The sequence below is a fragment of the Actinomyces stomatis genome (assembly GCF_031292835.1).
Taxonomy (GTDB): Bacteria; Actinomycetota; Actinomycetes; order Actinomycetales; family Actinomycetaceae; genus Actinomyces; species Actinomyces stomatis.
Map to the genome: position 1 here is coordinate 1 of NZ_JASPEP010000008.1, position 57671 is coordinate 57671.

Annotated in this window: 44 protein-coding genes, 1 tRNA gene and 1 pseudogene (1 of these 46 running past the window's edge); 18 read left to right on the top strand and 28 right to left on the bottom strand. The window is 68.2% G+C overall.

Annotated features, from left to right (window positions below):
- Together RIV12_RS06380 and RIV12_RS06385 are read left to right on the top strand one after the other, a co-directional pair.
- A partial coding sequence (locus tag RIV12_RS06380) for a chloride channel protein (RefSeq protein ID WP_309322864.1) occupies positions 1-891 on the top strand: 891 nt, incomplete at its 5' end.
- A gap of 100 nt (positions 892-991) precedes the next feature.
- Positions 992-1855, top strand: coding sequence for a CPBP family intramembrane glutamic endopeptidase (locus RIV12_RS06385; RefSeq protein WP_309322865.1), 864 nt, complete (start codon positions 992-994; stop codon positions 1853-1855).
- Here RIV12_RS06385 and RIV12_RS06390 read toward each other — a convergent pair.
- Entirely contained in the window at positions 1852-2121 is a 270-nt protein-coding gene (locus tag RIV12_RS06390; RefSeq protein ID WP_003786792.1) for a ribbon-helix-helix domain-containing protein, read from the bottom strand. The genes RIV12_RS06385 and RIV12_RS06390 overlap by 4 nt on opposite strands.
- Before the next feature lie 313 nt (positions 2122-2434).
- Between RIV12_RS06390 and RIV12_RS06395 the strand changes: the two genes are divergently transcribed.
- Positions 2435-2602, top strand: coding sequence for a hypothetical protein (locus RIV12_RS06395; RefSeq protein WP_309322866.1), 168 nt, complete (start codon positions 2435-2437; stop codon positions 2600-2602).
- 10 nt (positions 2603-2612) lie between these two features.
- Here the strand turns inward: RIV12_RS06395 and RIV12_RS06400 are convergent, their stop codons facing one another.
- Positions 2613-4481 carry an alpha-glucosidase gene (locus RIV12_RS06400; RefSeq protein WP_309322867.1) on the bottom strand — a complete coding sequence of 623 codons (1869 nt, stop codon included), beginning with the start codon at positions 4479-4481 and terminating at the stop codon, positions 2613-2615.
- Between the two features lie 233 nt (positions 4482-4714).
- Between RIV12_RS06400 and RIV12_RS06405 the strand changes: the two genes are divergently transcribed.
- From RIV12_RS06405 to RIV12_RS06415, 3 genes are all read left to right on the top strand, one after another.
- On the top strand, positions 4715-7249 hold the full coding sequence (locus tag RIV12_RS06405; RefSeq protein WP_309322868.1) for a glycoside hydrolase family 31 protein: 2535 nt from the start codon (positions 4715-4717) through the stop codon (positions 7247-7249).
- A gap of 79 nt (positions 7250-7328) precedes the next feature.
- On the top strand, positions 7329-7973 hold the full coding sequence (locus RIV12_RS06410; RefSeq protein WP_309322869.1) for a sugar O-acetyltransferase: 645 nt from the start codon (positions 7329-7331) through the stop codon (positions 7971-7973).
- 95 nt (positions 7974-8068) lie between these two features.
- On the top strand, positions 8069-8788 hold the full coding sequence (locus tag RIV12_RS06415) for a nitroreductase (RefSeq protein WP_309322870.1): 720 nt from the start codon (positions 8069-8071) through the stop codon (positions 8786-8788).
- Here RIV12_RS06415 and RIV12_RS06420 read toward each other — a convergent pair.
- Positions 8783-9820 (bottom strand): CPBP family intramembrane glutamic endopeptidase, encoded by a 1038-nt coding sequence (locus RIV12_RS06420; protein ID WP_309322871.1) that lies wholly within the window; start codon positions 9818-9820, stop codon positions 8783-8785. The two genes, RIV12_RS06415 and RIV12_RS06420, sit on opposite strands and share 6 nt — an antisense overlap.
- A gap of 106 nt (positions 9821-9926) precedes the next feature.
- Positions 9927-12860 carry a UvrD-helicase domain-containing protein gene (locus RIV12_RS06425; protein ID WP_309322872.1) on the bottom strand — a complete coding sequence of 978 codons (2934 nt, stop codon included), beginning with the start codon at positions 12858-12860 and terminating at the stop codon, positions 9927-9929.
- Between the two features lie 127 nt (positions 12861-12987).
- Between RIV12_RS06425 and RIV12_RS06430 the strand changes: the two genes are divergently transcribed.
- The 4 genes from RIV12_RS06430 (at position 12988) to RIV12_RS06445 (ending at position 16653) form a co-directional block, all read left to right on the top strand.
- Positions 12988-13623 (top strand): DJ-1/PfpI family protein, encoded by a 636-nt coding sequence (locus tag RIV12_RS06430; RefSeq protein ID WP_309322873.1) that lies wholly within the window; start codon positions 12988-12990, stop codon positions 13621-13623.
- 712 nt (positions 13624-14335) lie between these two features.
- Positions 14336-15331 carry an NADP-dependent oxidoreductase gene (locus tag RIV12_RS06435; RefSeq protein WP_309322874.1) on the top strand — a complete coding sequence of 332 codons (996 nt, stop codon included), beginning with the start codon at positions 14336-14338 and terminating at the stop codon, positions 15329-15331.
- 83 nt (positions 15332-15414) lie between these two features.
- Positions 15415-15831: a MarR family winged helix-turn-helix transcriptional regulator gene (locus RIV12_RS06440; RefSeq protein ID WP_075376796.1), complete on the top strand. Its 417-nt coding sequence runs from the start codon at positions 15415-15417 to the stop codon at positions 15829-15831.
- Positions 15832-15942: 111 nt separating this feature from the next.
- Positions 15943-16653 carry a helix-turn-helix transcriptional regulator gene (locus RIV12_RS06445; protein WP_309322875.1) on the top strand — a complete coding sequence of 237 codons (711 nt, stop codon included), beginning with the start codon at positions 15943-15945 and terminating at the stop codon, positions 16651-16653.
- Here RIV12_RS06445 and RIV12_RS06450 read toward each other — a convergent pair.
- The 16 genes and pseudogenes from RIV12_RS06450 to argS all read right to left on the bottom strand — a co-directional run bounded on the left by RIV12_RS06450 (position 16590) and on the right by argS (position 35799).
- Positions 16590-16982 (bottom strand): VOC family protein, encoded by a 393-nt coding sequence (locus RIV12_RS06450; protein ID WP_075376798.1) that lies wholly within the window; start codon positions 16980-16982, stop codon positions 16590-16592. The two genes, RIV12_RS06445 and RIV12_RS06450, sit on opposite strands and share 64 nt — an antisense overlap.
- Before the next feature lie 307 nt (positions 16983-17289).
- Positions 17290-17583, bottom strand: coding sequence for a nucleotidyltransferase family protein (locus tag RIV12_RS06455; protein WP_003782358.1), 294 nt, complete (start codon positions 17581-17583; stop codon positions 17290-17292).
- A gap of 91 nt (positions 17584-17674) precedes the next feature.
- Entirely contained in the window at positions 17675-18571 is an 897-nt protein-coding gene (gene prmC, locus RIV12_RS06460) for a peptide chain release factor N(5)-glutamine methyltransferase (protein WP_075418559.1), read from the bottom strand.
- The gene (gene prfA / locus RIV12_RS06465; protein ID WP_309322876.1) at positions 18561-19655 is read right to left on the bottom strand and encodes a peptide chain release factor 1; all 1095 of its coding nucleotides are present in this window, start codon (positions 19653-19655) and stop codon (positions 18561-18563) included. Before prfA ends, prmC begins: the two co-directional genes overlap by 11 nt.
- 119 nt (positions 19656-19774) lie before the next feature.
- Positions 19775-19987, bottom strand: a complete 213-nt coding sequence (rpmE, locus tag RIV12_RS06470) for a 50S ribosomal protein L31 (protein ID WP_003782958.1) — start codon at positions 19985-19987, stop codon at positions 19775-19777.
- 141 nt (positions 19988-20128) lie between these two features.
- Entirely contained in the window at positions 20129-22234 is a 2106-nt protein-coding gene (rho, locus tag RIV12_RS06475) for a transcription termination factor Rho (protein ID WP_309322877.1), read from the bottom strand.
- A gap of 377 nt (positions 22235-22611) precedes the next feature.
- Positions 22612-23396 (bottom strand): annotated as a pseudogene (locus tag RIV12_RS06480) (CE1759 family FMN reductase).
- Between the two features lies 1 nt (position 23397).
- Positions 23398-24546 carry a CE1758 family FMN-dependent luciferase-like monooxygenase gene (locus RIV12_RS06485; protein WP_075416939.1) on the bottom strand — a complete coding sequence of 383 codons (1149 nt, stop codon included), beginning with the start codon at positions 24544-24546 and terminating at the stop codon, positions 23398-23400.
- A gap of 228 nt (positions 24547-24774) precedes the next feature.
- The gene (gene thrB / locus RIV12_RS06490) at positions 24775-25677 is read right to left on the bottom strand and encodes a homoserine kinase (protein ID WP_075416938.1); all 903 of its coding nucleotides are present in this window, start codon (positions 25675-25677) and stop codon (positions 24775-24777) included.
- A gap of 1 nt (position 25678) precedes the next feature.
- Positions 25679-27007 (bottom strand): homoserine dehydrogenase, encoded by a 1329-nt coding sequence (locus tag RIV12_RS06495; RefSeq protein ID WP_075416937.1) that lies wholly within the window; start codon positions 27005-27007, stop codon positions 25679-25681.
- Between the two features lie 268 nt (positions 27008-27275).
- Positions 27276-27443, bottom strand: coding sequence for a hypothetical protein (locus RIV12_RS06500; RefSeq protein WP_309322878.1), 168 nt, complete (start codon positions 27441-27443; stop codon positions 27276-27278).
- Positions 27444-27698: 255 nt separating this feature from the next.
- Positions 27699-29552, bottom strand: coding sequence for a DUF7926 domain-containing protein (locus RIV12_RS06505; protein WP_309322879.1), 1854 nt, complete (start codon positions 29550-29552; stop codon positions 27699-27701).
- A gap of 354 nt (positions 29553-29906) precedes the next feature.
- A complete protein-coding gene (locus RIV12_RS06510; RefSeq protein WP_309322880.1) occupies positions 29907-31325 on the bottom strand; it encodes a tetratricopeptide repeat protein in 1419 nt (472 codons plus the stop codon).
- 28 nt (positions 31326-31353) lie between these two features.
- Positions 31354-32634, bottom strand: a complete 1281-nt coding sequence (locus RIV12_RS06515; RefSeq protein WP_309322881.1) for a hypothetical protein — start codon at positions 32632-32634, stop codon at positions 31354-31356.
- 21 nt (positions 32635-32655) lie between these two features.
- Entirely contained in the window at positions 32656-34116 is a 1461-nt protein-coding gene (gene lysA, locus RIV12_RS06520; RefSeq protein ID WP_309322882.1) for a diaminopimelate decarboxylase, read from the bottom strand.
- A gap of 6 nt (positions 34117-34122) precedes the next feature.
- A complete protein-coding gene (gene argS, locus RIV12_RS06525; protein WP_309322883.1) occupies positions 34123-35799 on the bottom strand; it encodes an arginine--tRNA ligase in 1677 nt (558 codons plus the stop codon).
- A 132-nt stretch (positions 35800-35931) separates the two neighbouring features.
- On the opposite strand from argS, the gene RIV12_RS06530 reads away from it, so the two are divergent.
- Positions 35932-36007, top strand: a tRNA-Arg gene (locus RIV12_RS06530).
- Positions 36008-36148: 141 nt separating this feature from the next.
- Here RIV12_RS06530 and RIV12_RS06535 read toward each other — a convergent pair.
- The 4 genes from RIV12_RS06535 to RIV12_RS06550 all read right to left on the bottom strand — a co-directional run bounded on the left by RIV12_RS06535 (position 36149) and on the right by RIV12_RS06550 (position 41921).
- Positions 36149-36904, bottom strand: coding sequence for a glycerophosphodiester phosphodiesterase family protein (locus RIV12_RS06535; RefSeq protein ID WP_075416933.1), 756 nt, complete (start codon positions 36902-36904; stop codon positions 36149-36151).
- Between the two features lie 12 nt (positions 36905-36916).
- Positions 36917-38764: a peptidoglycan DD-metalloendopeptidase family protein gene (locus RIV12_RS06540; RefSeq protein ID WP_309322884.1), complete on the bottom strand. Its 1848-nt coding sequence runs from the start codon at positions 38762-38764 to the stop codon at positions 36917-36919.
- Positions 38765-39501: 737 nt separating this feature from the next.
- A complete protein-coding gene (locus tag RIV12_RS06545) occupies positions 39502-40581 on the bottom strand; it encodes a hemolysin family protein (RefSeq protein WP_309322885.1) in 1080 nt (359 codons plus the stop codon).
- Positions 40578-41921 (bottom strand): hemolysin family protein, encoded by a 1344-nt coding sequence (locus tag RIV12_RS06550; RefSeq protein ID WP_309322886.1) that lies wholly within the window; start codon positions 41919-41921, stop codon positions 40578-40580. Before RIV12_RS06550 ends, RIV12_RS06545 begins: the two co-directional genes overlap by 4 nt.
- 271 nt (positions 41922-42192) lie before the next feature.
- Here RIV12_RS06550 and RIV12_RS06555 point away from each other — a divergent pair, with 271 nt between their 5' ends.
- The 3 genes from RIV12_RS06555 to RIV12_RS06565 all read left to right on the top strand — a co-directional run bounded on the left by RIV12_RS06555 (position 42193) and on the right by RIV12_RS06565 (position 50134).
- Positions 42193-45405, top strand: coding sequence for a tetratricopeptide repeat protein (locus RIV12_RS06555; RefSeq protein ID WP_309322887.1), 3213 nt, complete (start codon positions 42193-42195; stop codon positions 45403-45405).
- Positions 45406-45580: 175 nt separating this feature from the next.
- Positions 45581-49408, top strand: coding sequence for a multifunctional oxoglutarate decarboxylase/oxoglutarate dehydrogenase thiamine pyrophosphate-binding subunit/dihydrolipoyllysine-residue succinyltransferase subunit (locus tag RIV12_RS06560; RefSeq protein WP_309322888.1), 3828 nt, complete (start codon positions 45581-45583; stop codon positions 49406-49408).
- A 132-nt stretch (positions 49409-49540) separates the two neighbouring features.
- Entirely contained in the window at positions 49541-50134 is a 594-nt protein-coding gene (locus tag RIV12_RS06565; RefSeq protein ID WP_003785741.1) for a GDSL-type esterase/lipase family protein, read from the top strand.
- An 18-nt stretch (positions 50135-50152) separates the two neighbouring features.
- On the opposite strand, the gene RIV12_RS06570 is transcribed toward RIV12_RS06565, so the two are convergent.
- From RIV12_RS06570 to RIV12_RS06580, 4 genes are all read right to left on the bottom strand, one after another.
- Complete coding sequence (locus RIV12_RS06570) at positions 50153-50887, bottom strand: YczE/YyaS/YitT family protein (protein WP_309322889.1); 735 nt, start codon at positions 50885-50887, stop codon at positions 50153-50155.
- Between the two features lie 293 nt (positions 50888-51180).
- On the bottom strand, positions 51181-51255 hold the full coding sequence (locus RIV12_RS13160) for a 50S ribosomal protein bL37 (RefSeq protein WP_370538935.1): 75 nt from the start codon (positions 51253-51255) through the stop codon (positions 51181-51183).
- Positions 51256-51394: 139 nt separating this feature from the next.
- Positions 51395-51832 carry a mycothiol system anti-sigma-R factor gene (rsrA, locus tag RIV12_RS06575; protein ID WP_309322890.1) on the bottom strand — a complete coding sequence of 146 codons (438 nt, stop codon included), beginning with the start codon at positions 51830-51832 and terminating at the stop codon, positions 51395-51397.
- Positions 51829-52497 carry a sigma-70 family RNA polymerase sigma factor gene (locus RIV12_RS06580; RefSeq protein ID WP_075416943.1) on the bottom strand — a complete coding sequence of 223 codons (669 nt, stop codon included), beginning with the start codon at positions 52495-52497 and terminating at the stop codon, positions 51829-51831. The genes rsrA and RIV12_RS06580 overlap by 4 nt, the downstream gene beginning before the upstream one ends.
- 344 nt (positions 52498-52841) lie before the next feature.
- Between RIV12_RS06580 and RIV12_RS06585 the strand changes: the two genes are divergently transcribed.
- The 4 genes from RIV12_RS06585 to rsgA all read left to right on the top strand — a co-directional run.
- Positions 52842-53342, top strand: coding sequence for a DoxX family protein (locus RIV12_RS06585; RefSeq protein WP_075416927.1), 501 nt, complete (start codon positions 52842-52844; stop codon positions 53340-53342).
- 206 nt (positions 53343-53548) lie between these two features.
- On the top strand, positions 53549-55825 hold the full coding sequence (locus RIV12_RS06590; protein WP_309322891.1) for an NADP-dependent isocitrate dehydrogenase: 2277 nt from the start codon (positions 53549-53551) through the stop codon (positions 55823-55825).
- Positions 55822-57276 (top strand): 3-phosphoshikimate 1-carboxyvinyltransferase, encoded by a 1455-nt coding sequence (gene aroA / locus RIV12_RS06595; protein ID WP_309322892.1) that lies wholly within the window; start codon positions 55822-55824, stop codon positions 57274-57276. Before RIV12_RS06590 ends, aroA begins: the two co-directional genes overlap by 4 nt.
- Positions 57276-57671, top strand: partial view of a ribosome small subunit-dependent GTPase A gene (rsgA, locus tag RIV12_RS06600; protein ID WP_309322893.1) — the start only. It continues 729 nt past the right edge of the window; the window shows 396 of its 1125 coding nt (coding positions 1-396); the start codon lies at positions 57276-57278; its stop codon lies beyond the right edge, outside the window. Before aroA ends, rsgA begins: the two co-directional genes overlap by 1 nt.

Genomic DNA, 57671 nt, shown 5'->3' on the forward strand with positions numbered 1-57671 from the left:
AGGCTCGCCACCCGCCTGGGGATCGGCAGGAGCGAGGGCGCGATCCTCATCGCCTCCGCCGCCGGGGCGGGGCTGGCGGCCATGTACAACGCGCCGCTGGGAGGGGCGGCCTACGCCGTCGAGCTCGTCATGGTCTCCGGGATGCGACGGCGCGGTGCCCTCGTCGCGGTACCGGTGTGCCTCATCGCCACGCTCGTCTCCTGGCTGCACTCCCACGGGCGCCCCACCTTCGAGATCGTCTCACCGGGGCTGTCTTCGGGGACCGTCCTCGGGCTGGTCCTGCTCGTGCCCGTGGCCGCAGCCCTCGGCGTGGGGGCGAGGCGACTGTGGTCGTGGATGCTGGCGCACCGGGTACGCGTCCCCCGGTGGCTGCCGGCGGCAATCGGAACGGCGGGACTGGTCACCGGGTTGGTGAGCCTGTGGGTCCCGGCGATCGTCGGCAATGGGCGCGACGCCATGGAGATGGCTGTGGGTACTGCCCTTCCCGGGACCTCGAACAGCCCTGTGGGAGCGGGCCTAGTCCTGTTGGTGGGCATCGTGGCCCTCAAGCCGGTCCTCACCGGTCTCACGCTCGCAGCCGGTGCCACCGGCGGCCGGCTGGCCCCCTCCCTGGCCGCGGGCTCGAGCGCCGGAGCCGCCCTGGCGATCACGCTCCACGCCTGCGGGGTGCAGGCCAGCGTGCCGGTCCTGGCACTGGCAGGGGCGGGTGCGGTGCTTGCCACCACTCAGAGGGCCCCCGTCTTCGGGATCGTCTTCACCTGGGAGCTGGCCCGCGCCGGGGCCTGGACGCTGGTGGCTCTGCTCACCGTCGTCATGGCGGGCACGTTGCTGGCCAACCCCACCTGGCGGCGCACCGTGGTCTCTTGGTCGCGGACCTCACGGAGTCGGTAGCCGGACCCGCCTGCGACGTGTCAGGGTCATTGATTCGACCGTGCGAACATATACTCCTGGGCGGATCGCACCCGGCAGCCACATCTCCATCGGAATCACTATGGATCGTCTCCACGACGCTGCACCACCCCGTCACGCGCTACAGCCCAGCGCGGCTGACGCCTACACCTTCGAGACCGGACGGCCCGCAGCCTCTGAGGGCACCGCCCTTGCCGCCATCGCCCTGCTGGCCGGCGCGCCGGCGCTGGGCACGGCCCTGGCGCTCCTGAAGGGGCCGTGGATCCTCATGCTCGTCCTTCTTCATATGGGCGGGCTCGTCCTGTGGTTCGGGCTGGCCGGCCGCGGCTGGCGCGACCTGCTGACCGGCGGCGGCATCCGCAGCAGAACCGTCCTGTTCGCCGCAGGCGCCCTGGGCGGAGTCGCCTTTGGCGGCCTGCACACCTGGATGGGGCCGACGGGCACCGGCCCGCTGTGGAAGCCGGAGATCACCGCCTCCACGGCGCTTCACGCACTGGCCTTCGCCGTCTTAGTCGGCATTGCGTATAACGCGATCCCCGAGGAGATCACGCTCAGGCGCACCCTGTTCTCACCGATACACGAGCGCTTCGGGGCAACGGCCGCCGTGCTGATGACGACGGCGTCCTTCACCGCCCTGCACCTGCCGACCTGGCTGACCTCCGACACCAGCCTCAAGGGCTATGCCTGGCAGATCCTTCACAAGGTGCTCTTCGGGCTGCTCGCCGGCTGGTCGGTGGTGCGGCTTCGGTCGATGTTCTTCGCCCTGGGCCTGCACGTCAGCGGAAACGCGCTGGGCCTGTTCATCGGCCAGCTTCAGAGCGAGAACCTACCCGACTTCGAGATCTCGTGGCTCAACGCGGCGATCCTGCTCACCGGCGCAGCCGCGGTCGCCGCCCTCATCCTCCTCCTGGGCCGACGTAGAAGAGTGCCACCACCAGTCTTCTAACCAGCGAGAAGGGCATCATCAATGGCTTGGCGAAGAAACTCCGACCGGCTCTTGCCGTTACGCTCAGCATGCGCATCGATGGCCTGTAAACGCGAAGCAGGTATGCGGAAAGAAATAGTCCTCATCTCTTCCTCGTACAAACGAGGACGACCCTGCACTACAGGACCAAGCCGCCCCTTCCAGTCACCTGCCTCATAGTCGGCAGCCAAGGAATCAAGCTGCTCATCAGTCACCCCGAAGGCGGCGTTCATCTGATCGCGGTTCATGATCTCCTCCTGTCGATAGATAGTTCCTTGAGAGTCTTTTTCGAGGGCGGCGTCATAGCATGATAAACAAGCCAGTCTCCACGCCCATTATGAACAGCAACCATCTCCAGCAACCGCCCCTTGACGTCCACTCCCACTGAAACCCATGTGCGAGAGTCGTCCACCCGAGGCGCAGAACGGATCGCATGCTTCCAGGCGGACAGCACATCCTCGACACTCACCTCGGGGTGGCGCTCGTGGACACGCGGGTGAACAATGACCTCATCCAATCGCACCCCTCACTTTCGCACTACATAATCGTAATACCACACCAGTGCGACTACTAGTCCTGAACTGGAGGATTGAGATCCTGGTCGTGGAACAGCAGGAGCAACCAGGCTCACCCCTGGCTGCGGCACAAGCGGACCTCTGCGCCCCGGTCCTTGATCGTGACGATCTCGTCGAGGTCAACGCGGGCAAGGGTGCGAAGGACACCCGCTAGGACTGGGAACTCACCGACGACGGCGCAGCAGGACCGAGTCCCATCCCGGTAGCGCCTCCGGCAGGCCCGCGTGGGTCGAGCCGGGCTGAACGTCCGGATCGGCGGCGCGCAGCACCTGCTCGGCCCCGCTCCACTCCCCTGGCTCCAGGCCCTCGGCCGCGAGCGCCGTCAGCAGGCCGCCCTGCCCGGTCAGGGGCAGGTCCTCGCGGGCGCACTGGGCGATGAGCAGCAGCTGCTCGATACCGCCGCCCTGGGCCTCAGGGGCGCGCCACTGACGCAGGATGACCCAGGCGGTGGGGTGGTCGGCCGCCAGGAGCAGGAAGGTGCCCAGGGCGAGGGCGTCGTCGTCGTGGCGCAGGGCGATGAGGTGGCGGTAGTGCTCGAAGACGCTGCCGGGTACTCCCACCTGGGCGGCGGCGTTGACGGTGCCGTGGTCGGGGGCCAGGGCGATCCAGGGCTCGCCGGTGGTGAACCCGGCCTTCTCGCTGCTGTCCCAGTGGACGGGGGTGCGGGCGTTGTCCCGGGAGACGGGGGCCAGACGAGTCAGGACGGCGGCCGGGTCGTCGCCGGCGCGCACGCGCTCGTGGAAGTGGTTGATGGACTCCAGGTCCCGGTAGTCCTCGATTCCACGGAAGACCGTGTTGGCCATGCCGAGCTCCTCGCCCTGGTAGACGTAGGGGGTGCCGCGGTGGGTGTGGAGGATCGTGGCGAGGGTCTTGGCCGAACGGACGCGCCAGGCGGGGTCGTCGTCGCCGAAGCGGGAGACGGCGCGGGGCTGGTCGTGGTTGTCCCAGTAGGCGGAGTTCCATCCCTTCTCCACGCTCACGACGCCGGAGGAGTCTGTGACGGGGGCGAGGGCCGCCTGCCAGTCGGCGAGGTTCTTCTTGAGGACGACCAGGTTGAGGGACTGCGGATCGAACTTGCCTCCGGGCCCGTCGGTGAGGCAGACGTGCTCGAACTGGAAGACCATGTCGAGCTCGCCTCGGGCGGGGTCGGTGTAGAGGGCGGCCTCGCTTCGCGTGGCCCCGGGCATCTCGCCAACGGTGAGGACGTGGCCGGGCCGGGGTGCGAGGACCTGCTGGTTCATCTCGTGGAGGAACTCGTGGATGCGTGGCCCGTTGGCCACCGCGGCGAAGGCGTTGCCGTAGAGGTCGCCCTCGCCCTGGGGCGCGTCGGTGAGCGGGTAGGTCTTGGAGATGAGGTTGATGACGTCCATGCGGAAGCCGTCGACACCGCGGTCCAGCCACCAGCTCATCATCTCGTGGATGGCGCGGCGAACCTCGGGGTTCTCCCAGTTGAGGTCGGGCTGCTTGGGTGAGAAGAGGTGCAGGTAGAACTCCTGGGTGTCCTCGTCCCAGGCCCAGGCCGACCCGGAGAAGGCCGATCCCCAGTTGGTGGGCTCGGTGCCCGGCTGCCCGGGGGCGAGCCCGTCGACCTGCCGGGCGGGTCGCCAGATGTACCAGTCGCGCTTGGGGTCCTGCGTCGAGGAGCGGCTGGCGGTGAACCAGGGGTGCTCGTCGCTGGTGTGGTTGACGACGAGGTCCATGACCAGGCGCATACCGCGGGCGTGGAGCCCCTCGATGAGGGTATCGAGGTCGGTCAGGGAGCCGAAGAGGGGGTCGATGTCCTGGTAGTCGGAGATGTCGTAGCCGTTGTCATCCTGAGGGGAGCGGTAGACGGGGCTGAGCCACACGACGTCGACCCCGAGCTCGTCGAGGTGGTCCAGGCGGCTGGTCAGGCCGGGGATGTCGCCGATCCCGTCACCGTCGGAGTCGGCGAAGGAGCGGGGGTAGACCTGGTAGACGACGGCGCGGCGCCACCAGTCCGGGTCCTCGCCGACGTGGTGGGCTGAGACAACCAGGGGTGCGGGAGAGGTCACGGGCGATTTCCTTCCTACCGGCCAGGAGAGATAAGGGGAAGTGGGGGCGGACAGGGTGCTTGAGGGTATGCCCCTGCTGCCCTGGCAGGGCCGACGGGGCCTTACGGGCCGGTACCGATTGTGTCAAAACACGCCTGAGACCAGGGCCGATTATGATGAGTTCTCGCACCTCGGCCAGGGCGCCGCCTCTTCCGCCGCTCCCTGCGACGACCCCTGCTGTGAAAGGCCGCCCCTTGGTTTCCCCTCTCTGCGATGCCCCCGATACTCCGCGTCCGGCCGCCGCCCGCCCTGAGGCGGTCATCGTCGGAACCTCATCGGAGGAGTCCCACTACCGGTTCACGGTGCTCACCTCTCGGCTCATCCGCATGGAGCTCTCCCCCACGGGTGTCTTCACCGACGCCGCCACCCAGCTGGTCGTCAGCCGCGACCTGGGTGAGATGCCGTCGTTCCGGGTGGTGCGCGGCGAGGACCATCTGGAGATCATCACCGAGCACCTGCACCTGACCCATGTGCCCTCCCTGGGATTCTCCCCTTCCGGGCTCAACGTCAGGCTGCGCTCGACGGCGCTCCACGCCCACGGCGGCACCTGGCACCACGGCGACGTGTGGGACCCCGACGAGACCTTCCCGACGAACCTGGGCGGCACCACCCGCACCCTCGATGAGGCCGACGGCGCCGTCTCCCTCAGCCCGGGACTGCTGAGTCTGAACGGCATCACCGCCCTGGATGACTCGGCCTCGCTGCTGCTCACCCAGGACGAGTGGGTCCAGCCCCGCGAGCCCGGCAACCGCATGGCCGATGGGGCGCAGGACCTCTACATCTTCGGCTACGGCCAGGACTACCAGGAGGCGCTGCGGGACTTCTTCCGCCTCACCGGGCCGAGCCCCCTCATCCCGCGGGCGCTGCTGGGCAACTGGTGGAGCCGCTACCACCCCTACAGCGACCAGGAGTACCTGGCGCTCATGGACCGTTTCACCACCGAGGAGCTGCCCTTCTCCGTGGCCGTCGTCGACATGGACTGGCACGTGACCGACATCGACCCGGCGATCGGCACGGGGTGGACCGGCTACACCTGGAACCGGGAGCTGTTCCCCGACCCGCGGGCGTTCCTGGCCGGCCTGCACGAGCGGGGCATGCTCACCACGCTCAACGTGCACCCGGCCCAGGGGGTGCGGCGCCATGAGGAGGCCTATGAGGAGGTCTGCTCCGACCTGGGCCTGGATGCGAGCACCGGGGAGGACGTGCCCTTCAACATCGCCGACCGTGACTTCGTGGGCTCCTATCTCTCGCGCCTCCACCACCCCCTGGAGGACGAGGGCGTGGACTTCTGGTGGCTGGACTGGCAGCAGGGCGGCTCCACGACGGTTCCCGGTCTGGACCCGCTGTGGATGCTCAATCACGTCCACTACCTCGACTCGGGCCGCGAGCGCCCGGCGGCGGACGGCGGCGTGGAGCGGCGCCGCCCGGTGACCTTCTCGCGCTTCGCCGATGCCTCGAGCCACCGCACCCCGGTGGGCTTCTCCGGGGACACGATCATCAGCTGGGACTCTCTGCGCTTTCAGCCGCGCTTCACGGCCACGGCCGCCAACATCGGTTACTTCTGGTGGTCCAACGATATCGGCGGGCACATGATGGGCGGGAGCGACGACACGATGGCGGCCCGTTGGTTCCAGCTGGGCTGCTTCTCCCCCATCAACCGCCTGCACTCGTCGAACTCGGGCTTCACCTCCAAGGAGCCCTGGCGCTACTCGCGTGACGCTCGCGCCACGATGGAGGCGCACCTGCGGCTGCGTCACCGGCTGGTGCCCTACCTGTACACGTGGGCGCGCCGCTCGGTCAGTGAGGGCGTCGGGCCGGTGCGCCCGGTCTACCACGATCACCCGCAAGAGCTGGCCGCCTACGAGCACCGAGGCAGCTTCTGCTTCGGGGATCTGCTGGTGGTTCCCTTCACCTCCCCACTCGATGAGGCCACCGGCCTGGGGCGGGAGCTGACCTGGCTTCCCGACGGCGTCTGGTACGACCTGCCCACGGGGCGCCGCTATGAGGCCACGACCGGCGGGCGCGGGCGCATGCTGAGCCTGTCCCGCCCGTTGGACCGGATCGCGGTGCTGACCCGGGCCGGCTCAGTGATTCCTCTGGCCGGGAGCCTGACGGAGGCGGCCGGGGACAATCCGCACGAGCTGGAGATCGTCGTCGTGCCCGGGGGCTCGGGGAGCTTCACCCTGGAGGAGGACGACGGCTCGGCTCAGCCCGGGCCGGACCGCATCGCTCGTACTCACATGACGCTGACCTGGCCGGATACCGAGGACGAGGACGGCGGGGACATGGTGCTGCGCATCCGCCTGGAGGGGGCAGCCGACGTCGTGCCGGCCTCGCGGCTGGTGACGGTACGGCTTCTGGCCGGCCAGGTGGCCGGCGCCTGGCTGGGGGTGGGTGATCGGGCGCGCCGACTGGCCACCGAGGAGGTCAGTGGTGACGGCTTCACCCTGGGGGCCGGGACGCTGGTGCACCTGGAGGAGCTGAGCCGCCAGGAGCTCATCGACGGCGTCCAGCTGGTCCTTCGCGGCACGGAGCAGTCCCCTGCCGACTGGCGGGCCGAGGTCCACGCGATCCTGGATGCCGCGCGGGTGGACTACCTGGCCAAGGATCAGGCCTGGGACGCGGTGCAGCGGGGCCTGAGCGGAACCGCCCTGCTGGGTGAGCTGGAGGCTCTGGGCCTGCCGGAGACGCTGCGGGCGGCCGTGGCCGAGGTGCTTCCCCACTCCTGAGCAGGCTCCGAGCGCCGGTTCGGGTGGGTCGGCCCGAACGGACCGGCGGGCGTATCGGGACGCCGCTAGGCTGTTGGTCATGAGCGAGAGTCCCACCCCGCGCTTCCCGGAGGCCGAGCCCTATTTCGTCGGGGACGAGCGCACCAACCGCGAGCGCATGCTCGCCGGCGACTGGTACGTCTCCGACGACCCGGACAACGCCAGGATCGCCGCCCACGCCCGCAAGATGCTCTACCGCTTCGAGCGGGCCTTCGCCGAGGGCGAGGAGGACTGCTGGGACCTGCTGCGCTCGGCGATCCCGGACCTGGGTGACAAGGCCTGTCTGCTGCCACCGGTGCGCGTGGACTACGGGGACAACATCACCGTGGGCGAGGGGACCTTCGTCAACTACGGGCTCGTGGCCCTCGACGTCGCCCGGATCCGTATCGGTGCGCACTGCCAGATCGGCCCGAACGTCCAGCTGCTCACGCCGGTCCACCCTCTGGAGCCGACGCCGCGCACCTGCTCCCTGGAGGCGGCCGACCCCATCACGATCGGGGACAACGTGTGGTTGGGCGGCGGGGTCATCGTCTGCCCCGGTGTGACGATCGGGGACAACTGCGTCATCGGCGCGGGATCAGTGGTCACCAAGGATGTTCCCGCCGGCAGCCTCGCGGTGGGCAACCCGGCCCGCGTCCTGCGCCAGCTGGACGACTCCACCTTCGGGCCCCGCCATCAGTCGTAACGCTTGCATACGACGCCGCGTCACACCCAAGACTGAGGTTGCGCCGCAATCGGCCCCATCAACCGGCTCTATGACCTGTCTAAGGAGACGTCACGATGAACCCCGAAGCTTTCTCCGACTTGGCCACTGCCCGGCATTCTGTGCGCGACTTCCGGCCTGACCCGGTGCCGAGCCAGGTCCTCGACGCGATCCTTGACGATGCCCGTCAGGCACCGAGCTGGTCGAACACACGGCCCTTCATGGTGGCGCTGGCCACCGGTGAGCGGGCGGACCGCCTGCGCGCGGCCTACATTGCCGAGTTCGATGTCACACTGCCCTTCCAGCACAAGGAGCCCGGCGCCATGGCCCGCCTGGTCCTGAGCGGCAAGGCTCCCGACGGCGACTACCGGACCTGGGCTCCCTACCCACCGGACCTGCTGCCCCACTCCCAGGCGGTCGGCGGCCGGCTGTACGCGCACATGGGCATCGCCCGCAAGGACCGTGAGGCCCGTGATGCAGCCGCCCGCCGCAACTGTGAGGCCTTCGGCGCACCGGTCATCGGTTTCGTCCTGGTCCACAAGGGCCTCATGCCCTTCGCCGCGCTCGACGCCGGGATCATGCTTCAGACCCTGTTCCTGTCCGCCAAGGCCCACGGCGTCGACTCCTGCCCCCTGGGGGTCCTGGCCACCTGGCGCCGCCCTTTCGACGTCGAGTTCGAGGCGCCGTCGGACTACCGTCTCATCACGGGCTTCGCCCTGGGCTACGCCTCCGACGCTCCCGTCAACGACTTCCGGGCCGAACGGCGTGCCGTACGCCTGGTGCCCGCCCGCTCATGACTCGGCCCTGACCCGGACGGGTGGCCACTCGTCACTGCGCTCATCGACGGCGGCGTCCCTCAGTTCAGGGCGGCGCCAGTACGGCGGGACGATGAGCCCGCGCCGGTGGACCTCGACCAGCACGGCCAACCCGGCTGCCGTGCACACGATGATCGCGACGATGGAGGCCTCAATACCCATGGCTCCGCCAGTGAGCAGATCCGGGCCGGTGAAGCGGGCCTCGATGAGTCCGCGTCCTGTTCCGATGCCGGAGATGTCGGAGCCGAAGATGCCGCCCTGGACGAAGTTCCAGGCGATGTGCACCCCGATCACCATCCACAGGCGCCGGGTGAGCAGGTAGCACGCTCCCAGCAGGATGCCCGCCTCCAGTGCGATCGCCACTGCACCGAAGACCGTCGCGTGAGCATTGCCCAGGTGAGAGATTCCAAAGAGAAACGAGGTGATGGCCAGCGCCCACCAGGTTCCCAACCACCCCTCGATGAGGCGCAGCAGGATCCCCCGAAACAGGATCTCCTCGGTGAATCCGGCAAGGACTCCGGCTCCCAGACCGGCGAGGACTCCGGTGCTCCAGCCGATGTCCACCACATGGTAGGAGCCGATCAGGGCCAAGATCGCAATGATGGCGCACATGAGCAGCGCACCTATGGCGAGGCCGACCGAGAACTCGCGCAGCGCCGCCCCGCGTCCTCCGAGCTCGATGACGGGTCTTCTGCCGATGAGACGCACCAGCAGCCAGTACCCGAGCAGGGCCAGCGGTGCACCAGCGATAGCCATGACGAATATGGCGTCCGGCAGAGACTCCACACGACCGTTGGCCGTAAGACGCGCGAATCCGGTCATCACTGCGAGAATCGCGGCGAAGACCTGAACGCCGAAGACGACCAGGACGCCAAGCAGAAGCTGGAGCCAACCGAGGCGCTCCGCCTTTCGCGGAGGGATGCGCCACTGGGGACTGACCGGGATGAGCCGGTCCAGGAGGCGAGGAGTCCGGTGCTCTGCTGATGACGCCGGAGAGGAGGCCAGGCTGTTCATGACCTCAGTGTTTCCTACTTGCCGATAGCCACACCTCCCCCGCCAGGAGGAGCCGGCCCTCCTCCTGCCTTCAGCGCGGATCCCCTCACCGTGGGAGAGTGAGCCGTCAGATCTTGGTCACGGGTGCGTAGCGCAGGATGAGGCGCTTGGTGGTGGGCGCACCGTCGATGACGAACTCGACGCGGGCGGTCAGGGATCGCCCCTTGCCCTCCAGGCCGACGACGGTGCCCACCCCGTAGGAGTCGTGGCGCACCTGGTCGCCGGTCCTCAGCCCGGCGACGGCTGCGGGCAGGTCCTCCGAGGCGGCTCCGCCGGCCGATGAGGGGGCGCTCTGCTTGCCGCGGGCCTCGAGGCGGGCGGAGGCGCGCTTGGCGGCCCGGTCCTGGGCGGTCTCCACGCGCCCCAGCTTGCCCGAGCGCTTGGTGCCTGCGCCCACGGGTGGGGCGAAGTCATCGTCGTCGGAGTAGGTGCTGCTCTGCCGGGAGCCGCCTGAGCGCCGCCCGCCCGAGCCGAAACCGCCCTCGCCCCAGCTGCTGCCCCAGCCGGTGCCGCCACCGCGCAGAGCCTCCATGGAGGAGGCCAGGCGCTTCCAGTCGATGGTCTCGTCCGGCACGTCGTCGAGGAAGCGGGAGGCGGGCATGGCGTTGGCGGCACCCCAGGCCGAGCGCACGGCGGCGCGGGTGAGGTAGAGGCGCTCGCGGGCTCGGGTCAGGGCCACGTAGGCCAGGCGCCGTTCCTCGGCGAGCTCGGTCTCCTCGGCCAGGGATCGGGTGTGGGGGAAGGTGCCGTCCTCCATACCGGTGACGAAGACGACCGGGAACTCCAGGCCCTTGGCGGTGTGGACGGTCATGAGGGTGATCTGGCCCTGTTCCTCGGCCTGCCGGGCGTCCTCGTCCTCCAGGTCGGCGCTGGGCGGGAGCTGGTCGGAGTCGGCCACGAGCGAGACGCGTTCGAGGAAGTCGGCCAGGGTGCCGTCGGGATTGGCGGCCTGGAAGTCGCTGGCCACGGAGTGGAGCTCGGCGAGGTTCTCCACGCGGGTGGCGTCCTGAGGGTCGTCACTGGCGCGCAGCTCGGCGAGGTAGCCGGAGGCGTCCAGGGCGGAGTCGAGGACGTCGGCGACGCCGTCACCGGCGGCGACCATGTGGCGCAGGGTGGTGAGCAGCTCGTGGAAGCCGCGCACCTGGTTGCGGGCTCGGGTGGTCAGGCCCTCGACCTCGGGCGGCTCGCCGGCCTCTGCGGTAGAAGGGGCCTGCCCGTCTGCGCTGTCAGCGCCCATGGCCTCGCCCGGCTCACCAGCCCGCGCCTCGCGGGGGGCTCCGGCGGCGTCGGCGACGGCCTGCCCGAAGGAGACGGCATAGCGGGCGGCGTGCTCGGCCAGGGCGCCCTCGGCCTTGTCCCCCAGGCCGCGTTTGGGGACGTTGAGGATACGGCGCAGGTTGACGTCGTCGTCGGGGTTGTCGACGGCGCGCAGGTAGGCGATGGCGTCCTTGATCTCGCGGCGGTCGTAGAAGCGGGTGCCGCCGATGACCTTGTAGGGCTGGCCGGCGCGCATGAAGGCCTCTTCGAGGGCGCGGGACTGGGCGTTGGTGCGGTAGAAGACGGCGATGTCGCGGGGGCGCACGCCGTGCTCGTCGGCCAGGCGGTCGACCTCCTGGCTGATCCAGCGGGCCTCGTCGTGCTCGGAGTCGGCGACATAGCCGGTGATGGGGGCGCCGTCGCCGGCGGCGGTCCACAGGTTCTTCTCGCGCCGGCCGCTGTTGCGGGAGATGACGGCGTTGGCGGCCGAGAGGATGTTCTGGGTGGAGCGGTAGTTCTGCTCCAGCAGGATGGTGCGCGCCGAGGGGTAGTCCTCCTCGAACTCCTCGATGTTGCGGATGGTGGCACCGCGAAAGGCATAGATGGACTGGTCGGAGTCGCCGACGACGGTGAGCTCTCCCGGGGGCAGGGCCGAGCCCGCCCCGGAGGTGCCGGAGCCGCCGACGAGCTCGCGCACGAGGACGTACTGGGCGTGGTTGGTGTCCTGGTACTCGTCGACCAGGATGTGACGGAAGCGGCGCCGGTACATCTCGGCCACGGCCGGTCGGGTCTGGAGCAGGGCGACGGTGCGCATGATGATGTCGTCGAAGTCCAGGGCGTTGGCGGCGCTCAGGCGCTCGGCGTAGGCGCGGTAGACCTCGGCGAGGTGACGCTCGAGGGGGTTGGAGGTGACGGCGCGCTCGGCGAACTGGGCCGGGGTGATGAGCTCGTTCTTGAGGTCGGAGATGCGGTGGGCGAAGGTCTTGGGGGTGAAGCGCTTGGGGTCGATGCCCAGCTCGCGCACGATGAGGGTGATGAGGCGGGTGGAGTCGGCGGCGTCGTAGATGGAGAAGGTGGAGCGCAGGCCGGCGGCCTCGTGCTCGCGGCGCAGGATGCGCACGCAGGCGGAGTGGAAGGTGGAGACCCACATGCGCTCGCCGGCGGGCCCGACCAGGGCGGTGACGCGCTCACGCATCTCGGCGGCGGCCTTATTGGTGAAGGTGATGGCCAGGATCTCTCCGGGGCGGGCGCGGCCGGTGGCGATGAGGTGGGCGATGCGGTGGGTGAGGACCCGGGTCTTGCCCGAGCCCGCACCGGCGATGATGAGCAGCGGCGCGCCGGCGTGGGTGACGGCGGCCTCCTGGGCGGGGTTGAGGCCGGAGAGCAGCTCGGCCGGGTCTGAGACCGTCACCCCCCAGGCGGGGCCGGAGACGTGGCCCGACGGTGCGGCGCCGTCGGCTCGGGCGCGGGCCGCGGCGGCATTGGCCTGGGCGCGGGCGACCAGGGCGGAGACCTCGTCCTGACGCTCCTCCCAGGTGGGGGCTGCGGCGGACTCATCCTCGGGCGGTGGGGCGTCCTCGGGGCCCCAGTCCTCCTCCGGGGCCTCGACGTCGGCCCAGGAGTCGTCATCGAACGAGCCTCCACTGGGAACGAGGGCGGGCAGCGCGGCCTCGGGCGGCGGCATGGCCGCACCGCCGGAGCCGGGCATGGGCAGGGCGCCGAAGAGGGAGTTCATCGCGTTCATCGTGAGGCCAAGCCTAGGCCAGGGCGCCGACACGTTTCGATTTCCCCGCCCACGCATCGACGGCACACCGCCGGACTTCACAGTACGTTGTGAACAGGTTGAGGACACCGCTGAGAAAGGAATCAAGATGCGCACCATTGCCCTGTACACGACCGAGACCATGGCGGACTGGGAGTATGCCTACCTCACCACTCAGATCGCTGGTGCGGAACAGCTCAAGCCCGGGCGCTTTCGGCTGCTGCTCGTGGGCGACGGGATGGAGCCGGTGCGCACGCTCGGGAACCTGCCACTGGCGCCGGAGGCCGACCTCGACGCGCTGGATGCACTGGCCGACGACGGCTCGCTCACAGCCCTCGTCATCCCTGGAGGGGACCACTACGCGGCCGGGCACGAGCGGCTCATCGAGGCGGTCGGCCGCCTCGTGGACAGCTCGGTTCCGGTGGCGGCGATCTGCGGTGCCACGCTCCTGCTGGCCCGCGGCGGCTTCCTGGACGACCGCCGCCACACCTCGAACGCCGCCTCGTACCTGGAGGCCAGTGGATACTGCGGTGGCGTGCACTACATGGAAGCGTCGGTGGTGACCGACCGGGGCGTCACCACCGCCTCAGGCATCCACGCGGTCCCCTTCACTGCGGAGGTCATGCGGATCACTGGGCTTGTGCCTGACGCGATGGCCGACTCCTGGGAGCAGGTCTTCCTCAACGGCCGGGAGAAGGACTACATGGCGCTCATGGAGGCGACCAGCGCCTGGCAGAACGCCTGAGGGGGACGCCCTCACTGCCCTGGTCCTTCCCGCCTTCGCACTCAACGGGGAGCTCCTGGAGGCGGCTGCGCTGATCACGGCCCCGCATGAGCTGACCCCGGCCCGGTGGCAGGTGCTGGGCGCCGTCCTGGAGGAACCGCTGCCGGTTGCCGAGATCGCGCGTCGGGGCGAGCGATCACGGCACTCACCGCGGAGCAGCACGCCTGGGCCGACACCGTCGGCCAGGAGATCGGAGAGAAGAACCTGAAGACCCTGGGGACGCTGATCAGCAGGCTTACTGACGCATCACGCCGCTACCGGCAAGCCGCCGGAGAGGAGCCCTCACCTTAAGCAGGAGACCACTCCAGCCGCGCCGGACCCCGAGCGGGCACCTAGGGAGCCGCCCGTGTCCAACCAGATTCGAAACTCGCGCTCATGGTCAACGGCTAAAACGAGCGACATCATCCTGGATGCACTCGGGCTCGCCGACAAAGGATGCGTTGCTGGCATTGACGACACTGTCGGACAGTGAGCACTGGGCGCAGTGGCGCCGCATCCCTGGGCGCAAACGGCAAAGTCACGACTGACCGCATCCCTCTCCTTGAAGAGCCCACAGAACTCATCCAGAGATGCCTCCTTGTCTAAACTAGTACGAATCTCGTACTATTCGTTCCACGTAGTAGTTCAAGGTGAGCACAGCATCTCACTGTCGAGCGAGTCAGAGGAGGTAACCATGGGTCGGGCGATCGAGTACCGGAGATTCGGCGGACCAGAGGTCCTGGAGGAAGTCGAGCGCCCGACGCAGGCACCGGGCGACGGAGAGGTACGCATCGCGGTGCGCGCCGTCGGGCTCAACCCTCTCGATTTCAAGACCTTCGAAGGCGACCTGCGACCTGTCGAACGGGTTCAACGCCTCATTCACCCTCGACGGTGGCTCGAGGGCGCATCCTCCCGTTTCCCCAGGGGCGTGGCCCGAGACTTCGCGGGAGTCATCGACGCAGTCGGTACCAACGTCACGGACCTCGCCGTGGGCGACGCCGTGCTGGGTACCTTGCGAAGCGCCCCCGGCCAGGCCGACACCCGCGGAGCGTTCACCACCGAGTTGGTGGCACCCACCGGCGATGTCGTCAAGAAGCCAGCCCCGTTGTCATTCACGCAGGCGGCCTGTCTGGGTGTTGCCTCGCAAACCGCGTGCGGCGCATTCAGACAGCTGAACCTGCACGAGGGCGATGTCATTGTCATCAGTGCCGCCGCAGGCGGCGTGGGCTCGATTGCCGCTCAGCTCGCTTTGAGCCGGGGTGCCACCGTGATCGGAATTGCCGGCGCCCGCAATACCGAATATCTCCGCTCCTTGGGCATCATTCCAGTCACCTATGGTGAGAACCTGACAAGTCGGGTTTGCGAGGCGGCTCCGTCACCTATCACCAAACTCCTGGACTGCTACGGCGGCGGCTACGTAAAACTTGGCCGCGATCTCGGGCTGACGGGCCGTTCCATCGGCACCCTGGTTCCCTCACCCACGGCGATACTCAGGGGAGCGCAGTTCACCGGCTCACGACACAGCAGTGGACGCATCGACCTTGAGGAAGTAGCACAACTGGTGGCGGACGACATCATCAAGGTCGACATCGCTCGCACGTACCCATTCACATTGGAGCAGGTTCGCGCCGCCTATACCGAGCTGGCAAAGGGCCACGTCCGCGGCAAGCTCGCCGTCGATCTATCCTGACACCCATCCACGGTCAACCGGATCAGGAGGATCGCTTGAGCAGACGGACTCATGATCAGCGTCTCATCCGGGCGTTGCGTGCTATGAACAGCGAGCTCGCCGCCAGCAACCGCGCTGTAGCGGCGCAAACCGGGCTCAACGACAGCGATCTGGCTGTACTCGACATCCTGCACCGTGAGGGTCCGCAGACCCCCACTGCCCTCGCCCGCAGAACCCGGATGGGGACGACAACGATGACGAGCGTGCTACGCCGGCTCACCCGCGACGGTTGGGTCGAACGTCGTCCCAGTGAGACGGACCTGCGCTCATTCACCATCCATGCCATAGGCGTTGATCGCCTTGCCGAGGTATTCCTGCCCGCCAACCGGAGACTGGTCGCCCTGGTGGAGGGCTGGCCCGAGAGCCGGGTCGATCAGCTCATTGAGTTCCTGGAGGACGCCACCGAGGTGATTCACGAGTCGGCGGAGCGGCTATCGACCAGGGACGGCGACAACTTCTGACCTCGTTCATACATTCCCCAGGCGCGTATATGTACAGCGCCGGATCCACTCTGACGATCTATCCTCGACAGGTCCCTGGACTCGCATCGCTCTGGGCTCCACGATAGAGAGGTGTACTCCGAGATGGTCCTCAGTGAGCAGCGCACGCTCTGGCGATCGGTGGGTGGCAGCGCCGCCATCATTCCCGCTGACGGATGCGTCGACCTCATTGTCCGCAGCGAGCAGGTGCTCCTGTGCGGCCCGCAGACTCGTGTCATCCACGCTCCTGCCGACGACGCTGACCCCACCGTCGGTGTGAGGCTGGAAGCGGGCACCGCTCGCAGGGTCCTGCCCGTGGCACTCAGCGAGTTGAGAAACCGAGTAGTGGAGCTGCGCACCGCGTTGGGATCGGAGGCGGCTGTCCTGTACGACCTGATGATGCGAGCGAGCAACGCTTCCCGACCAGACCTCGTGCTCTCTGAGCTGCTTGTCGACCAGGTGGAGCCGTGGGTGGCGACGACGCACCGACTCGCCCGGACCGGAGCGCCAGCGCGAGAGGTCGCCCGAGCTCTGGACTGGCCGGAGCGCACGCTGCGCAGACGAATGCTGGAGGCCTTCGGCTACGGGTACACCACTCTGGCACGCATTGAGCGAGTATTCCAAGCACGCTCACTTCTCCAGCGGGGACTTTCGCCGGCCCACGTCTCAGCGATGACGGGTTATGCGGATCAGCCGCATCTGACCCGCGAGTTCGCGCACTTGGTCGGGGTGACGCCGGCTCAGTTCTCCAAGGCCGCGAAGAGGTCGACGCTATTGCCATCGGGATCGAGCACCGTGGCGTAGCGCTGCCCCCAGGGGGCATCCCACGGCTCGGTGCGGCCTTCGTATCCTGCTCCGGTGAGCCTGGCGTAGGTGGCGTCCACGGCGTTCACCGTCCCCTGGTCAAAGGCCAGGGCGATGCGGTGACCTCCCGAGGGCAACTCGTAACCAGGGTCGAGACTACGAATGAGGTCGATGGTGTCCCACGCCAGAACGGTGCCGTCTTCGAGACTGGTATCGACATGCGGCTCGTCGCTCCTTTCAGGAACGGCCGCTCCAAGCAGACGGTAGAAGGTGAGTGAGGCGGACATATTGCGAGTCACGATGCCGATGAATCCAAGTCGTAGTGCCATAGCGACACCGTATGCCGCCTACGACATCCCGTCTTGAACAGAACGGCCACGTCCAGCGGGACTCCCTGACACGCCTGACCAGTCCACACACGCTCAATCTGCGACAGCTCAGCTCACCGAGTGCGAGAGAGCATCACGCTGCCGAAACAAGTACCCGCCGAGGTCGGGCTCGGGTAGGCCTTCGGCGCCGTCACTCAGGCCAATGAGTATCCCGGAGCATCTCAGCCAAGATCGTCTCAAGCATCACTACACGAGTCGTCGCAGGGCTCGCACCGCCTGAAGAGCATCCCAGATGTGAGCATAGGACTCATGCCGCATAGACATCCTCAGCACCCCTCAGCACCGAGGACTTGAAGTAAGGATTCTTGACCGACTCTGCAACGACCAGGTCAATCTTCCTGCCGAAGATCCTCGTCAACTCATCCTGCAGACCGAAGAAATCAGCAAATCGATCATTACGACCCGCTTGGAAATCAACAAGAAAGTCAATGTCGCTGGTATGGGGATCGAAATGATCGGTAAGTACCGACCCGAAAACACGCAATCGAGCAACACCGAACCGGGCGCATGCCTCCGCCAGCGCCTTGGTATCAATCGTCACTTTAACCGCCACAGAACTATGACCAGAGTATCCAGCACGCCGACTGCAGAGGCGGCAGGCGGCCCGAGCACTGCTGGCCCCGCCGGCGGGTTTACCGCACGGCGCGCAGGTAGCGGTCGCGGCCGGTGAGGTCCTGGCCGGTCTCGGCCTGCTTGAACCCGGCCCCGAGCGCGGCGGCGCGCAGCAGCGCCCCCTGCTCGTGGTCGTGCTCCATGACGAGTACCCCGCCGGTGCGCAGCAGCGCGACCGAGCGCACGAGGACATCGATCGGAATATCCAGTCCGTCGGGGCCGCCGCCGTAGAGGGCCACGGTGGGCTCGTGCTGGGAGGTCTCGGTATCTTCCACGGCGCCGGCCGGCACGTAGGGCGGGTTGGAGACGACGACGTCGACCTGCCCGTTGAGGTCGTGAAGGACCAGCGGGTCGGTGGCGTCGGCGTGGATCACCTCGACGCGTCCGGGCACCAGCCGCTCACAGTTCTCGCGGGCCAGAGACGCAGCGGTCTCGCTGATCTCGACGGCGACCACCCGGGCTCCCGGCACCTCCTTGGCGATGCAGGCGGCGATCGCGCCCGAGCCGGTACACAGGTCAGCGGTCAGGACCACTCCCCCACCGCCGTCCATGACCTCTCGGGCCGCCTCAATGGCGGCCCCGGCCACCACCTCGGTCTCCGGGCGCACGATGAACACGCCGGGACGGCTGATGAGCTCGGCGCCCCGCAGCCACATACGCCCGATGATGTGCTGGAGGGGCTCACGGCACTCGCGGCGCAGCACCAGCGCGTCATAGGCGGCCGGGAAGTCGCCGTCGGCGCCGTCGGCCAGCAGCAGGGCCCTCCCCAGCAGGTGCTCGGCCAGGATTCGGGCATCGACCTGGGGACTGGTCACGCCCGCCGCAGCCAGCCGACCGGCTGCCTGGCGCACCAGCGCCCGCAGCCCGTAGCGGTCCACCGCGCCCGCCGGCGCGCCGCCGCACAACTCAGGAACCACTGCCCTCACCCACCTGGGATAATCGTTCAGCCTCGTCCATGGCGATGGCCGAGGCGATCACCGGGCCGAGGTCACCGTCGAGAACGGCGTCAAGGTTGTAGGCCTTGAAGCCGGTGCGGTGGTCGGCGATCCGGTTCTCAGGGAAATTGTAGGTGCGGATGCGCTCGGAGCGGTCCACAGTGCGCACCTGACTGCGACGGGCCTGCGCCGCCTCGGCCGCGGCGGCGGCCGCACGCTCGGCCAGGAGCCGGGCCCGCAGGACCCGCATGGCCGCCTCCTTGTTCTGCAGCTGGGACTTCTCGTTCTGCATGGATACGACGATCCCCGTGGGCAGGTGCGTGATGCGCACGGCCGAGTCCGTGGTGTTGACGCTCTGGCCCCCCGGCCCCGAGGAGCGGAAGACGTCGATGCGAAGATCGGCGGCGTCGATCTGGAGCTCGCCGGGGTCGTCGGCCTCCGGCATGACGAGGACGCCGGCCGCGGAGGTGTGGATGCGCCCCTGGGACTCGGTGACCGGGACGCGCTGGACGCGGTGGACGCCGCCCTCGTACTTCAGGTGCGCCCACACCCCGTCCTGGGGCTCTACGGGTCCGCGGGTCTTGATAGCCAGGCGCACGTCCTTGTAACCGCCCAGGTCGGAGTCGGTGGCGTCAAGGACCTCCACGGCCCACCCCTGCCGTTCGGCGTAGCGGGAGTACATACGGGCCAGGTCGGAGGCGAACAGCGCCGACTCCTCACCGCCCTCACCGGCCTTGACCTCGATGATGACGTCGCGGGCGTCGTCAGGGTCCCGAGGCACGAGGACCTCGCGCAAGTGCTCGCCGGCAGCGGCCTCAGCAGCCTCAAGAGCCGGCACCTCGGCGGCGAAGTCCTCATCCTCAGCGGCCAGCTCGCGGGCGTCGGCCAGGTCGGCGCTGGCCGACTGCCAGGCCCGGTAGGCGGATACGACCCTGCCCAGCTCGGCGTAGCGGCGCCCCAGCCGACGCATGGCGTCGGGGTCGGCGGCCGCGGGCCCGGCCATCTCGGCCTCGATATCCGCGTACTCGGCCAGGAGCGGTTCTGCGGCGGAGAAGTCCTCACTCATGGACTCGGGTTCCTTCACTGGCTAGAAGTCGTACTGACGGGCACCAGCGGCACTCGTGCGATATGCAAACGACGCCGACGGCGGCTCTAGGAGCCGGCCGCCGGCGTCGTGAGACGCGGCTACTTGCTGCGCTTGCCGTACCGGGCCTCGAAGCGGGCAACGCGGCCACCGGTGTCGAGGATCTTCTGCTTGCCGGTGTAGAACGGGTGGCAGGCCGAGCACACGTCCACGCGGATCTCACCGGAGGTGACGGTGGAGCGGGTCTCGAAGGTGTTGCCACAGGTGCACGTGACCGTGGTGGCCACGTAGTCGGGGTGGATGCCCTGCTTCATAGGTTTCTCCTTAAGCGTCAGAGGGTCCCGGGTCCCACGCGGGAGCGTGAGTGAACCGGAGGCCAGCAGCAGATTTTGCCACTGTCTCACGGACCGTTGCAACGGCTGAGCCGCGTGAGACCGGGCACCTGGCCGGTTGCGTTACTCGTCCTCGCCGTCGGCCAGAGACGTACCGGCCGGGGTGGTCTTGGACAGCACCATGAGGAACTCGGCGTTGGACTGGGTGTCTTTGAGCTTGGAGAGCACCAGCTCGAGGGCCTGCTGCTGCTCCAGCCCGGCGAAGAGGCGGCGCAGACGCCACATGATCTTGAGCTGGGCGGGGTCGATGAGCAGCTCCTCACGGCGGGTGCCGGAGGCGGCCACGTCCACGGCCGGGAAGATGCGCTTGTCGGCGAGCTGGCGCGACAGCCGCAGCTCCATGTTCCCGGTCCCCTTGAACTCCTCGAAGATGACCTCATCCATCTTGGAGCCGGTCTCCACCAGGGCCGTGGCCAGGATGGTCAGGCTGCCGCCGCTCTCCACGTTGCGGGCCGCCCCGAAGAAGCGCTTGGGCGGGTAGAGGGCGGAGGCGTCCACACCACCGGAGAGGATCCGGCCGCTGGCCGGGGCCGCCAGGTTGTAGGCGCGCCCGAGGCGGGTGATGGAGTCCAGCAGCACGACGACGTCCTGGCCCAGCTCCACGAGGCGCTTGGCGCGCTCGATGGCCAGCTCGGCCACGATCGTGTGGTCGGAGGCCGGGCGGTCGAAGGTGGAGGCGATGACCTCACCTTTGACCGTGCGCTGCATGTCGGTGACCTCCTCGGGGCGCTCGTCGACGAGCACGACCATGAGGTGGGCCTCGGGGTTGTTGACGCTGATGGCGTTGGCGATCTGCTGCAGGACGATCGTCTTACCCGCCTTGGGCGGGGAGACGATGAGTCCGCGCTGCCCCTTGCCGATGGGCGAGACCAGGTCGATGATCCGCGGGGTGACGGCCTTGGGGGTGGTCTCCAGCCGCAGCTGCTCCTGGGGGTAGAGGGGGGTGAGCTTGGCGAACTCGGGGCGGCGCTTGGAGCGCTCGGCGTCCATGCCGTTGACGGTCTCGACGCTGACCATGGGGTTGTACTTGACCCGGCCGGCCCGGTTCTGACGGCGGTTGTTGCGCCCGCCCTGGTGGGGCGTGGAGGACTCGGCGCCCTCGCGGACCCAGCCGGTCACGGCGTCGCCGGCGCGCAGCCCGTTGTCCTTGATGAGCTGGTTGGAGACGTAGACGTCCTTGGGGCCGGGCAGGTAGCCGGAGGTACGCAGGTAGGCGTGCTGGTTGTCGGAGACGTCCAGGATGCCGGCGACCGGCAGGAGGACCTCGTCCTCGCGCGACTGGTTGCGGTTGCCGCGTCCGGCGTTGCCGTCGCGGCCCTCACGGCCGGAGTCGCGGTCATCGCGGTCGAAGCGGTCGCGTCCACGCTTACGGCCCCGACGACGTCGCCCACCGCGCTCGTCGTCGTAGCCGTCGGAGTCATCATTGCCGTCACGGCCCCGACGCGAGCGCTCCTGGGACTCGACGACGGAGGTTCCGGTGGCATCGGCCAGGTCCCGCATGAGGGCGGCCTTGGCGTCGGCATGATCCTCGGGCGAGTCGGTGCGGGGCTCGCGCGAGGCGCGCTCCTGGTTCTCGGGGGCACCTGCGGAGGCCTGGGCGCGCCGGCGGCCGCGGCGAAGCTGATCGCGCGAGGAGCGCTCGCCCCGCTCCGAGCGGCCGTGGGAGTCGCGGTCATCGCCACCCTCAGCGGCCTCGGAGCGCTCGGCGCGCTCACGCCAGCGGCTGCGTGCGGGGCGCTCCTCGTCATGGCCGGAGCCTTTGGCCGAGTCGCCGCTGGAGGAGTCGGAGCGCTCAGGCAGATCGAGGCCCAGGTCGAGGACCGGCGCGGACCGGCGCTCCTCAGGGGAGCCGGAGGCGGCAGTGGCACGACGGCGGCGGGAGCGCCCTGAGGCGGCGGCCTGGGGCTGCTCCGATGAGGGCTCACCGGTCGATGAGGAGGAGGAAGAGGAGTCGGCGGCGTCGGTCGCCCCGGCATCGGGCGAGCTGTTCGACGCGCTGTGGGAGTCGGGAGTGGAGGCGGAGGAGCCGCGCGCCTGACGGATAGCGGCAACGAGCTCACTCTTGCGCATACGGGAGGTGCCCTTGAGGCCCATGGAACCGGCAAGCGACTGAAGCTCGGCCAGACGCATGGTGGAAAGCGAGGGCTGGGCGCTGGAGGTCTCGGTCACGAGTGTCCTAACGGTGTGATGACGCTCCGAAGAAGGAGACGTTCAACTGGGGAGACTCCCCCGGAATCGTTCACGGGGGTGGGTCATGCACTGCCGGTTCCTGCTGAGACCTGAGCCTCAGGTCCGGGGCTGGTGCGGTCAACGGCGTGGTGCGATCCGCGCGGCTGACGGCGCCAGCATAGCAGCCCCTTCGCGCAGTGCCTAACGGAACACCGGCGCGCAACGCCGGGTATGCCGCCGTTATTCCACCTATGACATCTCTCGCCACCGCCTTGACACCGGTGGGGCCGACCATACGCGCGATCGGCCCCACCTGGATGATCGACTCGGGCGCACCCGAGTCGGCTCTTGCCCTTCGAGCCCCCAGGCTCACGGCCTCAGCGACCTGCGAGAAGCACCCCCATGGGCGCGAAGTCGGCCAGCGGGTCGACCGGCGCCTGGCGCGGGAAGCGCTCCATGAGTGTGGCCAGCTCCCGCCCCGCCCGGGCCATACGCTCGCTCAAGGGCGACTCGGGCCTCTCAGAGGATGACGGCGTCTGCCAGGCCGCGCCAAAGTCCTCACTGGCCGCGAAGACAGCGGTCTGCGTCGGCAGGGCCTTCATGTAGGCAACCAGCGGCCGCAGCGCCATCTCGGTGACAAGACTGTGCCGCGCAGTGCCGGCCGTCGCCCCAGCAGGACGGGGACGCCCTCAAGCGTGCCGGCCGGCAGCACATCCATGGCAGACTTGAACAGTCCGGAGTAGGAGGCCTGAAAGACCGGGCTGACAAGGACGACGCCGTCGGCGGCGGACAGGGCGTCGATCACCTTCTGCAGGTCGGCAGACACCAATCCGCCCACACTGGCCAGGGCGATGTCCTTGACCAGGGGCCTGAGCCCGATGACCTCGATGCTGGCGAGGCGGGAGTCGGACTCCAAAGCCTTGCGGGTCGACTCAGCCAGCCGCTCGGCGAGCATCTGGGAGGTCGAGGGCTCCGAGACCCCGGCGTGCAGAGCCACGATCCGGCTCAGACGCCCCATCTGGGTATTGGCGTAGGCATCGTAGGTCGGCGATCCGGCCAGGGACTGGGTGCCCCCGAACGGGGCGACAGGCGCAGTCGTGTCAGTGGTCACGTCATCCATCTCCTGCTTGTCACTCGTCGTGTCAAAGGTTTCCCGGGCCATCTCAGATACTCACCTTCCGGCCCGTGAGCGGGTCGAACTCGTTGGACAGGGAGAAGGGCTCCTCAGCCGGGGGCTCGGCCCCCTCCAGCAGGGCCCGGTGGCGCGGGTGGAGCGGTGCCTCCGGAACACCCTCGGGCTTGGTGGGCTCCAGCTCGGCGCGCAGTGCCGGGACGATCTCGGAACCCAGGTACTCGATCTGCTTCATGATCTCCTTGTGCGGGACGCCGCCCAGGTCCACGTTGAAGGCCTGACGCTGGTAGTCGCCGATCGCGTCCCGGTAGGTCAGGTACTTCTCCACGATCTGCTCGGGCGTGCCGACGGCGAGAGGCGTGTGCTGCGTCATCTCCTCCAGAGCCGCACCCTGGTAGACGTAGGTGTTGCGGAAGTAGGGGGTGTAGCGCTCAATGGCCTCGGCCTCGCTCCTGGCAGCGAAGATCTGGCCGCCCAGGCCCACGATCGCCTGCTCGGGCTCACCATGGCCGTAGAAGGCGAAGCGCTCGCGGTAGAGGTCGACCATCTTCTTGACGTGGTCGATGGGCCAGAAGATGTTGTTGTGCAGGTAGCCGTCTCCGTAGTAAGCAGCCTGTTCGGCGATCTGGGGCGAGCGGATGGAGGCGTGCCACACGAAGGGCGGGACGCCGTCGAGCGGGCGGGGCATGGAGGTGAAGTCCTGCAGCGCGGTACGGAACTCGCCCTCCCAGTCCACGTTGGTCTCACGCCACAGGCGGCGCAGCAGGTCGTAGTTCTCCACCGCGAGCGAGATGCCCTTGCGGATGTCCTTGCCGAACCAGGGGTAGACCGGTCCGGTGTTGCCGCGCCCCATCATGAGGTCGACGCGTCCGTCGGAGAGGTGCTGGAGGTAGGCGTACTCCTCGGCCAGACGCACCGGATCATTGGTGGTGATGAGGGTGGTGGCGGTGGTCAGGAGCAGCTTGTCCGTGCGTGCAGCGATGTTGGCCAGCAGGGTCGTGGGCGACGACGGCGCGAAGGGCGGGTTGTGGTGCTCCCCGGTGGCGAAGAAGTCCAGGCCCGCCTGCTCGGCCAGAACCGCCATCTCGACAGTGTTCTTGATGCGCTGGTGCTCACTGGGGGCCTTGCCTGTGGCCGGGTCGGTGGTGATGTCTCCAACCGTGAAGATTCCGAACTGCATGCGACGTCCTCACTGTTCCTGCACTGGTTCTACGTGATCTCTTGTGTACTGATGGAACCGGAGACATATATAGTTTATTTCTCAACTACTTGAGTGTGACGCGCTTCCCACCTGGGAATGTGGCACGCCCACCCCACCGGGGCTCCAGGGCGGACACAGATCGCGGACGCCCCTGGACTCGGGGACGCCCGCGATCAAGGAGGCGGATGAAGAAGCCGTTAGCGCGGATCAGGAGGTCAGGACCGCCCCACGAGTGTCGATCCCGGGGGTGAGCACGCTCCAACCGTGGCTCTCCAGGGCGAAACGGGTCTGGTCGGCCAGGGTGGACAGGACCAGCACCGTGGGGCCCGCGCCGGAGATGACCGCCGGGTAGCCCTGCTCACGCAGGGAGTCCATGACCGCCATCGAGGCGGGCAGGACCCCACGTCGGTACTCCTGGTGGAGCCGGTCCTCGGTCCCGGCCATGAGCAGGTCGGGGCGTCCGGCGAGTGCCAGCATGAGAACGGCGGCACGTGAGGTGTTGAACAGGGCGTCCTCGCGCGGCACGGAGACCGGCAGGACCTGGCGGGCCTCCTTGGTGGACAGGCGCGTCGTCGCCGGCGGGATGAGCAGGCTGACGCCGAGGGAGGCGTCCACGGGCATGGGGGCCATACGCGGGTGTCCCCCACGCTCGACCCAGGCGACAGTGGCGCCTCCGAAGACGGCGGGTGCGACGTTATCGGGGTGGCCCTCGAAGTCGGTGGCCAGGGCGAAGATCCGGTCGTCGCTGAGGGCCTCGGGCTCGGAGATGAGACCGCGCGCCAGCATGAGCCCGGCGACCGCGGCGCTGGCGGAGGATCCCATGCCTCCGCCGTGGGGGATCCGGTTGACGCAGCGCATCTCGAAGCCGGCCTGAGGCGCGCCGACGGCGTCCAGACCGGCCCGCAGGGCCTGCACGACGAGGTTGTCGTCGTCAGTGGGGACAGTCTCTGCGCCGACACCCTCGACGATGACGCGGGTGGTGCCGGTGATCGGCCGCACCGAGGCCTCGTCGTAGTAGCGGAAGGCCATGCCGAAGGAGTCGAAGCCGGGTCCCATGTTCGCCGTTGTTGCCGGGACCCGGACGGCGGCGCGCTCGTAGACGATGCGCATGTCACTCACCTTCGACGCGTTGGATGGAGACGATCTCGGCGACCCGCTCCGAGGCCCGCAGCCCCTCGACAGCGGCGTCGAGGTGGAAGACGGGAGCCGGGTGGGTCACGAAGGTGACGACGGCCTGGTCCTCGCTGCCATCGGTGGTGACGTAGGCGCTCTGGCGCACCGAGTTGATGGAGACGCCGTTGTCGGCGAAGACCGTGGCCATGGCGGCCAGCGAACCGACGGCGTCCTCGGAGCGCAGCTGGATCTGGTACCGGGTGACGGCGGCCTCCGGGCCGAGGACCGTCAGGCTCGCGTAGGAGGACTCACGGGGCGCCTGACCGCCATGGACCCGGTGGGCGGCGGCGGCGACGACGTCGGACAGGACCGCGGATGCCGTCGGGGCTCCCCCCGCGCCCTGTCCGTAGAACATGAGGCGCCCGGCGCTCTCGGCCTCGACGAGGACGGCGTTGTAGGCCCCGTGAACACTGGCCAGCGGGTGGTCACTGGGCACGAGGGCGGGGTGGACCCGCACGGAGACGCCTTGGGCGTGCTCGTCGTCGCGGCGCTGGGCGATGGCGAGCAGCTTGAGCTCGCAGCCCGAGGCGTGGGCCTCGCGGATATCGTCGGCGGTGACCGCGCGGATGCCCTCGACGGAGACGTCGTCGAGGCCCACGCGGGTGTGGAACGCGAGCGAGGCGATGATGGCGGCCTTGGCGGCGGCGTCCAGGCCGTCGACGTCGGCGGTGGGGTCGGCCTCGGCGTAGCCGAGCTCCTGGGCGGTGGCCAGGGCGGTCTCAAAGGACAGGCCCTTGGTACTCATCTCATCGAGGATGTAGTTGGTGGTGCCGTTGACGATGCCGAGAACGCTGGTGACGCGGTCGCCGGCCATCGACTCGCGCAGCGCGTAGACGACCGGGATGGCGCCGGCGACAGCGGCCTCGTAGTAGAAGTCGGTGCCGGCCGCCGCCGCAGCGGCGTAGAGCTCGGGGCCGTGGGCTGCGATGAGGGCCTTGTTGCCGGTGATGACGCTGGCCCCGGCCTTGAAAGCGGCCAGGATGAGGGTGCGGGCCGGCTCGATCCCGCCGATGAGCTCAATGACCAGGTCGTTCCCGGTGGCGACGGCGGTGGCGTCATCGGTGAGAAGGTCCCGGGGGACGGAGGCGTCACGCGGCGCGTTGACATCACGGACGGCGACGCCCGTAATCTCAAGACGTGCACCGGAGCGGGCGGCAAAGTCGTCGACCTGCTCGGTGAGGAGGCGAATGACCTGGCTGCCAACGGTCCCGGCGCCAAGGACGCCGACTGTGAGTGTGCGTTGGGCGGGTGAGAGGTCCTGAGCCACGGGATGACCACCTTGCTGTGTGTGCTGTGTTGCGTGCCGCGCGTGGGCACTTCGACTGCGTCATGCGATGAGGCCGGTCACGGCGGGCACGGTCAACCGGCCGCCCACCCGCGCTGGCCATCGCTGCGGGCCAGCATAAGGGGCATCGGCCGTGGAGCGCTTGCATGTCCGCCTGTGGACACACGGCCATCCTGTGCTCCTTGGTCCGATGAGGCCAGGAGAGGCACCTCCAAAACCCGTCAGAGACCGCGCGGACGGAAGGGCGCGCTCAGTGGCGCCAGATGATCTGCTTGAGCAACCGAGCGATCACCCGTCCCAGGCCCATGGACATCGGGGTGGTCGCACCGTCGGAGTACCCCCAGGCCGGGGGCGGCTGCTCCAGGGAGGAGACGAAGGATGTCAGGGAGGACGGAGAGGAGGAGGTCGTTGCGCTCATGCCTTCAGGTTAGAAAAGCATCGCACCGCCTAGCGCCCCCCAGGAGAACGATTAGCGAGGAGAGGGGCCTCCTCCTCATGGCTGAGACGATCCCATGGGTTGTCCTGCTTTCGGCAAGCCTCGGAGCAGGGCCGGCGGAGTGCTGGCGGCCCTGGGCAGAGATGACCAGTGGCCCCGCCCCGGTTGAACCGGGGCGGGGCCACTAGGTGGGCTCTGATGACAGAGTGCTCAGACCCGAGAGGCGGTTACCCGCACTCAGGAGGCCTTGCGGCGACGAGCCACCAGGAGGGCACCGCCACCCAGGCCGGCGCCGGCGAGCAGCAGGAGCGCAACGGCGTTAGCACCGGTGTGCGCCAGCGGCGGGGTACCACCGTTCGGCGTCTTCGGGGTGGAGGTGGGCGGTACCGGAGCACCCGGGGTGCTCGGCGGCTGCTGCGTGGTCGTCGGCGGGGTCGCAGGCGGGTTGGACGCCGTGGGCGGGGCCTGCGTGGTCGTCGGCGGCGTCGCGGTGGTCGTCGGCGGGGTGTCGACCGGCGGGGTCGCAGGCGGGTTGGACGCCGTGGGCGGCATCTGCGTGGTCGTCGGCGGCGTCCCGGTCGTCGTGTTGGTCAGGGAGACCTTGACGATCTCCTGGTCGCGGATGGTGAAGGTGTTGGTCTTCTGACCGTCCACGGTGAAGACCGGCTCGCCCCAGCTGAAGCCGGAGGCGGCGGGCTGAGCCTTGGAGGTGTCCTCGGTGAGCGTGATCTTGGTGCCCACGGGGAAGGTGCCGTCGAAGGCGACCGGCTCACCCGGCTTGACCGTGACGGAGGAGGTTCCGGAGCGGCCCTCACCGGTGGCCTTCTGGCCCTCGGGAGCCTTCCAGTCCGGGTAGGAGCTGGCTGCGGCCGGCAGCTCGTAGGCGACGTCGACGACGAAGCTGGAGCCGGCGGCCTGTGCGGCAGCCTCACCCTCGACGACCTTGGTCACATTGAAGCCACCGAAGCCGGGCTCCATCTGGACCGAGATGTCGAAGTACTGGACGTAGGACTGGCTCTGAGTGCTGGTCAGGTCCGTGCCGTTGAGGTTCACGGTGTTCTCGTAGGAGGTGCCCCGGGAGGCGGCGACGGCGTTGCCGTTGGCGTCCACGAAGGAGACGGGGTACTCCAGGGTGAAGTTGGTGCCGTTCTGGAACGGACCAGTGACCTCGTAGGTCGCAGTGCGGCCGTCCTGGGAGTAGGTGGCCTTGACATCGAAGTCGCCGTACTGGGTGGTGGCGTCCTGGCCGGCGGCGTTGGTCACCGGGATGGACTTGCCATCCGCAGGACGCAGGTTGAGGACCGTACGGGTGGCGTCAGCCTGGTTGAAGGTCATGCCGCCGCCGAGGGTATCGGTGAAGACGATGCTCTGGCGGGAGCCGTCGAAGGTCTTACCGAGCTTGTCACCAGTGGTCTGGTTGGTCCCGAAGTTCACACCCCAGGTCAGCTCCTTGTAGTTGTTGTAGAAGCTGGAGGCCCACTTGGTGAGCTCCCAGTCGCTCTCCTTGGGGCCGTCGATGCCGCCGCCACCGGGCAGGGTGACGGTCGTGGTCACGCCGTTGACGGTGAAGTCAACGGTCTGCACGTCGGTGGCCTTGGCAACGGCCACCAGGGCGGAGCCGGAACCCTTGAAGTTGTGGAAGCCGGCGGCCTTCAGCTCGTCAACCTTGGAGTTGAAGGTGCAGGTGACGTCCTTGACGGTCAGGGTGCAGGTACCGACCTCGACATCCTTGCCGCCGTACTCGACGGTCATCGGGTGGGACTCGCTGTTCTGCAGGTTGGTGAAGTACTCACCCAGACCGATCGTGAAGGAGTCTCCGGCCTTGAGGTTGGCGTCGACGCCGCTCCAGTCGAAGCTGAGGCGGGCGAGGTCGTAGGTGTTGAGCTTTCCGTCCTGCTCAACGTTGTTGCCGTCCACACGTGTCAGAGACAGGTTGGTGACGTTGACGCTCTTGTTCTCCTCGGCGCTCGCCTGAGGGGCGAACTGAGACATGATCGCGACAAGGAAGAGAGCGAGGATGGCGGCGGCCCCCCTCACCGCCCCTCGCGAGAGGGCCGGCCGAGAGGCGGCGCCCGTGGACATTGTGTTCATGGGTTCTCCGGATTCCTGGCATAGATGACAAGGGTCTGCCTTGTGAAACATCACCGAACGTTCCCACCGTCTGTTCAGGAGAGGGAGAGGCCGCCCCGTGATGACCAAGACCACTGTGTCACAAACCGACTGATTGGGAACAGCGAACACCCAAAACACGCGCGACCTCACAGTCTCATCACATTCAAAACTTACGTTTAATACAATTTATTCCGCAGATATTTGTAGGTACCGCACAAGACTCGCCTCGCTAGGCTGTGCTGACGCTGTGCTTCCCCTATCAGACAGACCGTATTGTGGTTGTTCCAGTCCTCCAAACAGACGTTCTTCAGGTTCGCTGAGGCGCGGTTCCACTCAGAGCTCTCCCAGATCAGCGCGCTTCTGGTTCAGACGCTTGAGGTTCTCCTCAGAGGCTGACACGTCCTGCTGAGCCTGCGGGGTTCCCAGCAGATCCTCCAGCTCCCGCCGGACCTCCAACGACTCCCGGTAGGCAGCCTCAGCCACATCCCACTCACCACGGGCCTCGGCCACCCGCCCCGCATTGTTCAAAGAGACCGACAGGTCACGACGGGCCTGAGGTGTCCCCGACGACTCCTCCACCCCCCGCCGGACCTCCAACGACTCCCGGTAGGCAGCCTCAGCCACATCCCACTCACCACGGGCCTCGGCTACGCGCCCCACATTGTCCAGGGCCACCGACAGGTCACGACGAGCCTGCGGCGTCCCCAACCCACGAGCCAGCCCCAGCGCTAACCCCCGCCGGACCTCCATCGACTCCCGGTAGGCAGCCTCAGCCACATCCCACTCACCACGGGCCTCGGCTACGCGCCCCACATTGTCCAGGGCCACCGACAGGTCACGACGAGCCTGCGGCGTCCCCAACGACTCCTCCAACCCCCGAGCCAACCGCTCCAGCTCCCGAACTGTTGGTTCGGCAACGTCAACGGCTCCGAAGGTCATAGCAATGCCCAGAACCGCATCCGCCACCTGAGAGCGGAGGGGGGGTGGAAAATCAGCAAGGGTCTCCAGGACGGCTTTGAGATTCACCTCCACGGTGACGGCGTCGTCGAGCAGGCCGCCGATCTCGGCGCCAGTCAGTCCTCTGAATGCCGACGCCAACGGAGATGGATCCTCGGGCAGAGCATCTAGGGCCTCTCTGGCCCTCCACGGCTCGGTGGGGAGCAGACGTCGGGCCCGGTCCGTCTCCCGGATGGTGACGGCAAGCTCGGGGGTCCGCTGATCCGGAGGAACCGTGATGCTCCAGGTGGAACGGTACCGAGAACCGTCATTTGCTCCCACAGAGCGAGAGCCGTCGCCCTCTTCGCGGTGCTGCGGCAAATCCACCAGTTCCCCAGAACTGGAACCGATGACGCAAGTCAAGGACCGGATGGACCACAGGTCCGCAGCCTCACGGGCGGCGTCACTGAGAAGTGCAATCGGCCCGCAGACGATGACGCATCCGCCCCCAGGGCGGGCCAGGCGCATCCGCATCTCGTTGAGAATGTGCAGAACCCTGCGGCGCACCCATTCATCCCACAGATCCAGGAAGAGAACACCGGGAACGGGGAGATGGCGGTTCAACCAGGCGTTCAGAAGCTGCTCCGCCTCCGGCTCAGTCCAGGACTCGTGCGCCCTTCGGCACCACAGTGCGGCACGTTCCTTGAGGTCCCTGGCCTGGGATCGAGTCTGCGCCGCAACCACCACGACGGTGGGCTCATTCCTGGTCCACTCCAGGTGGCAACACAGATCCGACCAGGCATGGTCAACGCTCACCGTCAAGGGGGTACTCGGGACGCGCATACTAGTCCTCGTCGAGGAGGGGCTCCAAAAGGGGATTCACACCCCACCAGTCAACGGTTCCGTTGCGGTAGCACAGCACGTACCCGAGCGCCTGGAGGGTCCAGGCCTCCGAGGTCAGCTCTCGCGGCACGATGAGCTGTTGGGTCTCCTTCACCTGGCGAAGGATCTCCCACTGCTCCTGAGTCAACCCGGCGACAGCCTGGGAGCGCTGTTGGCGCTCCACCTGATCGACATCCTCGGGTCTCACTGGAAGCGGACCGTTCTTGAGCAGGAGGCCCGCAACCAGGCGGAACAGGTCACGGAACAGGCCGCCCGAGGCCCGGATCACCCGGTCCGTCTCCACCCCCAGGAGTCGTTCCACATCGCCATTCGGAGCGCGTTGGGCCAGCACCTGACGCAGCAGGTCGATGCCCTCCTGACAGTCCTCGCCGCGGCGCTCCCGCACCTTGACGTTGAGGACAGGCCAGACCTCCCCGCCCCATCCCGTAGGTTTGACGTACACCGGCACCGTGTAGACCACGTGCATCCCGGGCAGGGCCAGCTCTGAGGCGTAGTGGGAGAACAAGGCCTCCACGGAGTCGCGGACCTCGTCGAAGGTGGAGGACCGCCCCCGGTAGTGATCAATGGAGTCGACGATGAAGACCGGTGTCCTGTTCCCGGGCAGGCTGTTCGCCAGATCGTTGAAGAAGGCGTGCATCTCCTCCTTGAACGTCTTGCGGTTGGAGTCCAGGGCGGCCTTGACCTGCGCCCGGAAGCTCTCGTCATCGCGGAACCTCGCCCTCAGGTCAAGAGAGGCCGGCCCCCCGCTGACGGAGGCACTAAGTTCAGCATCAATGTCGAGGCGCTGGAAGAAAGTCTGAACCCGGCGGTACAGACTCTGCTTGAGCCCGTCGATCTCCTCGCAGTTGTCAACGAAGCCAGCGGCGAGGCCGACGAGAAAAGTCGCCGCCTCCAGTGGAAGCTCAGGGTTGAAGTAGTCCTCGATGTCGAAGTAGACGGGGAGGTAGACCTCACGATCCAACTCCCGTTTGAGGCGTAGGAGCTCGGTGGTCTTTCCCGCGCCGCGGTAGCCGGAGAGCAGCTGAACCGACCCACCGGCGGTGAAGTCGATCGCAGTGGCGATCTCCGCGACCAGATCCGGCCCAGCCGGGCCGTCGGGCCGGGCGTAGATCGGGACGTAATACCGCTCGAACTCCTCCTCCTCGCTGAGCATCTGAGCGCCTTGATGGACGTTCAGCGCGCGGTAGAAGTCCCTGCGGTAGTCCCGGTCACTGTCACCCATGCCCGGAGTCTATACAGGGACTCAGCCCTCGAGACGCAGAAGGTCCTCGATGGTCTCAGGACGCAGGACCCACCCCGACTCGCTCTCACGCACCCAGCGCACACCGGGGCGGGTGAAGAGGTTGTAGTTGGAGGCCATGGAGCGCCCATATGCCCCTGTGGCAGGTACGGCCAGTACGTCGCCGACCGCCAGGTCCGCAGGCAGGTCCACGTCACGCACGACGACGTCGCCGGACTCGCAGTGCTTGCCCACCACCCGGCTGCGCACTAGCCCGACCTGCGGACCGGGTCGGCGGTTGGCGACCAGGGCCGTGTACGCGGCCTCGTAGAGGGCGGGACGGATGTTGTCACTCATGCCGCCGTCGACGCTCACGTAGAGGCGCGAGGCCCCCTCCCCCAGCTCGACTCGCTTGAGCCCGGTGACCGTGTAGAGCATGACGGTGCCCGGTCCGGCGACGCTGCGCCCGGGCTCGACGGACACGTGCGGGACCGTGTCACCGAGCTCCGTGCACAGCTCGCGCACCGTCTCGGCGAGGGTCCGGGCGACCTCCGCCGGGCTGGGCGGCACCGGGTCCGCGCCGGTGTAGGCGATGCCGTAGCCGCCGCCCAGGTCGACCTCCGGGCACAGGTGCCCCGTGTCCGTGGAGACCTCGTGGCGCAGGCTGAGGACGACGCGGGCGGCCTCACGGAAGCCGGCCAGGTCCATGATCTGGGAGCCGATGTGGGAGTGCAGCCCGTGCAGCTCGAGCTCGGGGGCGGCGATGATCGCATCGATGGCCTGCCGGGCAGCGCCTCCGAGGACTGAGAGGCCGAACTTCTGGTCCTCGTGGCCGGTGGAGATGAACTCGTGGCCACCGGCGTGCACACCGGTGGTCAGGCGCACCATGACCTTGCCGGTCTCCTCGGGCCCGTAGACGCCGCTGGCGCGCAGATCGCGCACAGCGCGGACGGCGAGCTCGACCTCCTCGAGGGAGTCGAGGACGAGGTGGCCCACGTGGTGGGTGAGGGCGACGGCGATCTCGGCCTGCGTCTTGCCGTTGCCGTGCAGGCCCAGACGGGTGGCGCTGGTGGTGGCCTCCGCCCCATCCACCTCCTGCAGGGCAGCCAGTCCCGCGGCGAGCTCGCCGCGGCGGGCGGTGTCGATGCCCATGCCCTCCTCGAGGACCCACTGGGCGACCTTGGTGGTCAGGAAGGCCTTGCCAGCGTAGAAGGCCTCTCCCCCGGCCATGCCGTAGCTGGGCCAGAACTCCTCGTGCATGGCAGCGCTCCAGGAGGCGGCGCGGCCACGCAGGTCGGCCTCGTCCAGGACGAAGACGGGGCTGGGGGCGTCGGCGAGGATCTCGGAGACGGCGAGCCCACCCAGGGCCAACTCACCGTCGACCGTGCGCCGTGCCGTGGTGGGCCACAGGTCGGGACGGTCCTCGGGCTCGGGGCAGGTCAGCGCCCCTAGGGGCGGCTCACCGGCGGGCACCTGGTCGGCCATCGTCTGTCACATCCTCTCCGGTGCGGTCACGCCCAGCAGACCGAGCCCGTTGGCAAGGACCTGCCCGACGGCGTCGTTGAGCCAGAGGCGGGCCACGTGCCCGGACGTGACCGGGTCGTCTCCGCGGGGAGTAACGCGGGTGGCGCCGTACCAGGCGTGGTAGGCGGCGGCCAGCTGCTCGAGGTAGCGGGCCACCCGGTGCTGCTCGCGCAGCTGCGCCGCCTGGGTGACGATCGCCGGGAACTGGGCCAGCACGCCGAGCAGTGCGGAGTCCGCCGGGTCGTCCAGCGCCGCCGGGAGGAAGCCGGCCGAGCGGGACACTCCGTGCTCCGCGGCGTTGCGGGCCACGTTGCGCGTGCGGGCGTGGGCGTACTGGACGTAGTACACCGGGTTCTCGCTCGAGGTGGAGGCCAGCAGGTCCAGGTCGATATCGATGGCGGAGTCCATGGACGAGCGGGCCAGGGCGTAGCGGGCGGCGTCCACGCCGACGGCGTCAACGAGGTCACCGAGTGTCACGATGGTGCCGGCGCGCTTGGACATGCGCACGGGCTGACCATCCTTGACAAGGTTGACGAACTGGCCGATGACAATCTGCATGTTGACACCGGGCTCGTCGCCGAAGGCCGCGCACATGGCCATCATCCGGCCGATGTAGCCGTGGTGGTCGGCCCCGAACAGGTAGAGGGCGCAGTCGGCGCCGCGCTCGCGCTTGTCCAGGTAGTAGGCGAGATCGGCCGCGAAGTAGGAGGTGTTCCCATCGGACTTGATGAGGACCCGGTTCTTGTCGTCGCCGAAGTCAGTGGTGCGCAGCCAGGTGGCGCCGTCGCGTTCCTCGATGACGCCGCGCTCGCGCAGACGGTCGATGGCGCGCTCGACGGCGCCGGAGGTGTGCAGGGAGTCCTCGTGGAAGAAGACGTCGAAGTCGGAGCGGAATGCGTGCAGCTCGGCCTTGACGGCGGCGAACATGAGGTCAACGCCGCGGGCTCGGAAGACCTCGACGGCCTCGGCGTCGGGCAGAGTGGCCGGGTCGGGGCGGCCGGCGGCGAGCTCGTCGGCGGTCACCTGCTGGGCGATCTCACTGATGTAGGCGCCGCCGTAGCCGTCCTCGGGGGTCTCCTGGCCACGGGCGGAGGCCAGCAGGGAGGCGGCGAAGCGGTCGATCTGGGTGCCGTGGTCGTTGAAGTAGTACTCCCGGGTGACCTGGGCGCCGCAGGCGGACAGGATTCGGGCCAGGGAGTCGCCGACGGCGGCCCAGCGGGCGCCGCCCAGGTGCACCGGGCCGGTGGGGTTGGCGGAGACGTACTCGAGGTTGATGTGCTGGCCGCTCAGGGAGTCATTGCAGCCGTAGGCCTCTCCGGCCTCGACGATGGAGCGGGCGAGCTCGCCGGCGCTGGCGGCGTCGAGGCGGATATTGAGGAAGCCGGGGCCGGCGACCTCCACGGAGGCGATGCCGTCGAGGGCCTCAAGACGCGGGACGAGCAGCTCGGCGAGATCGCGCGGCTTGGTGCCCGCCTTCTTGGCCAGCTGCATGGCCACGTTGGTGGACCAGTCGCCGTGGTCGCGGTTGCGGGGACGCTCGACGCGGGGATCGGGGATCTCGGCGGCGGGCAGGGCGAGGGATCCCTCGGCGGAGGCCTCTTCCAGGATGGTGCGGATGGCTGCGGCAAGCTCTTCTGGAGTCACGCGCGTCAGCGTACCGTCAACGGGCGGACCGGATCACGAGCGAGACCGGAAACCGCAGGGCATCGTGGGACATGTCGCAGTCTCGTGCCGGTTTCGCTCCGGGGCCAGGACACTGGTACAGTCACGCCTCGGGCCCCGGTAGCTCAGTGGATAGAGCGTCTGCCTCCGGAGCAGGAAGTCGCAGGTTCGAATCCTGTCCGGGGCACCACCTCTGAGCCCCCGCTGCCACCCGCGGCGGGGGCTCGCTCATGCGTGTTGCGGCACAATTCTTCTGGCCAAAGCGGGGCCGAGCGGTTTCCACCAGGTTCCACCAGGCCGTCCGCCGACTCCGGGCTGTTGACGGGTTTCTTCAGCTGAGGGTCTGGACGGCGAGACTGGGGACGTCGGTCATGATGGCGTCCACGTTGAGGTCGGCCAGGCGACGCATCCGCTCGGGATCGTCCACCGTCCAGACGTGGACCTCCAGGCCCGCGGTGTGCGCGGAGGCGACGAAACGGCGGGTGACCACCGGGACGCCGTGATAGCTCTCCGGCACCTGGACGGCGTCGACCCTGCCACGTGTCCAGCCCCAACGGGTCTGGGGCAGGGGGACGGCCGCCTCACTGCGCAGCATGAGTCCGAGCACGTCGCTGACCCCTAGGGAGGTCATGGCCCGTGGCTCCTGGCGGCGCAGCACGGCCAGCCTCCGGGCGGAGAAGGAGGCGAAGCGGACTCGCTCAAGGGCCTGGGCGTCTCGCACCGTCTGCAGGGCGGCCTGGACGACGCAGGAGTCCTTGAGATCGACGTTGAACTTCATCGTCGGGTGGGCGTACAGGGCGTCATCGAGTCGGACGAAGCCGCGCCCGTCGCCGGAGTCGAGGTCGGCCATCTCGGCCCACATGACCTCTCCGACGGTGCGGGGGTCATTCGCGGTGCGGCGCAGGTCCTCGTCATGACTGAGCACGACGATGCCGTCGGCGGTCAGCCGCAGGTCGGTCTCCATCCACTCCAGCCCGAGCGCTGCCACGTGCTCGACGGCGCTCCAGGTGTTCTCAGGAACCTCGCGTCCCCCGCCGCGGTGGGCGATGACGGCGGGACGGCGGGTTCGTGACGCGGCAGGCGGCACAGTGGGTCTCCCTCAGCTGCAGTTGGTGGTGAGCTCGACGGCGTTGTGCTGCTTGAGCCAGCCCCACGGCTCCACGGTGGACTCGTCGGCGGTGTCGTCCTTGGTGCGCACCTCGAAGTGCAGGTGAGAACCGGAGGACCGGCCCGTGTTGCCCACTCCGGCGATCATCTGACCGGCCGTGACTTTGTCACCGACCTTGACGTGGATGCCGTCCTCGTACATGTGCAGGTAGCTGGTGTACCAGACCTGGCCGTCGATCTCGTGCTTGATGGTGATGGTTCCGGTGCCATCGACCATGCCGGCGGTGGTGACGGTGCCGGCGGCGGCCGCGTAGATGGGCGTCCCCACGGGGGCGGCCATGTCCTGCCCGGCGTGCAGCTTGCGGTAGCCGAGGGTGGGGTGGGTGCGGTAGCCGTACTCCGAGGAGATCTCATAGGTGCCCGGAAGCATCGGGTAGAACAGCTGCGGCTTGGAGCTGAAGGCACTGGTGTCGCCGGAGGCGCCGGTCGCCGAGGAACAGGTCTTGGCGGCGTTCTGGAAGGCCTCGCGAATCCTGGCCCGGGTGGCGGCGTCGGGAACGTTGGACAGCTGGGTGTCGGAGGCCGACTCAAGGTCGTCGCTGCCGAGTACGGCGCTGGCCACGGACGAGGACTTCGTCCCGCTGGCGGCCGGGCCCTGCGTAGGGGAGCCGCCGGAGTGCATCTTCATGGAGGCCGAGGCCAGCGGGGTGTTGTCGAGGTGACTGGACAAGGGGGCGAGCACTGTGGCCACGGCCAGGACCGACAGGACGGCGGTGCGCCCCAGAATCCCGGAACCGGTGCGACGGCGGACGGGACGCACGGGGGCGGGTCCGGTCGAGGAGTCACGGTGGGTGTCCGGCTTCGATGTTGCCGTGGTCCTGGCCGACGACGTCGGGGCGGCAGCCTCATCTGCGACCCTGCTCCCCTTGGTCTCGGCGGCCGTCGTCTCGGGCTTGGCCTTCTTGGTGCTCCGGGCGGCCTTGATGGCACGAATGGCCGCTTCGTCTGCCAGCGGCACCCCGGCCTTGCGGGCAGCCATGATCTTGCGGACCTCAGGGACCTCGATGGTCTCAGCGCCACGGAAGTCCGTGATCCGCTGTGAGAATCGGATCTCATGAGGGGCTTCGGGAGCGAAGGGAGTCGCGGTCGCTTGCTCCGTTGGCGCTGACGGTTCGGCCTGGGGTGTCTGGGCGGCGGCGCGGTCCGCCTGCGTGCCGGGGGCTCCGAAGAGGGCGGCATGGTGGGTGGTGGAGGCCACGACAGACTTGGCCGAGGCCGCTGAGGCGGCCGAGACGCCGGTGGGAGCCGCAGCGGCGCGTTGCTGGCGGCGGCCCCCAGAACGGGAGGCAGTCTCCGAGACCGTTCCGGCCTTCGGCTCAGCAGCGGCGGTCTGTCCGGCCGCGTGACGGTGGCGCTGTGTGCTGCTGGGCGAAGCAGAAGCCGTGCCGCCTTCGGCCCACCACGGAGTGGTGCCGGTGGGTTGACTGGCTGTCGGTCCGAGAGCCGAGGTGGACTCGGCCAGTGAGGCCGCGACCAGGGGCGTCAGAGCCGAGGGCGTTGATGGTGCGGCCGAGGGCGCGGCCTGTTCGCCACGATGAGAGCGGTGCTGGTCGTGGCGGTTCCCCGAGCGGACCTCGGGTCGGTGGGACTGGTGCTGCGGTGTGCTCTCGACGGCGGGGTTCTCCCGCGTCTGCTGGGTGTCCTCAGGAACCTGGGCCGAGCGCAGGTCCTTGCGGGAGCGCCGGGTGGGACGGGTGTCGTCGGAGCTCTGCGATGAGGAGGAGAAGACGGACGGGGCCGCAGACGCGGCGTTCTGACGCCGGCGGGCCATGCGGCTCATCGGCGCAACGGGCTGCGACTCCGCGGGGGCTGTGGGAACCGAGCGCGACGATCCTCCATCTGGGCGTGTTCCCGTCCGGGCGCCCGATACAGATCCCGGAGGGACCGCCGGTGCCACGGGCCGCTGCGGATGGTTCTGCTTCTGCGGGGCGAGTGGAACGTCCGGCAGAGCCGATGGACTCGGAGCGGTGACGGGACTCGAGGCGGCGCCGCTCTCGGCACGGTGAGCGTGAAGGTCGCGACGTGAGCGGCGAGTGGCACCTGCGACGTGAGTGGTGTGCGTCGTCGACGGTGACGACGGGGCGGCTCCGACCTGCGCCTCAGCGACCTGGCGAGCGGCTTCGGCAGCACGTTCCGCCTCGCGACGCTGGCGTCGACTCATGGGCTGCGGGGTCACGCGGGAAGCCTCCAGGTGGCTGTTGTCATAGGGAAGTCGTTGCTGCCGGCAACCCGGCGATCACGACGTGGCGGCTGCCAGGGCGACAGCCTGGGTTGTACTCGGTTAAAACAGTAGCGGTCTCCTGTGGGTCTCGCCAGGAGAACCAGCACACCTTTGTGTGACCTGTACTTCTCACACAAATCTCAAGGTTCCGTCCACAGAGCCGGCCTTGAGCCAGAAACACGTGTCATCCGAACGAATCAGCACCTGGTCACCACTGCCTGCGCAGCGGTCGACGATGGTCTCCCGAGGCGGCCCGAGTTGTGAGCACCCGCTGACTTCACCGCCTAAATCACAATTTAATCACGGCGCTGGTACTCCTCGCGCTGCATGGCGTCGTTGACCTCGCCGACGAGCTCTTCGAGGATGTCCTCCAGGAAGAGGACCCCGACGAAGCGTCCCTGCGCATTGCGCACGTGCCCGAGATGGGCCCCCGAACGTTGCATGGCTACCAGCGCCTCCTCGACCTCGTCGTCGTATCCGACGGGCACGAGTGCGCGTGCGCGCCAGGCGGGTACCGGCTCGGTGCGGTCGGCGCCGTCGGCGTAGAGGATGTCCTTGAGGTGCAGGTAGCCGGTGATGGCCGGTTCCTCTCCCCCGTCGGCTGCGGCCTGATCGGCCACGAGCGGGAAGCGGGAGAAGCCGGTGGAGGCCACGGCCCGTTCCACGTCCTCCGGGGTGCAGTCCTGGGGCAGGGTGACGAGCTCACTCAGGGGCACCATGACGCTGCCGGCGGTCTCCTCGGAGAACTCCAGGGCGCCGCTGAGCAGGCCGGTGGAGTCCTCCAGGACGCCTTCGGCCGTGGAGCGCTCGACGATGGAGGCGACCTCCTCGGCATTGAAGGCGGCGGAGATCTCCTCCTTGGCCTCGATGCCCAGGACTTTGAGGGCCCCGTTGGCGAAGCCGTTGAGAGCGTTGACCACGGGACTGAAGACGCGCGAGCACCACACCAGTGGCGGGGCCAGCCAGCGCACGGCCTTCTCCGGGGAGGCGATGGAGATGTTCTTGGGCACCATCTCCCCGGCGACGACGTGCAGACCCACGACGATGACCAGGGCGATGACGACGGCGACTGCGTGGGAGCCGGCGTGCCCGACGCCGACGGTCACGAGCAGGGGCTCCAGGGCATGGGCGATGGCCGGCTCAGCGACGACGCCCAAGCCTGTGGAGCACAGGGTGACGCCGAGCTGGGCGGTGGCCAGCATGCGCGAGACGTTCTGCAGGGCCCACAGGGCGGTGGCCGCGCGGGCGTCGCCGGCCTCCGCCAACGGCTCGAGCTGGCTACGGCGCGAGGAGGTGACGGCGAACTCGGCGCCGACGAAGAAGGCGTTGCCGGCCAGGAGGATGACGGTGACCACCAGGGCCAGGGGCGTGCTCATCGGCGCTCCCCCTCAGGTCTCTGATCCCCAGAAGCGGCCTCTGGGTCCTTGGGGCGCACGTGGAGGCGGGTGACGCGGCGCCCGTCCATGGCGTCGACGGTCAGGGAGGCGTGAGTCAGCTCGACGACGTCGCCGACGACGGGGATGCGGCCGAGCTCGGTCATGACCAGGCCGCCGAAGGTCTCGTAGGGGCCGTCGTCGGGGACCTGGATGGCGGTGCGGGTGGCGAGCTCGTCGGGGCGCATCCACCCCGGGACGACCCAGTGGCCGGAGGGGTCGAGGTGGGCGCCGGCGCGGCGGCGATCGTGCTCGTCGGCAACGTCCCCGACGACCTCCTCGACGGCGTCCTCAAGAGTGACGACACCGGCGGTGCCGCCGTACTCGTCGACGACGATCGCCATCTGGGAGCCCTGGGCGCGCAGCTCGACGAGCAGGTCGGCCAGCGGCATGGTCTCGGGGACTCGGGGCGCGGGGGTCATGAGGGAGGTGGAGGCCACCGGCACGTCGGCGCGCCGCTCGTAGGGGACGCCGATGGCGCGGCGCAGGTGGACGATGCCCATGACGTCGTCGACGTCACGGCCAATGACGGGGAAGCGGGAGTGGCCGGTGGCGCGGGCCAGGTGCACGACGTCCTCGGCGGAGTCGTCGGCCTCGAGGGTGTGGAGGCGGCCGCGGTCGGTCATGACGTCGACGGCGGTCAGCGCCCCCAGGCCGATGGAGCGGGTGAGCAGGGTGGCGGTGGAGGCGTCGAGGGTGCCCTCCTCGGCACTGTGGCGCACGAGGGAGGCGAGCTCGCCGGCGCTGCGGGTGCCGCTGAGCTCCTCTGCGGGTTCGATGCCCATGGCGTGCAGGACGGCGTTGGCGGCGCCGTTGAGCAGGACGATGAGGGGCTTGAGGAGGGTGGTGAAGCCCATGAGGAAGGGGGCCACGAGGCCGGCGGCGCGCATGGGGTCGGCCAGGGTGGCGTTCTTGGGGATGAGCTCGCCCATGACCATGGAGAAGGCGTTGACGACGATGAGGGCGATGACGACTGCGGCGCCGGTGGCCACGGAGACGGCCATCCAGTGGCTCATGAGGCCGGTCAGCAGGTTCGCCAGGGCCGCTTGCATGGTGTAGCCCAGGAGCACGGTGGTCAGGGTGATGCCGACCTGGGCGCCGGACAGGAGAGTGGAGAGGCGCCCCAGGGCGCGCCGGACGACGGTGGCGCGCCTGTCCCCGGTGGCGGCACGGGTCTCGACGGTGGAGGGGTCGAGGGCGACCAGCGAGAACTCGCCGGCCACGAACAGGGCGGTGCCCACGGTGAGGACCACGCCGACGGCGATCATGAGCCAGTCGGTCATGCGGGCCCCTCCCCCATGTGGGGCTTGACGTGGGCGCCGGAGGCGGACGAGTCGGGGTGGGGGTGGTCAGAGGCGGGCGAGGAGGCGCGGTGCGTGCGGATGCGGCGCCTGCGGGCCCGACGAAAAGCCGATCGCATAGTGACCGAACGGTACCACCGCGGCAGTAGTGAGGCCGAGACCGGCGCCAGGCCTCAGGTACGCATCGCCGGGGCACTGATTTCTCACGATTCAGGTAACCTACGCCACATACTAAGTAAGTGCGGAGGTTGCAATGCTGTCACGGAAACCGCAGAAAGCGGTCCGCCCAACCGATCCGAGCCAGTCCGCATGGTGGCTCCTTCCACCATTTGGCGGCGCAACTATCGGCATCATGGTTGGTTACCTCACCACACAAGACCCGACCTGGGCAGCGAAAGGCGGAGCGATCGGAGCAATAACAGGCGGAATAACAGATACAATAACACTGTCCCGCAAGTGGATCTCCGCACGCTCACGCAGGCAACAAATCGCCGATTCAACAGGAGTGGCAACTAACATAAGCAAGGAACCTTTAGAATCACTGAGAGTACACAGCTCGGATCGTGATATCACTGAGTTCGTTCCTCGCGACATTCAGAACCAGGTGGTGGAGCACCTCAACAATGGAACACCCGTCCTCATTGAAGGCCCGTCCATGTCCGGGAAGACTCGCCTGGCGCTAGAGACGATTCGCTCCCACTGGCCGGAGGCCCCCTTCTGGTTCCCGCGAGGTGATGACGATATCGAGCAACTCCTCAGCAGCAGCCAACAGCCAGCACCCCATACCGTCATCCTCCTAGATGATCTCGACAGGTTTCTATCCAACCAGAGCCTAACACTCGGACTACTCAACCAGTGGACAAAAAACTCCTGCATCATCATCGCCACCATGATGCACTCACAGTATGTCAAACATAGCGACCGCGCCAACGAAACAGCTTCGGGGTGGGACACAGTCAATCGTTTCAAGAAAATCACACTTAACCCATCACTGTCAACAAAAGAACTCAATGCCGTAAAACTCACATCTTACGCGAATCTATTATCCCAGATCGAGAGCATTGGCTTAGGACCCCTGCTCGGATGCGCAGAAGCGGTACGCACAGCATTTGCAGACGAACTCAGGGGTCACTCGCGGTGCGGAACACTCATTAAAGCGGCAGCTGACTGGCGCCGTATCGGTTTAGGGCCCGCATCAAAAGACCAACTCATTTCCTTTTCTAAGGCACACACGGACGGTACGAAACAAACGTCCGAATGGGACAGCGCATGGAAATACGCAACAAACCCCATAAACAACACAGTACCGCTTCTTCGTCAAGTTGGAGATGACCTGTGGGAGGTTCTTGATATCATCGCAGATGAAGCGGATTGGATTATCTCAGAACACACCTTCAAATCCCTGCAAAATATCACACTTTCTACACAGCAGGCGCGTCAATCAACCATTGCCATGATACTATACAGCGCTCCCCCCTCCTCAACAGACGCCATGTTTCAACACGCTATCGACACCAACCCTCACGACATAACCATTCTCGGCGACTACGCACTCTTTCTAGAAACGGTATTAGGAGACATAAATCAAGCCGAGCAGGTATTCCTGCATGCCATTGCAGTTGACCCCCACCACGCCAATACACTTGGCAACTACGCTCTCTTCCTGCAGAACCAAAAAGGCGACACAGACCAGGCGCATATTATATTCCAGCAGGCCATCGAAGCCGACCCCCACGACGCATCTAACCTTGGCGACTACGCAGTATTCTTACACACCATCATCAACGATGCAGACCAAGCCGAAATGATGTACAAGCGGGCCATCGAAGCCGACCCCCACAATGCGACTAACCTCAGAAACTACGCAGCCTTTCTGCAGTACCAACAACATGACATGGATGGGGCCGAGGAAATGTACAGACAGGCCATCACCTATGAATCTCGCAACACAATCGAACTCACCCCATTTACATGCAACTCCATTTTAGAAACCGCACACATCGAGACGAGCCAGGCTCGGGATATGTACATAGTATCCATCGAAGCCAACTCCAGCAACACATCCACACTTGGCCTTTATGCCAATTTTCTAGAAACCGTGCGCGGGGAAACAAATCAAGCCCAGAGAATGTACATAAAAGCCATCGAAACCACACCAAAAGACACCTACGCTTTAGTTAACTACGCTATCTTTTTGGAGACAGCGTGTAATGAACGAGATCAGGCCAAGATAATGTTCCAGAGAGCCGCAGAAGTTGCACCCAACGACCCCTATGTCGCCACCAACTATGCACTCTTCTTGCAGTTTGAGTGTGGCGAAATGGATCAAGCTCAGGCAATGTTCGAAAAAGCAATAGAAAACACCTCTAAGCAGTCCTACGTTTTTGGCATCTATGCCAATTTTCTCTTCACTGTGCGGCACGACATGGACCGGGCGCAGGAAATGTTCCAGCGTGCCATCGACACCAACCCCAGTGATGCAACCGCACTCGGCCTATACGCTCGTTTCCTGTTCGCCACATGCGGCGACATGGACCAGGCCCAGGACATGTACCAGCAAGCCATCAACGCCGACCCCCACGACGCATCCACACTCGGCGGCTACGCCCTCTTCCTCCACACCGTTCGAGGTGATATGGACCAGGCCCAGAACATGTACCAACAGGCAATCAACGCCGACCCCAATAACGCCAGAAACCTCGGCAACTACGCCTACTTCCTGTTCACTGTGCGGCACGACATGGACCAGGCCCAGGACATGTACCAGCAAGCCATCAACGCCGACCCCCACGACGCATCCACACTCGGCGGCTACGCCCTCTTCCTCCACACCGTTCGAGGTGATATGGACCAGGCCCAGGACATGTACCAACAGGCAATCAACGCCGACCCCAATAATGCCAGAAACCTCCGCATCTACGCCAACTTCCTCAAGAACGTTCGTGGCAACATGGACCAGGCCCAGGACATGTACCAGCGGGCCATCAACGCCGACCCCAATAACGCCAGAAACCTCCGAACCTACGCACTCTTCCTGCACACCAAGCGTGGCGACATGGACCAGGCCCAGGACATGTACCAGCGGGCCATCAACGCCGACCCCAATGACGCCAGAAACCTCGGCAACTACGCTCAGATCATTTTCGCCAGATCGGATGATATAGAGGCGATCAGCCTGGCTGAAAAGGCGATTCCCCTCGCCAGCGATGACGAGAGACCTTTACTAGCCGAATGCCATTTCTACCTGTTTGCCCATTCACCCGGGCACCGCAAGGAGTCCGGAAGGGCTCTCAAGAAACTTCTGGCAGACAGTGTGACGACAGGTGATTGGTCATTCGAGATGAACCTGGAGCGGCTCAGGCGCGAAGAGGACCCTCGGCTGGAGCTGCTCGAGGCGGCGGCTCGTACGCTCGGAGACGGCGATACGTCCCGGCTCGACGCGTTCGAGGAGTGGCGCGACCTGTAGGTCGCCGCGAGCGCGTCACGGTCGAGACACGCATGTGTCTTTGGTCCCGCATTTGCTCGCTTGAGACACCCTTCACCTTCTAGGATGTCCGGTGAACACCGCCGTTCCTCCCCGGGGTCCCGCTAAGGCTCCCAGTGCCGGAACGGGAGACTGACGAGCTCCGAGGAGACCCGACGTGCCCACGCAGGACCAGATCAGCCCAGGTTTCGGTGCCAACGAGTGGATGGTGGAGGAGATGCGGGCCGCCTGGTCGGCGGATCCCTCCTCTGTGAGCCCCCAGTGGCGAGAGCTCTTCGAGACCGACCCGAATGCTGGCCTGCACCACCCGAGTCACGGCCCCTCGAACGGCTTCGCGCCGGCAGCCGCCGGTGGTCCGCGCCGGGCCACCATCACGCCTCAGGCCGCCTCTCCCCTGCGCCGTTCCTCCGCCGTCCAGGACGTCACACGCTCCGACCTCCCGCCGGCCCCGCCGTCGGACACTGCGCCCCCGACCTCCCCCTACGCCCAGCGCCTGGCCGCACACCCCGCGCACGACCAGGACGGTGACACCTGCGAGGACAGCACCACCAGGCTCAAGGGGGCGTCCGCCCGCACCGCCAAGAACATGGACGACTCCCTGTCCATGCCCACGGCCACCTCCGCCCGGGCCGTGCCCGCCAAGGTCCTCATCGAGAACCGCGCCGTCATCAACAGTCACCTGGCCCGCACCCGCGGCGGCAAGGTCTCCTTCACCCACCTCATCGGCTGGGCGGTGGTCGAGTCCCTCTCCGAGATTCCCTCGATGAACGTCTCCTACGGGGTCGACGAGGCCGGCAAGCCGGTCCTGCACGAACCCGCCCACGTGGCCTTCGGCCTGGCCATCGACGTGCCCGGCGCCGACGGGCAGCGACGCCTGCTGGTGCCCTCCATCAAGCAGGCCGACCTCATGGACCTGTCCCAGTTCGTGGAGGCCTACGAGGCCCTCGTGGCCAAGGCCCGCGACAACAAGCTGGACCTCGATGACTTCCGCGGCACCACCGTGACCCTGACCAACCCCGGCATGATCGGCACCCTGCACTCGGTGCCACGCCTCATGCCCGGTCAGGGACTCATCGTGGGGGTCGGCAGCATGGACTACCCGGCCGCCTTCGCCGGCGCCAGCCCCGACACCCTGGCCCGCCAGGCCATCGGCAAGGTCGTCACCCTGACCTCCACCTACGACCACCGCGTCATCCAGGGCGCCGCCTCAGGTGAGTTCCTGCGCCTGGTGGAGCGTAAGCTCCTGGGACTGGACGGCTTCTGGAACCGGGCCTTCGAGTCCCTGCGCATCCCTCTCGAGCCGGTCGCCTGGATGCGAGACACCACCTACGACCCCGAGCTGGAGACCGGCAAGCCGGCACGCGTGGCCGAGCTCATCCACGCCTACCGTCAGCGCGGCCACCTGGCCGCCGACAACGACCCGCTCACCTACCGCCTGCGCCGCCACCCCGACCTGGACATCACCTCCTACGGGCTGAGCCTGTGGGACCTGGACCGCTCCTTCCCCACCCGGGGGCTGGGCGGGCGCGATCGGGCCACCCTGCGCGAGATCCTCAAGATGCTGCGCGACGCCTACTGCCGCACCGTGGGCGTGGAGTACATGCACATCCAGGACCCGGCTCAGCGCGCCTGGTGGCAGGAGCGCCTCGAGCGGGACTGGGAGGACATCGGTGACGAGGAGCGCCGTCGGATCCTCACCAAGCTGGAGCAGGCCGAGGCCTTCGAGACCTTCCTGCAGACCAAGTACGTGGGCCAGAAACGCTTCAGCCTCGAAGGCGGGGAGTCCCTCATCGTGACCCTGGACCGCCTGCTCGACGCCGCCGCCCACGACGGCCTCGACGAGGTCGTCATCGGCATGGCCCACCGCGGCCGCCTCAACGTGCTCACCAACATCGCCGGCAAGTCCTACGCCCAGGTCTTCGACGAGTTCGAGGGCAACGGCGTCATCGAGGGCGCCGGCACCGGGGACGTCAAGTACCACCTTGGCACCGTGGGCGTCTTCTCCGGGACCGACGGCGTGTCCACCCGCGTCTCCCTGGCCGCCAACCCCTCCCACCTGGAGACGGTCGACGGCGTCGTCGAGGGCATCGTGCGCGCCAAGCAGGACCGCATCGGCCTGGGCGAGAAGGGCTACACGGTCATGCCGGTTCTCGTTCACGGTGACGCCGCCTTCGCCGGCCAGGGCGTGGTGTACGAGACCCTCAACATGAGCCAGCTGCCCGCCTACCGCACCGGCGGCACCGTCCACATCGTCGTCAACAACCAGATCGGCTTCACCACCGGCTCGGCCTCGGCCCGTTCCACCATCTACGCCACCGACCTGGCCAAGGGCCTGCAGGTGCCGATCTTCCACGTCAACGCCGACGACCCCGAGACGGTGGCCCGTACCGCCCGCCACGCCTACGAGTACCGACGCACCTTCCACAAGGACGTCATCATCGACCTCATCTGCTACCGGCGCCGCGGACACAACGAGGGCGACGACCCCTCGATGACCCAGCCGCTCATGTACCGGCTCATCGACTCGCTGGACTCCACCCGCGGGGTCTACACCTCCGCCCTCGTGGGGCGCGGCGACATCACCCCGCAGGAGGCGCAGGAGATCGCAAAGAGCTACCAGGACGAGCTGGAGAGGATCTTCACCGAGGCCCGCGTCCAGGTCACCGGGGGCACGGGCTCCGGCGACGCCGGGGAGGCCACCGACGCCTCCGCACAGGACCTGTCGGACCCCACGAAGGTGGGCATGCCCCTGTCCTCCCTGGAGATCCCCTACTCCCAGCAAGCGGGGATCGGCATGATGCTCGGCTGGACCTCGGCCGTGCCGCGCGACGTCGTCGAGCGCATCGGGGACGCCCAGGTCGCCTGGCCCGAGTCCTTCACCGTCCACCCCAAGCTCCAGGCCATGCTCGCCAAGCGCCGCGAGGCCACACGCGAGGGCGGCATCGACTGGGGGCTCGGAGAGCTCATCGCCCTGGGGAGCCTGCTCATGGAGGGCGTGCCGATCCGTCTGGCCGGTGAGGACGCCCGCCGCGCCACCTTCGCCCAGCGTCACGCCGTCCTGCACGACCACACCTCCGGTCAGGAGTGGACGCCTCTGAACTTCCTCACCCCGGACCAGGCGCCTCTGGAGATCTACGACTCGCTGCTCAGCGAGTACGCCGCCCTGGCCTTCGAGTACGGCTACTCGGTGGAGCGCCCCGAGGGACTGACGATGTGGGAGGCCCAGTTCGGCGACTTCGCCAACGGCGCCCAGTCCGTCATCGACGAGTACGTCACCTCCGCCGCCCAGAAGTGGGGGCAGCGCTCCGGCCTGGTCATGCTGCTCCCCCACGGCCAGGAGGGGCAGGGACCGGACCACTCCTCGGCCCGCATCGAGCGCTACCTGCAGATGTGCGCCCAGGACAACATGCTGGTGGCCCAGCCCTCCACACCCGCCAGCTACTTCCACCTGCTGCGCGAGCACACCTACCGCCGCCCACGCCGCCCGCTCATCGTCTTCACCCCCAAGCAGCTGCTGCGTCTGAAGGCCGCCTGCTCGCCGGTGGAGGACTTCACCTCCGGCACCTTCCAGCCGGTCATCGGGGAGACCGACGACGCCGTCCTGGCCGCGGCGCAGAAACAGGTCGTGGACCGGGTACTGCTGTGCTCGGGGCGCGTCTACTACGACCTGCTGGCCCACCGGACCAAGACCGGGGACACGAGCACGGCCATCGTCCGCCTCGAGCAGCTCTACCCGCTTGAGACCTCGGCCATCGCCGAGGCGCTGGCGCCCTTCAGCGGGGCCGAGCTGGTGTGGGTGCAGGATGAGCCCGCCAACCAGGGCATGTGGCCCTACCTGGCGCTCAACCTGCCAACCGAGCTGACCGGTGGTGTCCTGCCCACGCTGGTCTCCCGGCCCGAGGCCGCCGCCCCCGCGGTGGGCACCGCCGGCGACCACCGCGCTCAGCAGGAGGAGATCCTCCACCAGGCCTTCGCCCGCGACTGAGACGAGGCCGGTCATCACCGGTCCGTCCCCGGTCAGCCCCTCCGAAATGCCGTCAGCCTCCACCGTTACAACCCAAGGTCACGATAATGTCAAGACAGCATGAGGGATCATGAGGCATGAGGAGGCGCTGTCATGCGTGAGACGAGGCTGAGCTTCATCGGCGACGAGCTGGTGGCCGGTCATGGTGACGGGCGCGCCCTGGGATGGACGGGCCGGGTCATGGCCCGCACTCCGCGGGACGCCGACATCCTGTGGACCTCGCTGGCGGTTCCCGGTGAGACAACAGCGCAGATGTCCGACCGCTGGGGTCCCGAGGTGGCCCGGCGCTCCACGCACACCGGCATCAACCGGCTCGTCGTGGGGCTGGGCGTGGCCGACGTGCTCGCCGGCATTTCCTACGCCCGCTCACGCCTGGCCCTGGCCAACATCCTCGATACTGCCGCCTCCGACCACCGCGAGTGCTTCGTCGTCGGTCCCCCTCCCCTGCCGGAGGCCGACCCCGATGCCACCGCCCAGCTGTCCCAGGCCGCCGAGGAGGTGTGCCTGCGGCGCAACGTGCCCTACGTGGACGCCTTCGAGCCGCTGCGCAACCACGAGCAGTGGACGGCCGACGTCGCCGCCGCCGGTGGCACGCACCCGGGCCAGGCCGGATACGGTCTGCTGGCCTGGCTGGTCCTGCACCGCGGCTGGTACGAGTGGCTCGGCGTCGAGCGCCCCGAGTCCTGAGGCCTCGATACCCGCCGGTCAGGCAGGCGCCGGGGAGCCTTCGTCAGACGACGACTCGGAGGCGGCGAAGATGTCGCCGCTGATCCCCACCAGGCGGTTGGAGACGCGGTTGTTGAAGAAACCGACGATGGGGCCGATGAAGAAGCCCATGATGACCGTGCCCAGGGCGACGATGCCCAGTGAGAGGTCGAACCTGATCAGGAGCAGGGCCAGGAAGATCGTGATGATGTCCTGGACCAGCCGGTAGGCGCGGTAGCTGTAGCGCGGGAAGTGCCGCCTGAGCGAGGGAGCGATCCCGTCATAGGGGCACTGGCCCAGGTCGCAGGTGATGTACATGGAGACTCCCAGGCAGAACAGCGGCAACCCGATCGCCAGGTGGAGGAGCATGCTGCCGACGGAGTACTCGACGTGGAAGAAGCTGCGGTAGATCGGGCGGAAGTAGTCCACGAGGACACCCACGACGGTGAAGTTGATGACCGTCCCCAGGCCGAAGATGGACCGGTCGAAGGGGAAGACGAGGATCAGCATGATGATGTTGACGATCGGGACGATCGCCGCGAAGGAGATCCCAGAGACGTGGGAGATGCCCTGGAGGAAGGCGGTGAACGGGTCGACGCCGCTCTTGCCCTCCAGGCAGATCGCGATCCCGACTGCCGTGATCACCTCCCCCAGGAAGCACACGAGGATGCGCCGCAGGAGCGAGTTGTCAGAGAGTGTCCACTGGTCTGGTGCTGTCAGGTTCCTCAGGTTCATGTCACACCGCCGTCGTTGAGGAGGAGCCGGCAAGGCCATACCTACGAGACACCACCGGGTTCCTCGGTGAGAGGTCGGACAGTGCCCCTCACCACGAATCAGGCCGTGTTCCGCGGCTCACACCCCAGCGTCTCATCACCGTCAAGGCCGTAGGCCCCAGGCTGGGAGCGCGAACCGGCGCCTGACCAGGGCGGCTCCGGAACGGCTCAAGAACGACGTCGGCCGGTCACCGCAGTGGTGACCGGCCGACGTCTGTTATGTCTCAGGGCGTTGCGCTCGGCGCGCTACCCGGCTCAGGCGTTGGGACGCTTGCCGTGGTTGGCGCTGGACTTGGCGCGTGCACGACGCTTACGACCGCGCTTGCTCATCACTGCCTCCTCGTGTCTTGACTCGCCCCACGAGGGGGCACGGAACGCCGCTGATTCTCGCACACGGCGACGCGCCCCGGCCAGTCTCGTGCCGCCGACCAGCCGGTGAAGGCGACCACACGTCGCTGCCGCCGCACCCTCAGTCGCGCTCGAAGCGGACGGTCCGTGAGGACTCGACCCGGGACTCCACGACACGCACAACCTGCCCGGAGGCGGAGGCCTGGGTCCGGGTCGTGGTCGACGTCGTCGTCACGCTCACCGCGGTGGTGCTCAGGGCCGACAGGCGCCCCAGGACCCGGGCGCGCAGCTCGGGAGGGGCCTGCTCGGCACACCGCGAGCGCAGGATCTCCCGCAGATGGGTCTCGGCGTCGGCGAGGCGCGAGCAGTGCGAGCAGGAGGCCACATGCTGGGCGAGGCGCTCGGCGAGGTCGGCGGTGCACTCGCGGTCGAGGAAGGCCTCCAGGTGGGCGCGGGCCTCGGCGCAGGAGCAGTCCTGGGAACCGTCTGCTGTCTGGGGGTTCTTGGTGGGCTCGGCGCTCTTGCCGCCGTTGGCTCCCGGTTCCATGCGGTCTCTCATTTCTCCTCCTCCCCGTATCCGTACTCTCGTGCGTAGTCGGCCAGCAGGTCACGCAGCTGGCGGCGCCCTCGGTGCAGCCGGGACATGACGGTGCCGATGGGCGTGTCCATGATCTCGGCGATCTCCTTGTAGGAGAAGCCCTCCACGTCAGCCAGGTAGACGGCCAGGCGGCGGTCCTCGGTGAGCTGGCCCAGGGCGTCCTTGATGTCGGAGTCCGGCAGGGAGTCCAGGGCGAGGTTCTCCGCGCTGGGCAGGCCCACTGAGTCGTGGGAGGCGGCCCGGTGCAGCTGCCAGTCCTCGACCGCCTCCGCGTCGGACTGGAGCGGCTCGCGCTGCTTCTTGCGGTAGGAGTTGATGAAGGTGTTGGTCAGGATCCGGTAGAGCCAGGCCTTGAGGTTGGTGCCGGGCCGGTACTGGTGGAAGGAGCCGAAGGCCTTGGCGTAGGTGTCCTGCACGAGGTCCTCGGCATCGGCCCGGTTGCGGGTCATGCGCAGGGCGGCACCGTAGATCTGGTCCAGGTAGGGCAGGGCCTCGGCCTCGAAGCGGGCGGCCCGGGCGGCCTCGTCCTCACCGGCCGGAGCCCGGTCCAGACTGTGCGCGCCATCGCCCGGATCGATCGCCTCGTCCAGGGCGATCTCATCTGTGTGGTCGTCGATGTCCGTCATCATCCATGAGCCTAACGTGCTCCAGGGGTCCTCGGCCTCACCTGCGCCGAGAGCCTCGGTCATCGTTCTGGTCATCGTGGCGGCTCGCCCCGGCAGGCCGCGGTGCCGACGGTGCCCGTCCTGCCGGCCGGGTCGCTCATGGCGACCTCGTGGCCCGCTCGGCGGTGCGCCCCGCCGGCGGGCGGTCCGGCTCAACGACGACGCGGTCGGCTGCTGAGTGCTCATGTCCCGGCCAACACGATGGCGCCCCGGATTCATTCCCCGTCGGCGTTCAGCGAGGCACGCGCCACGTTCGAGCGCCGATATTGCTGGCCCGAGCCGCCCACGTAGGTCAGGATGGGGGCATGAACATTCTGCGCTCCTTCGCCCGCCCCATGCTCGCTGCGCCCTTCATCGTCGATGGACTCGACGCCCTGGTGCGCCCGTCGCGCCACGTGGAGAAGTTCGAGAAGGTCGCCCCCACGCTGGAGCGGGCCGGTCTGCCACCGGTGCTGACCTCCGACGCCCGGCTGCTCACCCGCGCCTCGGGTGCCGTGAGCCTCGTGGCCGGACTGGGGCTGGCCGCCGGCCGGGCACCCCGGACGAACGCCACCATCCTGGCCGCCCTCAACGTGCCTCTCACCGTGGTCAACAACCCCGTCTGGGCGGTCAAGGGGACGCAGGCCCGCAAGGAGGCCCTCTCCGGGCTGCTGCGCGGGGCCGCTCTGGGAGCCGGGCTCGCGCTGGCCGCCGTCGACCGTCAGGGCAGGCCGTCCCTGGCCTGGCAGGTGCGTAACGCCCGCCAGCAGCGTGAGGCGCTGCAGGCAGCTCAGCAAGCCGTCCAGCAGCGCTACGTGACCGCCTGAGTCGCCTGAGTCGGAACCCGTCGGCGCCAGGCCCGGGTCCGCCGTCGGCCCGTCACCATTCCAAACGCCCCGGCAGCCGTCACCTGGGCGTCACAGGCGGCGGCTACTCTCACCCCGGTCGACCGCCGACCGGTCGCGGCGCCCTGACGCGCCCGCACCACCTCACCACCACGCGCAGACACGTCATCGACACGCAGGGAGCACTCATGACCGTCCAGTCCGCCCAGCAGGCTCAGGCCAGCCAGTCGACCCAGTCGGAACAGACTGCGGAGCCCGACATCGTCTACACCTGGACCGACGAGGCCCCGATGCTGGCGACCCACTCCTTCCTGCCGATCGTGCGCGGTTTCGCCCAGCGGGCGGGCGTGAGCGTGGGCACGGCGGACATCTCGTTGGCGGGACGCATTCTGGCGGCCTTCTCCCTGGCCGACGACGACCTGGCCCGCCTGGGTGAGCTCACCCAGTCGCCGGCGGCCACGATCATCAAGCTGCCCAACATCTCGGCCTCCCTGCCTCAGCTCAAGGCCGCCATCGCCGAGCTCCAGGCCCTGGGCCACGAGATCCCCGACTACCCCGACTCCCCTGCCACGCCCGCCGAGCAGGAGGCCCGCGCCGCCTACGACGCCGTCAAGGGCAGCGCCGTCAACCCCGTCCTGCGCGAGGGCAACTCGGACCGGCGCGCCCCGGCGGCCGTCAAGGCCTACGCCCGCTCCCACCCGCACTCGATGGGGGCCTGGTCACCTGAGTCGCGCACCCGCGTGGCCACGATGGGATCGGGCGACTTCCGGCGCAACGAGCGCAGCGTCGTCGTCCCCGAGGCCGGCACCCTGCAGATCCGGTTGCGCCCGGCCGACGGCGGCGAGCCGCTCGTCCTGCGGGAGTCGCTGCCGGTGACGGCCGGGGAGGTTGTGGACGCCACCTTCATGAGCGCCGCCGCCCTGGACGAGTTCCTCACCCGACAGGTGGCCGCCGCCAAGGATGAGGACCTGCTGCTGTCGGTGCACCTCAAGGCCACGATGATGAAGGTCTCCGACCCGATCATCTTCGGTCACGCGGTGCGCGCCGCCCTTCCGGGCGTCTTCTCCACCTACGGGCGGGTACTGGCCGAGGCGGGTCTGCGCGCCGAGGACGGGCTGGCCTCGATCCTGGCGGGCCTGGACTCGCTGCCCCAGGGTGAGGAGATCCGCGCAGCCATCGAGGCCGAGCTCGCCGCCGGGCCCCGTCTGTCCATGGTGGACTCCGACCGCGGCATCACGAACCTGCACGTGCCCAGTGACGTCATCATCGATGCCTCCATGCCCGCCATGATCCGTGCCGGCGGCCACCTGTGGGGACCGGACGGCCAGACCGCGGACACGCTCGCCGTCATCCCGGACTCCTCCTACGCCGGGGTCTACCAGACCGTCATCGAGGACTGCCGCACCCACGGGGCCCTGGACCCGGCCACCATGGGCTCGGTGCCCAATGTGGGCCTCATGGCCCGCAAGGCCGAGGAGTACGGCAGCCACGACAAGACCTTCCTCATCCCGGCCGACGGCACCGTCGAGGTCGTCGTGGTCGAGGGCGCGGGCGCCGAGCCCGGTGCGGTACTGCTGTCCCACGAGGTGGCGGCCGGCGACATCTGGCGGGCCTGCACCACCCAGGACGCCCCCATCCGCGACTGGGTGCACCTGGCGGTCACGCGGGCCCGGGCCACCGGTGTCCCGGCCGTCTTCTGGCTGGACCCCGAGCGTGGCCACGACGCCGTCCTCATCGACCTGGTGCACCGTTACCTGGCAGAGGAGGACACCGAGGGCCTGGACATCCGCGTGCTGGACCCGGTGGCGGCCACGCGCCTGTCCCTGGAGCGCGCCCGCCGCGGCGAGGACACCATCTCGGTGACCGGCAACGTGCTGCGCGACTACAACACGGACCTCTTCCCCATCCTCGAGCTGGGCACGAGCGCCAAGATGCTCTCGGTGGTGCCGCTGATGAACGGCGGCGGCCTCTATGAGACCGGGGCCGGGGGCTCGGCACCCAAGCACGTGCGCCAGCTGTTCGAGGAGGACTACCTGCGCTGGGACTCCCTGGGCGAGTTCCTGGCCCTGGCCGAGGCCTTCCACCACGTGGCCCAGGTCAGCGGCAACGAGCGCGCCGAGGTCCTGGCCGACGCCCTGGAGGCCGCCACGGCCCAGCTGCTGGAGGAGAACCGCTCGCCGGCGCGCCGCCTGGGACAGATCGACAACCGCGGCTCGCACGCCTGGCTGGCCCTGTACTGGGCCCGAGAGCTGGCCGCGCAGGAGACCAGCCCCGAGCTCGCCGCCGTCTTCACCCCGATCGCCCAGCAGCTCGAGGCCTTCAACGACACGATCCAGGCCGAGCTCCTGGACGTCCAGGGCTCCCCGGTGGACATCGGCGGCTACTACCGTCCCGACCAGGCCCTGACCGATGCCGCCATGCGCCCCTCGACCACCCTCAACGCGGTCATCGAGGCCCTCGTATGACCCACGCCCCCGGCACCACCCCGGCCTCCTCAGGTAGATCCGCCGAGCCGTGGCGGGCACCGGTGGCGACCGGGGCGCTGGAGGCCGTCGTGGAGCTGCCGGGGTCGAAGTCGCTCAGTGCCCGGGCCCTGCTCCTGGCCGCCGTTGCCGACGCGCAGACGACGCTCAGCGGGCTCCTGCGCTCGCGCGACACCGAGCTCATGCTCGCCGCCTTGAGCGTACTCGGCGCCCGCTTCGAGGACCTTGACGAGACCGGCACGCGGCTACGCGTCACGCCGGCTCCCCTGCCGCTGCGAGTGCAGGCCGGACCCGACGGCGTCGGCCGTATCGACGTCGGCCTGGCCGGGACCGTCATGCGTTTCGTGCCCGTGCTGGCCGCACTGGCCGACACCCCGGTCGTCTTCGACGGGGACGAGGCCGCTCGGCGCCGCCCCATGGCGCCTCTGCTCGACGCGCTGGCCGCCCTGGGCGCGGAGGTGACCCACCTCGGTGAGCCCGGCTTCCTGCCTGTGCGCATCGGCCCCGGCGACGGCGCACTCCTGCGAGCCCGGAACACCCGAGTGACGGTCGACGGCTCGGCCTCCTCCCAGTTCGTCTCCGCCCTCCTGCTCCTGGGCGCCCTCCTGCCCGGCGGCCTGGAGCTCACCCCCACCGGGCCGGTGCCCTCGCTGACTCATGTGGCCATGACGGTGGCGACACTGCGCGAGCGGGGCATCGCCGTTGACGAGCCCGCCCCCGGGGCCGGCGACGGCGAGCGCACCTGGCGGATCCACCCCGGCCGCCCCCGCGGCGGGCAGGTGACGATCGAGCCGGACCTGTCCAACGCCGGGCCCTTCCTGGCGGCCGCCCTCGTGGCCGGAGGCCGGGTCAGCGTCCCCCACTGGCCGGCGGCCACGACCCAGGCCGGGGACGCCTGGCGCGAGCTCCTCCCCCGCCTGGGTGGCGAGGTGACACTCACTGACGGGGCGCTCGAGGCCCGCGGCACCGGGCGGCTGACCGGGATCCACGCGGACCTGTCCGACGTCGGCGAGCTGGCCCCCACGGTGGCGGCTCTGGCCACCCTCGCCGGGGCCCAGGGCCACACCAGCAGCCTCACCGGCATCGCGCACCTGCGCGGGCACGAGACCGACCGCCTGGCGGCCCTGGCGACCCAGATCCGCCTCCTGGACGGGGACGCCGAGGAGAGCGACGACGGGCTCATCATCCGCCCCGCCCCGTTGCACGGCGCTGCCCTGCACTCCTACGCCGACCACCGGATGGCCACCTTCGCCGCCATCATCGGCCTGAGCGTGGACGGGGTGAGCCTGGACGACATCGAGTGCACCTCCAAGACGCTCCCCGGCTTTGAAAGCCTGTGGGCCGCCATGCTGGCCACCGCCGCCGGTGAGGGCGGCACCGGACCGGCCCCTGAATCGCGCCTTGAGCCGACCACTCCGGGAGATGGCGTCTGATGGCCCGCCGCGACATCGGCACCGACGACCCGCGCGTGAGGGTCCGCCCCGGTCGGGGCTCGCGCCCGCGCACCAAGCAGCGCCCCAGCCACGCCGACGCGGCGCTGGGCATGGTCACCCGCATCGACCGCGGCCACTACCGCATCCGCCTGGACGAGCCGGGCCTCACCGAGGACTCCAGCGGCAACATCACCGCCATGAAGGCCCGCGAGCTGGGTCGGGGCAAGGTCGTCGTCGGCGACCGGGTCGCCGTCGTCGGAGACACCAGCGGCCGCAAAGGCACCCTGGCGCGCATGGTCCGCATCGAGGAGCGCACCACCCTGCTGCGCCGCAGCGCCGAGGACGGGGACGCCGCCGGCACCGAGAGGGCGATCGTCGCCAACGCGCACAAGCTC

What these genes read in the sequence shown, in the direction of transcription:
- RIV12_RS06385 (WP_309322865.1), top strand. Translation starts at nt 992, where the DNA reads ATGGATCGTCTCCACGACGCTGCACCACCCCGTCACGCGCTACAGCCC.
- RIV12_RS06390 (WP_003786792.1), bottom strand. Translation starts at nt 2,121, where the DNA reads ATGAACCGCGATCAGATGAACGCCGCCTTCGGGGTGACTGATGAGCAG.
- RIV12_RS06410 (WP_309322869.1), top strand. Translation starts at nt 7,329, where the DNA reads ATGAGCGAGAGTCCCACCCCGCGCTTCCCGGAGGCCGAGCCCTATTTC.
- RIV12_RS06415 (WP_309322870.1), top strand. Translation starts at nt 8,069, where the DNA reads ATGAACCCCGAAGCTTTCTCCGACTTGGCCACTGCCCGGCATTCTGTG.
- RIV12_RS06420 (WP_309322871.1), bottom strand. Translation starts at nt 9,820, where the DNA reads ATGAACAGCCTGGCCTCCTCTCCGGCGTCATCAGCAGAGCACCGGACT.
- RIV12_RS06425 (WP_309322872.1), bottom strand. Translation starts at nt 12,860, where the DNA reads ATGAACGCGATGAACTCCCTCTTCGGCGCCCTGCCCATGCCCGGCTCC.
- RIV12_RS06430 (WP_309322873.1), top strand. Translation starts at nt 12,988, where the DNA reads ATGCGCACCATTGCCCTGTACACGACCGAGACCATGGCGGACTGGGAG.
- RIV12_RS06435 (WP_309322874.1), top strand. Translation starts at nt 14,336, where the DNA reads ATGGGTCGGGCGATCGAGTACCGGAGATTCGGCGGACCAGAGGTCCTG.
- RIV12_RS06440 (WP_075376796.1), top strand. Translation starts at nt 15,415, where the DNA reads ATGAACAGCGAGCTCGCCGCCAGCAACCGCGCTGTAGCGGCGCAAACC.
- RIV12_RS06450 (WP_075376798.1), bottom strand. Translation starts at nt 16,982, where the DNA reads ATGGCACTACGACTTGGATTCATCGGCATCGTGACTCGCAATATGTCC.
- prfA (WP_309322876.1), bottom strand. Translation starts at nt 19,655, where the DNA reads ATGAGTGAGGACTTCTCCGCCGCAGAACCGCTCCTGGCCGAGTACGCG.
- rpmE (WP_003782958.1), bottom strand. Translation starts at nt 19,987, where the DNA reads ATGAAGCAGGGCATCCACCCCGACTACGTGGCCACCACGGTCACGTGC.
- RIV12_RS06485 (WP_075416939.1), bottom strand. Translation starts at nt 24,546, where the DNA reads ATGCAGTTCGGAATCTTCACGGTTGGAGACATCACCACCGACCCGGCC.
- thrB (WP_075416938.1), bottom strand. Translation starts at nt 25,677, where the DNA reads ATGCGCATCGTCTACGAGCGCGCCGCCGTCCGGGTCCCGGCAACAACG.
- RIV12_RS06500 (WP_309322878.1), bottom strand. Translation starts at nt 27,443, where the DNA reads ATGAGCGCAACGACCTCCTCCTCTCCGTCCTCCCTGACATCCTTCGTC.
- RIV12_RS06505 (WP_309322879.1), bottom strand. Translation starts at nt 29,552, where the DNA reads ATGAACACAATGTCCACGGGCGCCGCCTCTCGGCCGGCCCTCTCGCGA.
- RIV12_RS06515 (WP_309322881.1), bottom strand. Translation starts at nt 32,634, where the DNA reads ATGGGTGACAGTGACCGGGACTACCGCAGGGACTTCTACCGCGCGCTG.
- lysA (WP_309322882.1), bottom strand. Translation starts at nt 34,116, where the DNA reads ATGGCCGACCAGGTGCCCGCCGGTGAGCCGCCCCTAGGGGCGCTGACC.
- RIV12_RS06540 (WP_309322884.1), bottom strand. Translation starts at nt 38,764, where the DNA reads ATGAGCCGCATGGCCCGCCGGCGTCAGAACGCCGCGTCTGCGGCCCCG.
- RIV12_RS06545 (WP_309322885.1), bottom strand. Translation starts at nt 40,581, where the DNA reads ATGAGCACGCCCCTGGCCCTGGTGGTCACCGTCATCCTCCTGGCCGGC.
- RIV12_RS06550 (WP_309322886.1), bottom strand. Translation starts at nt 41,921, where the DNA reads ATGACCGACTGGCTCATGATCGCCGTCGGCGTGGTCCTCACCGTGGGC.
- RIV12_RS06555 (WP_309322887.1), top strand. Translation starts at nt 42,193, where the DNA reads ATGCTGTCACGGAAACCGCAGAAAGCGGTCCGCCCAACCGATCCGAGC.
- RIV12_RS06565 (WP_003785741.1), top strand. Translation starts at nt 49,541, where the DNA reads ATGCGTGAGACGAGGCTGAGCTTCATCGGCGACGAGCTGGTGGCCGGT.
- RIV12_RS06570 (WP_309322889.1), bottom strand. Translation starts at nt 50,887, where the DNA reads ATGAACCTGAGGAACCTGACAGCACCAGACCAGTGGACACTCTCTGAC.
- rsrA (WP_309322890.1), bottom strand. Translation starts at nt 51,832, where the DNA reads ATGAGAGACCGCATGGAACCGGGAGCCAACGGCGGCAAGAGCGCCGAG.
- RIV12_RS06580 (WP_075416943.1), bottom strand. Translation starts at nt 52,497, where the DNA reads ATGACGGACATCGACGACCACACAGATGAGATCGCCCTGGACGAGGCG.
- RIV12_RS06585 (WP_075416927.1), top strand. Translation starts at nt 52,842, where the DNA reads ATGAACATTCTGCGCTCCTTCGCCCGCCCCATGCTCGCTGCGCCCTTC.
- RIV12_RS06590 (WP_309322891.1), top strand. Translation starts at nt 53,549, where the DNA reads ATGACCGTCCAGTCCGCCCAGCAGGCTCAGGCCAGCCAGTCGACCCAG.
- aroA (WP_309322892.1), top strand. Translation starts at nt 55,822, where the DNA reads ATGACCCACGCCCCCGGCACCACCCCGGCCTCCTCAGGTAGATCCGCC.